Annotated in this window: 55 protein-coding genes (2 of these 55 running past the window's edge); 22 read left to right on the top strand and 33 right to left on the bottom strand. The window is 44.9% G+C overall.

Going from position 1 to position 57,671, the window contains the following annotated elements; translation table 11 throughout:
- From glpG to prlC, 9 genes are all read right to left on the bottom strand, one after another.
- A protein-coding gene (glpG, locus tag K5620_RS01730; RefSeq protein WP_040306577.1) for a rhomboid family intramembrane serine protease GlpG crosses the window boundary here: on the bottom strand, positions 1–184 show its 5' portion. 665 nt of this gene lie to the left of the window's left edge; only the first 184 of its 849 coding nucleotides appear in the window; it begins with the start codon at positions 182–184; its stop codon lies beyond the left edge, outside the window.
- Positions 181–507, bottom strand: a complete 327-nt coding sequence (gene glpE, locus K5620_RS01725; RefSeq protein ID WP_040306647.1) for a thiosulfate sulfurtransferase GlpE — start codon at positions 505–507, stop codon at positions 181–183. The genes glpG and glpE overlap by 4 nt, the downstream gene beginning before the upstream one ends.
- Before the next feature lie 405 nt (positions 508–912).
- Positions 913–1,614, bottom strand: a complete 702-nt coding sequence (locus K5620_RS01720; protein ID WP_016399754.1) for an ATP-binding cassette domain-containing protein — start codon at positions 1,612–1,614, stop codon at positions 913–915.
- Positions 1,615–1,633: 19 nt separating this feature from the next.
- Positions 1,634–2,398 carry a high-affinity branched-chain amino acid ABC transporter ATP-binding protein LivG gene (gene livG / locus K5620_RS01715; protein WP_016399755.1) on the bottom strand — a complete coding sequence of 255 codons (765 nt, stop codon included), beginning with the start codon at positions 2,396–2,398 and terminating at the stop codon, positions 1,634–1,636.
- A complete protein-coding gene (locus K5620_RS01710) occupies positions 2,395–3,666 on the bottom strand; it encodes a high-affinity branched-chain amino acid ABC transporter permease LivM (RefSeq protein WP_016399756.1) in 1,272 nt (423 codons plus the stop codon). Before K5620_RS01710 ends, livG begins: the two co-directional genes overlap by 4 nt.
- Complete coding sequence (gene livH, locus K5620_RS01705) at positions 3,663–4,589, bottom strand: high-affinity branched-chain amino acid ABC transporter permease LivH (RefSeq protein ID WP_016399757.1); 927 nt, start codon at positions 4,587–4,589, stop codon at positions 3,663–3,665. The genes K5620_RS01710 and livH overlap by 4 nt, the downstream gene beginning before the upstream one ends.
- Before the next feature lie 176 nt (positions 4,590–4,765).
- The gene (locus K5620_RS01700; protein WP_016399758.1) at positions 4,766–5,884 is read right to left on the bottom strand and encodes a branched-chain amino acid ABC transporter substrate-binding protein; all 1,119 of its coding nucleotides are present in this window, start codon (positions 5,882–5,884) and stop codon (positions 4,766–4,768) included.
- Between the two features lie 499 nt (positions 5,885–6,383).
- Positions 6,384–7,469, bottom strand: coding sequence for a mechanosensitive ion channel family protein (locus K5620_RS01695; RefSeq protein WP_016399759.1), 1,086 nt, complete (start codon positions 7,467–7,469; stop codon positions 6,384–6,386).
- A 133-nt stretch (positions 7,470–7,602) separates the two neighbouring features.
- Positions 7,603–9,636 carry an oligopeptidase A gene (prlC, locus tag K5620_RS01690; protein WP_016399760.1) on the bottom strand — a complete coding sequence of 678 codons (2,034 nt, stop codon included), beginning with the start codon at positions 9,634–9,636 and terminating at the stop codon, positions 7,603–7,605.
- Between the two features lie 187 nt (positions 9,637–9,823).
- Between prlC and K5620_RS01685 the strand changes: the two genes are divergently transcribed.
- The 3 genes from K5620_RS01685 to gltS all read left to right on the top strand — a co-directional run bounded on the left by K5620_RS01685 (position 9,824) and on the right by gltS (position 14,647).
- Positions 9,824–11,827: an ATP-binding protein gene (locus K5620_RS01685; protein WP_016399761.1), complete on the top strand. Its 2,004-nt coding sequence runs from the start codon at positions 9,824–9,826 to the stop codon at positions 11,825–11,827.
- A 61-nt stretch (positions 11,828–11,888) separates the two neighbouring features.
- On the top strand, positions 11,889–13,238 hold the full coding sequence (gorA, locus tag K5620_RS01680; RefSeq protein ID WP_016399762.1) for a glutathione-disulfide reductase: 1,350 nt from the start codon (positions 11,889–11,891) through the stop codon (positions 13,236–13,238).
- Positions 13,239–13,423: 185 nt separating this feature from the next.
- The gene (gene gltS / locus K5620_RS01675; protein ID WP_016399764.1) at positions 13,424–14,647 is read left to right on the top strand and encodes a sodium/glutamate symporter; all 1,224 of its coding nucleotides are present in this window, start codon (positions 13,424–13,426) and stop codon (positions 14,645–14,647) included.
- Positions 14,648–14,709: 62 nt separating this feature from the next.
- On the opposite strand, the gene K5620_RS01670 is transcribed toward gltS, so the two are convergent.
- From K5620_RS01670 to K5620_RS01660, 3 genes are all read right to left on the bottom strand, one after another.
- The gene (locus K5620_RS01670) at positions 14,710–15,477 is read right to left on the bottom strand and encodes a PEP-CTERM domain protein (RefSeq protein ID WP_016399765.1); all 768 of its coding nucleotides are present in this window, start codon (positions 15,475–15,477) and stop codon (positions 14,710–14,712) included.
- A 311-nt stretch (positions 15,478–15,788) separates the two neighbouring features.
- Positions 15,789–16,913 (bottom strand): M14 family metallopeptidase, encoded by a 1,125-nt coding sequence (locus K5620_RS01665; protein ID WP_016399766.1) that lies wholly within the window; start codon positions 16,911–16,913, stop codon positions 15,789–15,791.
- A 105-nt stretch (positions 16,914–17,018) separates the two neighbouring features.
- Positions 17,019–17,708, bottom strand: a complete 690-nt coding sequence (locus K5620_RS01660) for a hypothetical protein (RefSeq protein ID WP_016399767.1) — start codon at positions 17,706–17,708, stop codon at positions 17,019–17,021.
- Positions 17,709–17,943: 235 nt separating this feature from the next.
- On the opposite strand from K5620_RS01660, the gene ylqF reads away from it, so the two are divergent.
- Positions 17,944–18,888 (top strand): ribosome biogenesis GTPase YlqF, encoded by a 945-nt coding sequence (gene ylqF / locus K5620_RS01655; protein ID WP_016399768.1) that lies wholly within the window; start codon positions 17,944–17,946, stop codon positions 18,886–18,888.
- 78 nt (positions 18,889–18,966) lie between these two features.
- On the opposite strand, the gene K5620_RS01650 is transcribed toward ylqF, so the two are convergent.
- From K5620_RS01650 to nudE, 3 genes are all read right to left on the bottom strand, one after another.
- On the bottom strand, positions 18,967–19,374 hold the full coding sequence (locus K5620_RS01650) for a c-type cytochrome (protein WP_016399769.1): 408 nt from the start codon (positions 19,372–19,374) through the stop codon (positions 18,967–18,969).
- 185 nt (positions 19,375–19,559) lie between these two features.
- Positions 19,560–20,375 (bottom strand): 3'(2'),5'-bisphosphate nucleotidase CysQ, encoded by an 816-nt coding sequence (gene cysQ / locus K5620_RS01645; protein WP_016399770.1) that lies wholly within the window; start codon positions 20,373–20,375, stop codon positions 19,560–19,562.
- Between the two features lies 1 nt (position 20,376).
- Positions 20,377–20,943: an ADP compounds hydrolase NudE gene (gene nudE / locus K5620_RS01640; protein ID WP_016399771.1), complete on the bottom strand. Its 567-nt coding sequence runs from the start codon at positions 20,941–20,943 to the stop codon at positions 20,377–20,379.
- A 75-nt stretch (positions 20,944–21,018) separates the two neighbouring features.
- Between nudE and yrfG the strand changes: the two genes are divergently transcribed.
- Positions 21,019–21,681 (top strand): GMP/IMP nucleotidase, encoded by a 663-nt coding sequence (gene yrfG, locus K5620_RS01635; RefSeq protein ID WP_016399772.1) that lies wholly within the window; start codon positions 21,019–21,021, stop codon positions 21,679–21,681.
- Between the two features lie 47 nt (positions 21,682–21,728).
- On the opposite strand, the gene K5620_RS01630 is transcribed toward yrfG, so the two are convergent.
- Genes K5620_RS01630 through gspC form a run of 12 tightly spaced genes read right to left on the bottom strand, consistent with a single transcriptional unit; the run spans position 21,729 to position 33,054 of the window.
- Positions 21,729–22,484, bottom strand: coding sequence for a type II secretion system protein N (locus K5620_RS01630; protein ID WP_016399773.1), 756 nt, complete (start codon positions 22,482–22,484; stop codon positions 21,729–21,731).
- A complete protein-coding gene (gene gspM, locus K5620_RS01625; protein ID WP_016399774.1) occupies positions 22,481–22,951 on the bottom strand; it encodes a type II secretion system protein GspM in 471 nt (156 codons plus the stop codon). Before gspM ends, K5620_RS01630 begins: the two co-directional genes overlap by 4 nt.
- The gene (gene gspL, locus K5620_RS01620; RefSeq protein WP_016399775.1) at positions 22,948–24,150 is read right to left on the bottom strand and encodes a type II secretion system protein GspL; all 1,203 of its coding nucleotides are present in this window, start codon (positions 24,148–24,150) and stop codon (positions 22,948–22,950) included. The genes gspM and gspL overlap by 4 nt, the downstream gene beginning before the upstream one ends.
- Positions 24,147–25,136 (bottom strand): type II secretion system minor pseudopilin GspK, encoded by a 990-nt coding sequence (gene gspK / locus K5620_RS01615; protein WP_016399776.1) that lies wholly within the window; start codon positions 25,134–25,136, stop codon positions 24,147–24,149. The genes gspL and gspK overlap by 4 nt, the downstream gene beginning before the upstream one ends.
- Complete coding sequence (gspJ, locus tag K5620_RS01610; protein ID WP_016399777.1) at positions 25,136–25,855, bottom strand: type II secretion system minor pseudopilin GspJ; 720 nt, start codon at positions 25,853–25,855, stop codon at positions 25,136–25,138. The genes gspK and gspJ overlap by 1 nt, the downstream gene beginning before the upstream one ends.
- Positions 25,855–26,217 carry a type II secretion system minor pseudopilin GspI gene (gspI, locus tag K5620_RS01605; RefSeq protein WP_040306579.1) on the bottom strand — a complete coding sequence of 121 codons (363 nt, stop codon included), beginning with the start codon at positions 26,215–26,217 and terminating at the stop codon, positions 25,855–25,857. Before gspI ends, gspJ begins: the two co-directional genes overlap by 1 nt.
- Positions 26,214–26,801: a type II secretion system minor pseudopilin GspH gene (gene gspH / locus K5620_RS01600; protein ID WP_016399779.1), complete on the bottom strand. Its 588-nt coding sequence runs from the start codon at positions 26,799–26,801 to the stop codon at positions 26,214–26,216. Before gspH ends, gspI begins: the two co-directional genes overlap by 4 nt.
- A 4-nt stretch (positions 26,802–26,805) precedes the next feature.
- Positions 26,806–27,246, bottom strand: a complete 441-nt coding sequence (gspG, locus tag K5620_RS01595; protein WP_016399780.1) for a type II secretion system major pseudopilin GspG — start codon at positions 27,244–27,246, stop codon at positions 26,806–26,808.
- 28 nt (positions 27,247–27,274) lie between these two features.
- On the bottom strand, positions 27,275–28,492 hold the full coding sequence (gene gspF / locus K5620_RS01590; protein ID WP_016399781.1) for a type II secretion system inner membrane protein GspF: 1,218 nt from the start codon (positions 28,490–28,492) through the stop codon (positions 27,275–27,277).
- An 8-nt stretch (positions 28,493–28,500) separates the two neighbouring features.
- Positions 28,501–30,039, bottom strand: coding sequence for a type II secretion system ATPase GspE (gene gspE / locus K5620_RS01585; RefSeq protein ID WP_016399782.1), 1,539 nt, complete (start codon positions 30,037–30,039; stop codon positions 28,501–28,503).
- Entirely contained in the window at positions 30,039–32,147 is a 2,109-nt protein-coding gene (gene gspD / locus K5620_RS01580; RefSeq protein ID WP_016399783.1) for a type II secretion system secretin GspD, read from the bottom strand. Before gspD ends, gspE begins: the two co-directional genes overlap by 1 nt.
- Before the next feature lie 19 nt (positions 32,148–32,166).
- On the bottom strand, positions 32,167–33,054 hold the full coding sequence (gene gspC, locus K5620_RS01575; protein WP_016399784.1) for a type II secretion system protein GspC: 888 nt from the start codon (positions 33,052–33,054) through the stop codon (positions 32,167–32,169).
- A gap of 258 nt (positions 33,055–33,312) precedes the next feature.
- On the opposite strand from gspC, the gene hslR reads away from it, so the two are divergent.
- From hslR to pckA, 3 genes are all read left to right on the top strand, one after another.
- The gene (gene hslR, locus K5620_RS01570) at positions 33,313–33,708 is read left to right on the top strand and encodes a ribosome-associated heat shock protein Hsp15 (protein WP_016399785.1); all 396 of its coding nucleotides are present in this window, start codon (positions 33,313–33,315) and stop codon (positions 33,706–33,708) included.
- Between the two features lie 12 nt (positions 33,709–33,720).
- Positions 33,721–34,602 carry an Hsp33 family molecular chaperone HslO gene (gene hslO / locus K5620_RS01565; RefSeq protein ID WP_016399786.1) on the top strand — a complete coding sequence of 294 codons (882 nt, stop codon included), beginning with the start codon at positions 33,721–33,723 and terminating at the stop codon, positions 34,600–34,602.
- Between the two features lie 179 nt (positions 34,603–34,781).
- The gene (gene pckA / locus K5620_RS01560) at positions 34,782–36,407 is read left to right on the top strand and encodes a phosphoenolpyruvate carboxykinase (ATP) (RefSeq protein ID WP_016399787.1); all 1,626 of its coding nucleotides are present in this window, start codon (positions 34,782–34,784) and stop codon (positions 36,405–36,407) included.
- A gap of 61 nt (positions 36,408–36,468) precedes the next feature.
- Here pckA and K5620_RS01555 read toward each other — a convergent pair whose 3' ends face one another.
- Entirely contained in the window at positions 36,469–37,551 is a 1,083-nt protein-coding gene (locus K5620_RS01555; RefSeq protein WP_040306659.1) for an extracellular solute-binding protein, read from the bottom strand.
- Between the two features lie 309 nt (positions 37,552–37,860).
- Here K5620_RS01555 and K5620_RS01550 point away from each other — a divergent pair, with 309 nt between their 5' ends.
- The 4 genes from K5620_RS01550 (at position 37,861) to K5620_RS01535 (ending at position 41,112) form a co-directional block, all read left to right on the top strand.
- Positions 37,861–38,220 (top strand): TraR/DksA family transcriptional regulator, encoded by a 360-nt coding sequence (locus K5620_RS01550; protein WP_016399790.1) that lies wholly within the window; start codon positions 37,861–37,863, stop codon positions 38,218–38,220.
- A gap of 111 nt (positions 38,221–38,331) precedes the next feature.
- Positions 38,332–39,264, top strand: a complete 933-nt coding sequence (gene pyrB / locus K5620_RS01545; RefSeq protein WP_016399791.1) for an aspartate carbamoyltransferase — start codon at positions 38,332–38,334, stop codon at positions 39,262–39,264.
- Positions 39,264–39,722 (top strand): aspartate carbamoyltransferase regulatory subunit, encoded by a 459-nt coding sequence (gene pyrI, locus K5620_RS01540; protein WP_016399792.1) that lies wholly within the window; start codon positions 39,264–39,266, stop codon positions 39,720–39,722. The genes pyrB and pyrI overlap by 1 nt, the downstream gene beginning before the upstream one ends.
- 385 nt (positions 39,723–40,107) lie before the next feature.
- On the top strand, positions 40,108–41,112 hold the full coding sequence (locus K5620_RS01535) for a DUF2860 domain-containing protein (RefSeq protein ID WP_016399793.1): 1,005 nt from the start codon (positions 40,108–40,110) through the stop codon (positions 41,110–41,112).
- 80 nt (positions 41,113–41,192) lie between these two features.
- Here the strand turns inward: K5620_RS01535 and K5620_RS01530 are convergent, their stop codons facing one another.
- A complete protein-coding gene (locus K5620_RS01530) occupies positions 41,193–42,119 on the bottom strand; it encodes a protein-signal peptide (protein ID WP_016399794.1) in 927 nt (308 codons plus the stop codon).
- A gap of 174 nt (positions 42,120–42,293) precedes the next feature.
- Here K5620_RS01530 and K5620_RS01525 point away from each other — a divergent pair, with 174 nt between their 5' ends.
- Both K5620_RS01525 and K5620_RS01520 read left to right on the top strand, forming a co-directional pair.
- Complete coding sequence (locus K5620_RS01525; RefSeq protein WP_016399795.1) at positions 42,294–42,689, top strand: DUF3302 domain-containing protein; 396 nt, start codon at positions 42,294–42,296, stop codon at positions 42,687–42,689.
- On the top strand, positions 42,689–43,831 hold the full coding sequence (locus K5620_RS01520; RefSeq protein WP_016399796.1) for an HlyD family secretion protein: 1,143 nt from the start codon (positions 42,689–42,691) through the stop codon (positions 43,829–43,831). Before K5620_RS01525 ends, K5620_RS01520 begins: the two co-directional genes overlap by 1 nt.
- Before the next feature lie 51 nt (positions 43,832–43,882).
- Here the strand turns inward: K5620_RS01520 and K5620_RS01515 are convergent, their stop codons facing one another.
- Positions 43,883–44,530: a YceH family protein gene (locus tag K5620_RS01515; protein ID WP_016399797.1), complete on the bottom strand. Its 648-nt coding sequence runs from the start codon at positions 44,528–44,530 to the stop codon at positions 43,883–43,885.
- Positions 44,531–44,833: 303 nt separating this feature from the next.
- On the opposite strand from K5620_RS01515, the gene K5620_RS01510 reads away from it, so the two are divergent.
- The 3 genes from K5620_RS01510 to K5620_RS01500 all read left to right on the top strand — a co-directional run bounded on the left by K5620_RS01510 (position 44,834) and on the right by K5620_RS01500 (position 47,786).
- On the top strand, positions 44,834–45,961 hold the full coding sequence (locus K5620_RS01510) for a GGDEF domain-containing protein (RefSeq protein ID WP_016399798.1): 1,128 nt from the start codon (positions 44,834–44,836) through the stop codon (positions 45,959–45,961).
- Between the two features lie 164 nt (positions 45,962–46,125).
- Positions 46,126–46,905, top strand: a complete 780-nt coding sequence (locus tag K5620_RS01505; RefSeq protein WP_016399799.1) for an ABC transporter permease — start codon at positions 46,126–46,128, stop codon at positions 46,903–46,905.
- Between the two features lie 125 nt (positions 46,906–47,030).
- Positions 47,031–47,786, top strand: a complete 756-nt coding sequence (locus K5620_RS01500) for an isocitrate lyase/PEP mutase family protein (protein WP_040306583.1) — start codon at positions 47,031–47,033, stop codon at positions 47,784–47,786.
- A 47-nt stretch (positions 47,787–47,833) separates the two neighbouring features.
- On the opposite strand, the gene K5620_RS01495 is transcribed toward K5620_RS01500, so the two are convergent.
- On the bottom strand, positions 47,834–48,403 hold the full coding sequence (locus tag K5620_RS01495) for an NADPH-dependent FMN reductase (RefSeq protein ID WP_016399801.1): 570 nt from the start codon (positions 48,401–48,403) through the stop codon (positions 47,834–47,836).
- Between the two features lie 105 nt (positions 48,404–48,508).
- On the opposite strand from K5620_RS01495, the gene K5620_RS01490 reads away from it, so the two are divergent.
- Positions 48,509–49,399 carry a LysR family transcriptional regulator gene (locus tag K5620_RS01490; RefSeq protein ID WP_016399802.1) on the top strand — a complete coding sequence of 297 codons (891 nt, stop codon included), beginning with the start codon at positions 48,509–48,511 and terminating at the stop codon, positions 49,397–49,399.
- A 9-nt stretch (positions 49,400–49,408) separates the two neighbouring features.
- Here the strand turns inward: K5620_RS01490 and K5620_RS01485 are convergent, their stop codons facing one another.
- A complete protein-coding gene (locus tag K5620_RS01485) occupies positions 49,409–49,996 on the bottom strand; it encodes a DUF1287 domain-containing protein (RefSeq protein WP_016399803.1) in 588 nt (195 codons plus the stop codon).
- A gap of 273 nt (positions 49,997–50,269) precedes the next feature.
- Between K5620_RS01485 and K5620_RS01480 the strand changes: the two genes are divergently transcribed.
- Positions 50,270–50,446, top strand: a complete 177-nt coding sequence (locus K5620_RS01480; RefSeq protein WP_016399804.1) for a hypothetical protein — start codon at positions 50,270–50,272, stop codon at positions 50,444–50,446.
- 204 nt (positions 50,447–50,650) lie between these two features.
- Here K5620_RS01480 and pulA read toward each other — a convergent pair whose 3' ends face one another.
- On the bottom strand, positions 50,651–53,890 hold the full coding sequence (gene pulA / locus K5620_RS01475) for a pullulanase-type alpha-1,6-glucosidase (protein WP_016399805.1): 3,240 nt from the start codon (positions 53,888–53,890) through the stop codon (positions 50,651–50,653).
- An 894-nt stretch (positions 53,891–54,784) separates the two neighbouring features.
- Between pulA and codB the strand changes: the two genes are divergently transcribed.
- The 3 genes in view from codB to codA are tightly spaced (at most 11 nt apart) and all read left to right on the top strand, a layout consistent with a single transcriptional unit that may run on beyond the window.
- Positions 54,785–56,044 (top strand): cytosine permease, encoded by a 1,260-nt coding sequence (gene codB, locus K5620_RS01470; RefSeq protein WP_016399808.1) that lies wholly within the window; start codon positions 54,785–54,787, stop codon positions 56,042–56,044.
- A gap of 11 nt (positions 56,045–56,055) precedes the next feature.
- Positions 56,056–57,252: a PucR family transcriptional regulator gene (locus K5620_RS01465; RefSeq protein ID WP_016399809.1), complete on the top strand. Its 1,197-nt coding sequence runs from the start codon at positions 56,056–56,058 to the stop codon at positions 57,250–57,252.
- Positions 57,249–57,671 carry the start of a cytosine deaminase gene (gene codA / locus K5620_RS01460; protein WP_016399810.1) on the top strand. The gene runs 834 nt beyond the window's last position, so the window shows 423 of its 1,257 coding nt (coding positions 1–423); it begins with the start codon at positions 57,249–57,251; its stop codon lies beyond the right edge, outside the window. Before K5620_RS01465 ends, codA begins: the two co-directional genes overlap by 4 nt.

Below are 57,671 nucleotides of genomic sequence, written 5' to 3'. Positions count from 1 at the left end.
CGTTAGGGTTTTCAATAAACTGCTTGAGCTCGTATTCAGCTTTATCTAGATGTTGCTCATCAATTAAGAAAACCGCCACACCTTGATCAGCTGGTGCCAATTGGCACTCAATTTTAAGCACTGCCATATAATCGACAAAAGCTTGGGCGACCCGAGGGTTACCCATTACGATTAATTGCTTCACTCAGCATCACCTGATTCAAAAGGAGCAACTTGGCGCCAAGCTTCAAAGCCACCTTGCAGGCTATATACTTCTTCAAAGCCTTGATGAATTAAATACTGCGCAGCACCTTGGCTAGAAATACCGTGGTAACACATTACGATAAGTGGCGTATCAAACTCGGTTTCCGAAATAAGCTGATTTAAGCTGCCATCACTTAAATGAAAGGCATTAACAGGATGAGCTTGAGAAAAAGACTGCGGATCGCGCATATCTAGCAATACCGCGCCTTCTGAAGCGAGCTTTTGCTGAGCGCCATTTACATCAATTTGTTCAAACTGTTCCATCATCTTTTTCACCGCTGTAATTTTTGTTTCACTTTAACTGGTTTAAGGGCAAAGAAAAAGCCACAAACCATAAGGAGATTACTAGGGTCTGTTGATCTTTGGTGTTGAAATTTTGTTCAAGATAAGCGGGCTTTAATCGCGGCGAGCACTTAGAAGCCTAGTGGGCTAAGCAAGAAGTGCTTAACAAAGAGTAAAGTTCGCTTATCCGAACCCTTCAGGCAACATTTCTTAGCCATTTATTCAGCGTTAGCGAGTGATTATTAAGACCACTTAACTGCACACTCACTGCCTTGCCTAAATGGCTAATAAATTGCTGCAAAATCCATCAGCAAAGATCAACAGACCCTAGCTGTAAGCATAAAAAAAGCAAGCCGAAGCTTGCTTAAATTAGTTCTGGATAAGGATTTAGGCGCCAAGATAGGCTTTACGCACATCCTCGTTCACCAGCAAGTTATCACCAGTGTCTTCAAGAACAATCCTGCCATTTTCCAGTACATAACCACGGTCGGCTAAGCGTAACGCTTGGTTAGCATTCTGTTCTACTAAAAACACCGTCATTCCACGTTGGCGCAACTGCTCCACAATATCAAAAATCTGCTGAATGATAATTGGCGCCAAACCAAGCGAAGGCTCATCTAATAGCAGCAAACGAGGGTTGCTCATTAACGCGCGGCCAATGGCTAACATTTGTTGCTCACCACCAGACATCGTGCCCGCGCGCTGACTCACCCGTTCTAACAAACGCGGGAACAAGCTATACACCTCTTCAATGCGCTCGGCGGTTTCTTGCTTAGTCGCAAAAAACGCGCCCATGTGCAGGTTTTCTTCAACGGTTAAACGCGAGAAAATCCGGCGGCCCTCTGGTACCACAGCAATGTCGCCACGCATGATGTCGTGGGTTTGACTATTGGTAATGTCTTTACCGTCAAACAAAACTTGGCCACTGCTGGCTCGCGGGTCGCCACACAAAGTCATTAGCAAAGTGGTTTTACCGGCACCATTGGCACCAATTAAACTCACAATCTCGCCTTGGTTCACTTTTACACTTACATCGTGCAGAGCTTGAATTGGGCCGTAGTGGGTTGAAACATTTTTTAACTCTAACATTGTTATTTTCTACCTCAGCCTAAAACTCGCCCAAGTAGGCTTTAATCACCTCGGGGTTATTGCGAATTTCTTCTGGCGTACCGTTGGCTAAAGGACAGCCTTGGTTAACCACATAAATACGATCTGATATGCCCATCACCAACTTCATATCGTGCTCAATCAGCAATACCGATACATTTTCATTGTCACGCAAGTCCATAATCAAGCGATCTAGATCGTCGGTTTCCTTAGGGTTTAAACCAGCGGCAGGCTCATCGAGCATCAAAATTTCTGGACGCGTTACCATGCAACGGGCAATCTCTAAGCGGCGCTGCTGACCATACGCCAAATTGCCGGCTTTGCGATTAGCAAACTCTTTTAGATCAACCTTATCAAGCCAATATTCAGCAAAGGCTAAGGCATCTGCCTCACTCTTTTTAAAACTTGGCGTTTTTAGTAAACCCGCTAAGAAGTTGGTATTTAAATGGCGGTGCTGCGCCACTAATAGGTTCTCGACCACGCTCATATCTTTAAACAAACGAACGTGTTGGAAAGTACGAACAACGCCTTTGCGAGCAATTTGATGACCCGCTAAACCTTGAAGTGCTTCGCCACGGTAAAGAATTTGCCCGGCAGTAGGTTTATAAAAGCCAGTTAAGCAGTTAAATACTGTGGTTTTACCCGCCCCATTTGGGCCAATTACCGACACCACTTCTTTCTCGTTTAGCTTAAGAGCAACATTATTTACCGCCAATAAGCCACCAAAACGCATGGTAAGGCCATTTACATCTAATAAAGCACTCATGCCTTGGCCTCCTCTTTTAACTCAATATGAGGACGAGACATTGGCAATAAGCCCTGTGGTCGCCAAACCATCATAAATACCATCATCAAACCAAACATCAACATGCGATATTCATTAAATTCGCGCGCCATCTCTGGCAATACCGTCATAATAATTGCCGCCAAAACAACACCAATTTGCGAGCCCATTCCGCCCAGTACCACAATCGCCAAAATAATTGCCGATTCAATAAAGGTGAAAGATTCGGGGCTAATAAAGCCCTGACGCGCAGCAAAAAAGCTACCTGCAAAACCGGCAAAGGCAGCACCAATAGTAAAGGCACTCAACTTAACCACAGTAGGATTTAAACCTAATGAGCGACAGGCAATTTCGTCCTCACGTAGTGCTTCCCATGCACGGCCAATTGGCATTCTTAATAAACGGTTAATCACAATTACCGTTAGCACCACCAATAACAAGGCCATTAAATACAAGAAAATCACTTTGTATTGCGAGTTGTAGCTAATACCAAAAAAGTTGTGGAAGGTATCAAAACCCTCGCCTTTCAACCGGCGGTTAAACTCCAAACCAAACAAGGTAGGCTTAGGAATACCACTGATCCCGTTTGGGCCACCGGTAAGGTGAGTTAAATTATTTAGCAATAGGCGAATAATTTCACCAAAACCTAGCGTTACAATAGCTAAGTAATCACCCCGTAGGCGCAATACTGGGAACCCCAACAAAAAGCCAAACAAGGCCGCCATAGCGCCAGCAATGGGCAAACAAACCCAAAAACCAAAGCCGTCGGCACTTAGCAGCGCATAAGTGTATGCACCTACCGCATAAAAGCCTACATAACCTAAATCCAGCAAGCCGGCTAAACCAACCACCACATTAAGGCCCAAGCCTAGCATCACGTAAATAAGCGTGAGCGTTGCCAAATCCACCGAGCCACGGCTTACCATAAAGGGCCAAATAATTGCGCCAGCTAAGGCAAAAGACACCAGCAAGCGATAAGCCTTTGGGTTTTGCTCCGGACTAGGCAGTTTAAAGTTAAAGCCCTTGCTTGGGGCTTTTCCGACTTTTTTCTTAAATAAAAGAGGATGAAGTAACTGGCTAACAAATACTGCCGCCATGCCAATGAATAACCATTTTAGATGACCTTCATCGGCCAAAGCCAAGTTTAAGCCACTGCTGCTTGGCTCCATACGAATGCCCAATAGCCAGCCGGCCAACAGCATAAAAGTGATGGTAGAAATTAACGCACCAGAGAGATTGAGCTTACTCATACTTTCTCAACCTCCGGCTTACCAAGTAAACCTGTAGGCATAAATAACAATACAAAACACAACAAACCAAACGACACTACGTCTTTGTATTCAGTACTAAAGTAACCTGCGGTAATTGCCTCGGTAATGCCTAACAACAAACCACCTACCACTGCCCCAGGAATAGAACCAATACCGCCCAATACCGCTGCAGTAAAGGCTTTTAAGCCTGCCATAAAGCCAATGTAAGGATTAATTACACCGTAATAAATACCCAATAGCACACCCGCTACTGCCGCTAATGCAGCACCAATCACAAAGGTGAGAGAGATAACTTTATTGGTATCGATACCCAATAGGTTGGCCATGCCGATGTCTTCTGAACAAGCGCGACAGGCACGTCCCATGCGCGAGTGAGTAATAAAGGTGGTTAGTGCAATCATGGTGACAAATGTCACTACAAAAATAACTAACTGCATGTAGGAAATAGTTAGGTTAAAGCCGTCTTCTGGACCAAATGTCCAACCACCAGTAATTAAACTGGGCATGGCAATGTCTCGGCTGCCCTGCGACAGTCGCACCAAGTTCTGCAAGAAGATCGACATACCAATGGCCGAAATGAGCGCAATTAGGCGATTACCGCCGCGCACCGGCCGATAGGCGATCTTTTCAATGGTCCAGCCGTAGGCGCTGGTAATAATGATGCTTATTGCAAACGCACCAAATAACAAAATAGGTAAGGAGTCTAGGCCCATTAAGGCCAATGCAGCTAACACGATAAACGCGACGTAACTACCGATCATATACACTTCACCATGAGCGAAGTTAATCATGCCGATAATGCCGTACACCATGGTGTACCCAATGGCGATAAGTGCGTAGGTGCTACCAATGGTTAAACCATTAACTAGCTGCTGAAAGAAATAAAAAAATTGCTCAGACATAACTGCCCCAATCTAGTGGCCAACGCCACCTATACCGGCAAGTAAGTGTATTCAGTGTTGCGGCCCAAACCGCTGATAACCTTGTTACCCAGCTGACTTATCTTGTTTGGTATATTTAGTGTCTTAAAAACAGAAACACCGACTAACTTATCGTTAGCCGGTGTGGTATTACGCGCTTACTTAGCTGCTGAAGAAGAACCGTCAGCGTGCCAAGTGAATACACCAAAGTCGAAGCCTTTAAGGTCGCCTTTAGCATCCCACTGAAGTGGGCCCATAACCGTTTCAACGGTGTTACCACGTAGGAATTCGGCTACAGCTTCTGGATCATCACCTGCAGCATTTACGCCAGCAACAATACTTTGCATGGCAGCAAAGGCTGTCCATACGAATGGACCAGTAGGATCGTCGCCATTCTTAACTAGAGCATCTACCACTGGTTTGTTGGCAGGATCTAGGTCGTATTTCTTAGGAAGCGTAACCAATAAACCTTCTGAAGCTGCACCAGCAATCGCAGAAATGTCTTTGTTACCCACACCTTCCGGCCCCATAAAGGTGGCTTTTAAGCCTTTTTCTGAAGATTGACGAAGAATCAAACCTAGCTCTGGGTGGTAACCACCATAGTAAACAAAATCTACGTTCTCTTTCTTCAACTTAGCAATTAGTGCTGAGAAGTCTTTATCACCAGCTGTTACACCTTCAAAAGCCACTACTTTAGTGCCAGCGCCTTCTAGCTCATTTTTCACAGAAGTAGCAATACCTTCACCGTATTGTTGCTTATCGTGAATTACCGCTACACGCTCGGGTTTAACCGCATTGATAATATAACGTGCGGCAGTTGGGCCTTGGTCGCTGTCTAGACCAATGGTGCGGAAAATAAGTTGGTAATCGCGGGTAGTGATGTCTGGGTTAGTTGAAGCAGGCGTAATCATCAATACACCTTCATCTTCATATACGTCTGACGCTGGTTGAGTCGCACCTGAACAAAGGTGACCAATTACGTATTTAACGCCGTCGTTAATGATTTTGTTGGCTACGGCCACGGCTTGCTTTGGCTCACAAGCATCATCGTAAACTACTGCTTCAATTTGCTTGCCAGATAATGCGCCAGCTTGGTTAAGCAATTCTACTGCAATACCGCCACCAGCAAATTGCATGTCACCGTATTGCGCAACCGGACCAGTTACTGGGCCAGCAATTGCTACTTTAATTGTGTCTGCTGCCTGTGCAAAAGTAGCAGCGCCAAATAGAGCTAGCGATACCGCTACCCCTGAAGCTGATTTTGTCCATTTAGTCATTGATAACTCCATGTTAGCTTTTTGTTATATTGAGTGTGTTTGCAGAAGTGCCGCATTAAACCATAATGCAGATTTCACCCCATTGGCTGTTGTTTTACCCTAAGTTTGCAGTGTTTCACAAGTCGCCTTCCTGAAGCTGGCACTATCACATAGGGTTTTAGCAACTTATTTATCTAGACTAAAAACAATACACCGATCACATACAGCAACATATTTCGCACAACTAAACTTTTAAGCTACAAATAGATCTAAATCCAAAATTTAAACCTTATTTATCTCAAATATGCTACTGCTCTGCTGAATTACTAAATTTTGATAAGGTTAAATTAAATTTTACAGGATAAAAATAAAGCCATTTGGCCTAAAGCCATAAGAATAGGCTGAAATCACCAGTAAGTTTTTGAGGTTTTACGCTTAAACAAAGAATAAATATGCAGGGGTTAATAGACGAATATAAGGTTTAGCAGAAACAGCACAGCTGCTGTTTCTGCTCTTTTGATTAAGCTTCTATATCTGCTGGGCTAGGGTTTAAATGAAGAGTACGAGTAGGGAAGGCAAACTCGGCACCGTTAGCTTCCACAATCTCTACGATCTTATTCAACACATCTTGCTTTACTTCGTGATATTTCACCCAGTTGGTGGTTTTAGTAAAGGTGTAGATAAAGAAGTCCAGTGACGAAGCATTAAAGCTATCAAAATTTACCATCAAGGTTTGGCTGGTATCTATCTCGGGGTGATTACGTAGCATTTGCTCCACTTCAGCCACAACCTTACTCATCTTGCTTGCATCATCATAACGAATACCAATGGTTTCTTTGATTCGCCGATGACTCATTCGACTGGGGTTTTCCACGGCAATACTAGAAAAAATAGAGTTAGGCACGTACAAAGGGCGTTTGTCGAAGGTGCGAATTTTAGTCACTCGCCAGCCTATGTTTTCAACCGTGCCTTCAATGCTGCGATCGGGTGAGCGGATCCAATCACCCACTTTAAAAGGTTTATCAAAGTAGACCAACAGAGCACCAAAAAAGTTAGCCAACAGGTCTTTGGCGGCCATACCAACAATTAATCCGCCCATACCGCCAAAAGCTAATACGCCAGAAATACTAAAGCCTAAAGTTTGAAACACCGCCAACAAAAACAAAATGATTACAGCAGCTCGGCATAACTTAGCCACAGCCTGCACGGTGGTTTTATCTTTACCCACCACTATCAGCTGCTCTTCGGCTCTGCGCACAAAGCGCATGGCTGCCCAAGCAAACATGAACACAACCATCACTTGGCGAATAATTGGAATGTAAGGCTTAAAGTCTGAATCCAAGGCATTAGCAAAGGCAACTGCCACTAATGACAAACCCACTACCGCAATCATCCAGTTAATCGGTTTCCAAAGTGAAAACCAAATAGCGTCGTCCCATACGGTTTTGGTTTTCTCGGTTAGGCGGCTCATGCGTGAGGCTAAAATACGCCAAACCAAAAAGGCCACCAGAGTGATGCTTAACACGACAAATACATCGAATAACCAATTAGACGTGGCTAGTTGAGCTTGCTCCTGCTCTAACCACTGGGCAAATTCTTCAAACATTAATCCATCTCTTTGTTCAATAACCTAAACAAGCTTAACTCAACATCCACCGATTGTGGCTAACAGTTTGGCCAAGTTTACATAAACAAAACGCGGCTTTAGCCGCGTTTTAATTGATCTTTTACCCGCAAAATTAGGCAGCAATGCCAGAGTGACGCAACAGAGCATCAACTTTAGGCTCACGCCCCCTAAAGGCTTTAAACAGCTCCATAGGTTCTTGTGAGCCACCTTTCTCAAGAATATTGCTCAAGAAATGCGAGCCAGTTTCAGGGTTGAAAATACCCTCGTCCTCAAATTTAGAGAAGGCATCTGCCGACAATACTTCAGCCCATTTGTAGCTGTAGTAGCCTGCACTGTAGCCACCAGCAAAAATATGGCTAAAGCTGTTCTGAAAACGGTTAAAGCTAGGTGGCTTAATTACCGATACTTGTGCACGCACTTCGTTTAATAGATCTAATACACTACGGCCATTGGCTGGCTCGTGGTGTAAGCGGAAGTCAAATAACGAAAACTCTAATTGGCGCACCATAGTCATCGCCGATTGAAAGTTGCGAGCCGCTAGCATTTTATCTAGTAGCGCTTGTGGCAGCGGCTCACCTGTTTCGTAGTGACCAGAAATAAAGGCCAGTGCGTCGCTTTGCCAACACCAGTTTTCTAAAAACTGGCTAGGTAGCTCTACAGCGTCCCAGGCCACCCCGTTAATGCCAGAAACCGCCGCTTCATCCACTTTGGTAAGCATGTGGTGAATACCGTGACCAAACTCATGGAACAAGGTAATCACTTCATCATGAGTGAATAGCGCTGGTTTATCACCTACCGGTTTATTGAAGTTACAGGTTAGGTAAGCAACAGGTTTAATCAGTTCACCCTTGGCATCGACACGACGGTCAATACAACCATCCATCCAAGCGCCACCACGTTTATGTTCGCGGGCATACAAATCTAGATAAAACGAGCCGCGCAACTCTCCACTTTGGTCGCTAATTTCAAAAAAGCGTACGTCAGAATGCCAGGTATCTACGTTTTGCTTCTCGCTTACCTCAACCTTAAATAGGCGTTTAACCACTTCGAACAAACCGCCAAGTACCTTGTCTTCTGGGAAGTAAGGGCGTAACTGTTCATCAGAAATAGCGTAAGTATGTTGTTTTAGTTTCTCAGAGTAATAGGCCATATCCCAAGCCGCTAAGTCAGATACCTGATGCTGCTCTTTGGCAAAGGCTTCTAGCTCGGCTAATTCGCGCTCAGCTTGCGGCTTAGAGCGTGCAGCAAGGTCATTCAAAAAGCCCAATACTTGAGAGGGTGACTCAGCCATTTTAGTGGCTAACGATTTATCGGCGTAACTATCAAAACCCAGCAGTTTTGCTAGCTCGCTACGCAGCTCTAGCTCTTCGTCAATAATCGCGGTGTTATCGAACTTTTCATCGGTACTTGCTTGCTCCGAGGCGCGGGTGCTAAAAGCGCGGTACATTTCTTCACGCAGCTCACGTTTGTCGGCATAGGTCATCACCGGCAAGTAACTTGGAAACTCCAACGTTAGTAAGTAGCCATCAAGTTCTTTGGCTTCTGCGGCTTGTTTAGCGGCAGCTAAAGCAGACTCTGGCAGACCGGCGAGGTCATTTACATCGGTAATCTGTTTTTGCCAAGCTAAAGTGGCATCCAATACATTATTAGAAAACTGCGAAGATAGCTCAGACAAGCGCTTCACAATCTCACCATAACGGCTTTGCTGCTCGGCTTCTAAACCGATGCCCGACAATTCAAAGTCACGTAATGCGTCACTAATCGATTTTTGCTGGGCTAGATTATAACTGGCAAAGGCATCGCTATCGGCAAGTTGTTTGTAGGCTTGATACAAACCTTTATGTTGGCCAACAAAGGTGCTGTATTCAGACAATAGCGGTAAACAAGCTTCATAAGCTTCGCGCAACTCTTGGCTATTTACCACCGAGTTACAGTGGCTCACTGGTGACCACAAACGGCTTAAACGGTCATTCACTTCATCCAAGGGCAAGATAAAGTTTTGCCAAGTTGGCGTAGCGTGCTGAAGCACCTCGTCAATGGTGGTGCGGCATTCCTCAATCACTTGCTCTACTGCAGGCTGCACATGTTCAGGTTTAATTTTGCTAAACGGAGGTAATCCAGGTAAATCAAGTAAAGGGTTACTCATAGGGGATCCTTAAAGATTGAGAAATGTTAGCTATGAATAGATTAATCTGGGGCTAAAAATTTGTAAATCAACCCACGTTTAGTGATTTGGACAGTTTACATAGCTTTGAATTAGACTATGATTTCCTTAGGGATTATTTTGGTTTCTTGGTTTATCAATAACCTAGACCAACAGGACTCATCGATTAATGGACAATAATAACAATACTCCAAGAGTTGAAAACTCAGGGCTGTGGCAAAAACTAGCCTTAAATAAAGGCACTAACAGCCTATCATTACGGATGCTGTCCTACATCCTTATCTGCTCTACCCTGCTTGCTCTTATCATCACTCTTATCCAACTTCGCTACGACTACAAACAAGACGTTCAAGTTATCGAAGAAAGCATTGATCAAATTGAAGTAAGTTTTTTGCAACCCATCGCCGCCAGTTTATGGAACTTAGACGAAGAGCAAGTTGAGGTACAAATTGAGGGCATTATGAATTTGCCCAATATGCAATATGTGTTGGTAAAAGAAATCCTAGGATCTTCTGAGGTACCTTTGCTAGCGCGCGGCCGCTCTGCTGACCGTTACGACTTATCCCAAGAATTTGAACTTATCTATCAAGGTGAAATGGTAGGTAAACTGTTTGTGGCAGCCTCACTTGAGCAGGTTTATGAGCGCTTGTGGCAAAAAGCCATGCTGATCTTAATCAGCCAAACCGTGAAAACCTTAGTGGTTTCTATTGGTATTTTGTTCATCATTTATTACGTGATTGTGCGCCATCTAAATACCATTGTGGAGTACACCCGCAACCTTGACCTAGATAACTTAGGCGCACCGTTAAAAATTGATACTGGCAATAAAACGCGTAACGATGAGTTAGGAGAACTGGTTAATACCCTTAACCAAATGACCCAAAAGATCGACCATGAATTTGATCAAAAACTCAAAGCTACTGAACAGCTGGCACATGAGCGCGATTTCTCTGCAACGGTAATTAATGCGAGTAACGCGGTTATTGTCACCCTTGATAATCAGCTTAATGTGCTCACCGCTAACCCTGCAGGGGTAATGCTCACCGGATTCCACCAAGAAGAATTAGAAGGGCAAAATTGGCTAAGCGTATTTATTGATAATGATATGCGCGAAAAAATTGAAACCGATTTGCGCCAGTTGCGGGTTATTCAAGACCAAGAATTAACTCTTACGGATCAAGCCAACAATCAATACACCCTACTGTGGACCTTTGTGCCTTTTTACGAGGGCAACCATGTATCACGAATGATTGCCTTTGGTTACGATGTAACTCCTCTCAAACGCGTTGAGAAAGAGATTAAAGAGCTCAACGATGAACTTGAGCAAAAAGTGCAATCTCGTACCGAGCGACTAGAAGAAAGTAACCTGCAATTAGCCAGCGCCTTCGACAAGCTTAAAAACGCTCAGCAATCTCTGGTTGAAGCCGAAAAAATGGCATCGTTGGGTGGCTTAGTGGCCGGCGTTGCCCACGAGATTAATACGCCAATTGGCATTAGTGTAACAGCCGCCTCTTACTTGCAAGAGCAAGGTAACCAGCTAGAGAAGAATATTGAGAGCGGAAAATTAAGCCGCAAGTTTATGGAAGAATTGATTCAAAACCTCAACCAATCTACCGAATTACTGCTTAACAACTTAAGACGTGCATCCGACCTTATCAGCAGCTTCAAACAAGTAGCGGTAGACCAAAGCTCCGAGGCTTGTTACACCTTTAACCTTAACGAGAATGTTAACCAAGTAATCACTTCCTTAGGCCACAAAATTAGACGTTCGGGCTGTGAGATAGTCGTTGATTGTGATGATGACTTAGAGCTTTACAGCTTCCCTGGGAGCTTTACTCAAATCTATTCCAACTTGATTTTAAACTCGGTTAAACACGGCTTTGAAGGCTGGGAAGGTGATAAACGTATCGACATTTCCATTCACCGAGAAGACGACCAACTGCATATCGACTATCGCGACTCGGGACGCGGCGTAGATAGCAACATTGCTCAGAGAATTTTTGACCCCTTTGTCACCTCAAAACGAGGCCAAGGCGGCAGTGGTTTAGGCACACACATTGTCTACAACCTAGTGGTTCAGCTACTTAAAGGGCACATTGCTTTTGATAGCAAACCTGATGAAGGGGTGCACTTTTCTATCCGCTTGCCTTACCAAGCGCAAAAAGCTGATTAACATCTGTCTTTAGTACAGGCTATACTGCTGCAAGTTTTCGGCCCCTATTCGGAGTACCTTAATGAGAGAATTCGACTACCTATGCATTGGTGCAGGCAGTGGCGGTATCGCCTCGGCAAATCGTGCCTCTATGTATGGACAAAAAGTTGCCTTAGTTGAAGCCCGCCACGTTGGCGGCACCTGTGTAAATGTGGGTTGTGTACCCAAAAAAGCCATGTGGTTCGGCGCTCAAGTTGCAGAAGCCATTCACCGCTACGCTCCAGACTATGGCTTTGATGTTCAGGTAAATAAGTTCGATTGGTCTACGCTAGTGGCGAGCCGCGAAGCCTACATTAAGCGTATCCATGGCTCTTATGACCGCGTGTTAGGCAATAATGGCGTGACCGTTATCAACGGCTTTGCCAAGTTTGTCGACGCTAATACTGTTGAAGTAAACGGCGAACAAATCCGCGCAAAACACATTCTTATTGCTACCGGTGGCCGACCGACGATTCCTAATATTCCTGGCGCCGAGCTAGGCATTGATTCCGACGGTTTCTTTGCTCTTACCGAGCAACCCAAGCGAGTATTGGTGCTAGGTGCTGGTTATATTGCGGTTGAGCTCGCTGGCGTATTGCACTCGCTAGGCAGCGAAACGCATTTAGCCGTTCGCAAGCATGCTCCGCTGCGTAACTTTGATCCTATGCTAAGCGAAACCTTAGTGGAGATAATGGCCGAAGACGGGCCAACATTACATACCAATAGCACGCCAAAAGCTATTGAAAAACAAGCTGATGACAGCCTAGTTGTGAGCTTTGAAAATGGTAATAGCTTGCAAGTAGATAGTGTAATTTGGGCAATTGGCCGTGAACCCGCCAATGACAAAATTAACCTAGAAGGCATTGGTGTTGAAACCGATGAACGTGGTTACATTAAGGTTGATGAGTACTCAAATACCAACGTTGCTGGCGTTTATGCCGTAGGTGACAATATCGGTAAAGTTGAATTGACTCCTGTAGCAGTAAAAGCTGGACGCTTATTGTCTGAGCGTTTATTCAATGGCCAAACTAACGCGAAAATGGATTATGACTTAATCCCTACCGTAGTATTTAGTCACCCAGCCATTGGCACCATCGGTTTAACCGAGCCAGAAGCTATTGCTCAATACGGTGAAGATAACGTAAAAGTGTATAACTCTAGCTTTGGAGCCATGTACACCGCCGTTACGCAACACCGCCAAGTAACCAAGATGAAACTAATCTGTGCTGGCGAAGAGCAAAAAGTAGTAGGTCTTCACGGCATTGGCTTAGGCATGGATGAGATCTTACAAGGCTTTGGTGTAGCCATGAAAATGGGCGCAACTAAGGCTGATTTTGACGCTTGTGTCGCGATTCACCCCACTAGCGCAGAAGAGTTTGTAACTCTTCGCTAGTACATAAAAGGCTAAGCATAATAATGCTTAGCCTTATTTTTGCCGCTGATTTGTTCTGCCCCCTCGCTTTACCCTTCCGATTTACCTTAAATCTTCAGCAATTGTTAACAATAAAACCCTCACACATAGCAAACCGCCAACTACACTAAATAAATAGGTCGATTTCTTTGTAAGGCTTTGAATATATGGACACTGTTTATTCAGTTGGAGAACTGGAATCTTTTCTTGTGGCCCTTACCGTATTGTTTATCGGGCGCATTATTTGCCACTATGTGGCCATCCTCAAAAAGTACAACATTCCCGAGCCAATTGTTGGCGGTTTAGTGATAGCCATTGTAATAACTGTACTTAAAATGCGCGGTATTGAGCTTAGTTTTGCGCTGCCCTTGCAAGACACCCTAATGCTAATGTTCTTCGCAACCATTGGCCTTGCTGCCAACTACAAATTACTGATTAAAGGCGGCAGGAAAGTCTTTGTTTTCCTCGCTATTGCTTCACTGTATATCGTGCTACAAAACGGCTTGGGTGTAGTACTAGCTACTTTGCTTGGTTTAGAGCCTATGATGGGTTTGTTCGCCGGTTCCATTACGCTCTCTGGCGGGCACGGAACAGGCGCAGCTTGGTCCCAGATCTTTGCCGATGAATACAATATTCAAACCTTAGAGTTTGCCATGGCCGCCGCCACATTTGGATTAGTGATGGGCGGAATTATCGGTGGCCCTGTTGGCCAACGGCTAATTAACAAAAAGAACCTAGAGTCACCCTTCTCCAAGGGAAAAAGCCACCACAAAACCCACCCGGATTTAGTCACTTATAGCCGCAAAGAAGAAGATTTAGTTACCCCAACATCAGTGATCGAAGTGCTATTTTTGTTACTGGTTTGCGTGGTAATGGCCAAGATAGCCAAAGGTTTGGAAACCGAACTTGCCCTCTCTTGGCTGAAAATGCCTGATTTTGTATACGCTTTGTTTTTTGGGGTACTGATAGCCAACGCCAGCGAGTTTAGTGGCCGCTATGAAATTAACCACGAATGTGTCGACTTACTTGGCACACTCTCTTTATCGCTGTTTTTGTCGATGGCTTTAATGAGCTTAAGACTCTGGGAGATTTTTGATTTAGCCTTACCACTACTCATTATCTTGCTCTGCCAAACCATTATGATCGCCCTGTTTGCTAGCTATGTTAGCTACCGCTTTATGGGAGGAGGTTATGACTCTGCAGTAATCGCTGGCGGGCATTGTGGCTTTGGCTTAGGAGCTACCCCCACGGCGGTGATGAATATGAGTGCGCTAGTGTCTCGCAATGGCCCTTCACCACCAGCATTTATGGTGGTACCCATTGTTGGAGCCTTCTTCATCGACATTGTGAACCTGATAGTGCTACAAACTTATATTAGCTTTCTTAGCTAAGAAATTAGCCAAACAGGCAATAAAAAGGAGCTCTATTGAGCTCCTTTTTATTTTGATGTTTACTAGCTTGTTTTACGTCTAATCCACGCTAAACCCGCTAATGACAACAACATAATAAGCAAGGTTTGCGGCTCTGCAACTGTGGCATTAATTACCTGAATAGAGGTACGTGCCAACACTTCATCCTGCGGTCCAAAAGCGGTTAATGCAAAATCAAATATACCTACTTCTGTAGAAACAAAATCGATAGGGGCAAACTCCATGTTCCATGAGTTTTGCGCCAAGTTATACACACTGAGCAAACTAGCGTAATTAGTTGGGTCTACCAAACCTCCACCATTGCCAGTGCTGTTATCGCCTAAAGCGTTGTCAGAGTTCGATACATTGACCGGATCGAAACCAATAAAGTTAGTGGCCGCGCTAGGGTCAAAATCAATTTCTAACAAATATGAAAGGCTATCTAAGGTCCCACCGCTACCATCAAAGTTGCTGTTTATCGACCATTCAAAATTCCAAATGGCGGTAGCCAGAGAACCCGGTGCAAAACCAAAGCCTGTAGGAGGTGCAATGTTGTCGAATTGGTAAGTACCATCACCGTTGCTATTAAAGATATTCTGCGGGTTATTAAACTCGTCAAAACGTAGCTTTGCTCTTAAGCCCAACTCGATGCCATTTTGTCGATCAACGGTAAAAGCACCGTTAGCATTACCACTTCCAAATATCACATCGTTAGTTACATTTTGGTCATACATCACTGTAGCTGTAGCCGTTTGCGTTAAAAGCAAAAGACCGAAGCCAATACTAACCATGCTTGCTTTTATTATTCTCATTTAGCACTCCATGCGGTTTGTTAGATGTTCTGTTACAAGAGCTTTGCATGCATAAATTGCTCCCACGAAAGGAACTGCATACTTTTCATGAAGTTAGATTCAACGTCATTATTTATTTACAAATCAAACAGTTATATTTGTATAGATATTTGACAAACATTAGATAGATGCATAGTGAGCTTGCTCACAATTTGATGGCCTATCAATGAACAAAGCCGAGAAAAGATGATTGGCGTGATGATTTATCGCAAGTGAACAGTGTAAAAAAAGCCGACAAGCACCCAGCTACTAGCCAGGTGCTCATAGTCTATTTAAAGTTTGGCTAGGGTTTGCTTTATTGGGAATAATACATCGCAACCTAGCTGCATTGCGCGCTCCGGCGACCAGCCAAAGGCTTCGTCGGGCATGTCGGCATTGTCTTTAAAAGGCATTTCGATGGTGTAAGACAGGGTTTTAAACTGTTCGCCTAACCATGCCGCCGCAATGGTTAAGTTAGCCTGTCCAGGCTCGTCTTTGGCATAACCATGGGTATCTTGAAAATCAGGAGATATTGCCATAAACGCCTCTTTAAAGGTGTCTTCGAGCAGTTTGTGGCGCTCATTGTAAGAAGGAATACCTTCACATCCCGCTACAAAGTTATAGGGTAAATCTTCATCGCCATGAATATCTAAAAACAAGTCTCCACCTAGCTCGAGCATTTTCTCTCTCACTAGAAACACTTCGGGGCTGCGCTCCATAGTAGGATTCTGCCATTCTCGGTTTAGGTTAGCCCCCACAGCGTTGGTTCTTAAATTCCCACGAACCGAACCATCGGGGTTCATATTAGGCACCACATAAAACACGGTGTCTTCTAACAGCTTCATTGCTAGGGGATTGTCTTGGTCCAGCAAATTGCCTAACAAGCCTTCAACAAACCATTCGGCCATGGTTTCACCCGGGTGCTGACGGGCAATCACCCAAACTTTATGTTTAGCGTTCTCAGCATCGCCTACACTAAGCAAACTCATATCTCGGCCATCTAAGGTTTGCCCTAAGGTTGTGAGGTTTACCCGATAATCCTGCTGCATGGTATGCAGTAAATCCTGATGGCGCTCATAACTGTAAGGCGCGAAGTAGGCAAAATAAACGCTAGGCTGCTCCAATAGCAAAGAGAAGTGTAATTGCTCGCCATCAAAGTCGGTATCAATTCTAAACCACTCTTCACGGTCGTAAGAGGCGACAACTTGATAACCTTGCCAGCCTTTAGCGTAGGCAGATTGGCCCGCGTTGAGCAGAGAAAAACGATATTGTTTCTCCAACGGCCCTTCAAAACGAAAGTGAAACCATTGGAAAAACTCCGATTGATTATCGTGCTTTATCTCTAGTTGAATATTTTGAGGATCATTGAGTTCTACAACTCGAATATTGCCACTATCAAATTTATCGCTGATATACATACTTGCCCTCACAGCAAAGTTAATCGATTTTCTGGCAGTATAGCGCTTAATAGGCAACAAAAAAGGAGCATTAAGCTCCTCTTATTAACTCGGCCAGCTAATGGTCTATTCTTCAGTCAGTTCAACAATTCTAAAGTAACGAACATCTAGATTTTTATCTAGATTGATAGTGCTTTCCACAGTTAAAGACTCACCTTGCTTCGGAGGCACTTCCCCAAAATCAATAGTATGTTGGAAAACTTGCTGACCAGTTTGATCAATAAGCACTAGTGCTAAAGCCTGCTCAAGGGGGCCTTCGGCCAATAACTGATAACTAATTGCCACTTTTTTACCCATATCGTCAGAGGCTTCAAAAAAAGCTGAGCGTATATTGCTTTGGTCAGTAGCGATTAGCGTATTAAAGGCGAAAATTCGTAGCTCTGGGTGATTCTCTTTATTCAGATCAAAGTTGTTGCGGCGCTCTATCAACAAGGCTTCCTTGAGCTGACGGTTTTGATCTTCAATGATTTTGAGCTCGGCCAAGCTATCGTCATAATCATTTTTTACTTCATTGTAAGTGGGTAACACTGCCATCAAAGAGAATACCGCACTAAAACTCACAATGCCTAAACCAAGGCTAATCCAACGATAGCGCCGAAGGTGTTTGTAGCCTTTTTTATAATGCTTATGACGAGCTTTATGATGCTCATAGCGGGCTTGTAAGCTGATGCCGGAACGATGATTGGCAGATGTGTGCTGCTCCACCGGCTGCTGAGGTTCCAAATCAATATCACTAGGTAGTTCACTGCTAGACATTATCTCTTCCCTAAGATTGTCCTTTTACACTGCTAGCGATAACAAACCAGCAGTTGAATTAATCGATGCTAAAACCATAGCAGCTAGTTGCAAAGAATACTGAAAGATTTTTCTATCTGCTTAATAAATGTACTTAAATAGAGCGATATGAACTAATAGTTCGATCACAAAGCGCTACACTTTAACAATTTAGCAAGTACAATGAGCGCCAATTACGCAGTTGAGGTGGGATAAAATGGCTATTCAATGGTATCCAGGGCATATGCACAAGGCCCAAAAACAAATTAAAGAAGTGATGCCTAAAATCGATTTAATCATCGAAGTATTGGATGCGCGTATTCCCTACAGCAGCGAAAACCCAATGGTAGCTAGCCTGCGTGGCGACAAGCCTTGTATAAAGGTTCTGAATAAAAGCGACTTAGCCGACCCCAAAACTACTGCCCTTTGGCAAGAATACTTTGAACAAGAGCAAGGTGTAAAAGCGATCCCTCTATGCACCATTCAAGGTAATCAAACCCAAGACTTACTTAAGCTGTGCCGAAGCATGTTGCCTAACAAAGGCGGCGTAGATAAACCTATTCACACCATGATATGTGGTATTCCTAACGTTGGTAAGTCTACCTTAATTAATGCCTTAGCCGGCCGCCAAATAGCCAAAACCGGCAACGAGCCAGCTGTAACTAAGGCGCAACAGCGGATCCGCTTAGATGGCAATATTATCCTCTCGGATACACCGGGTATTTTGTGGCCAAAGTTCGATAACGTAGCCAGCGGTTACCGCTTAGCAGCCACCGGTGCAGTTAAAGACACCGCTATGGAATACGATGATGTTGCCGCCTTCGCCTGTGAGTACTTGTTACAAGCCTACCCAGAGCAGCTTAAGGCACGTTATAAACTCGAAGAATTACCAGAATCTGAAGTTGTATTGATGGAAGAGATTGGTCGTAAACGAGGCTGTTTAGTGCGCGGCGGACAGGTTGATTATGTTAAAGCAGCCACCATTATTCTTAATGAATTACGCGATGCCACCATTGGTCGTATCACCCTAGAAACGCCTGAAATGGTTGCGGTAGAGAAAGTAGAAACCGCTAAAATTGTGGCAGAAAAAGAAGAGCGTAAAAAGATGGTGGAAGAGTTACAAAAAGTTAAGAAGCGACAACGCCGCCGAAAAAACAGTTAAGCACTTAAGCGGCTATCATTTTGCAGTACAAACAAAAACACCACGCAATGCGTGGTGTTTTTTGATTTAAGCGTTCGCTTACTCAATCATGTAAGCAATAGCCGCTTTAATTTCATCTTCACTACAGTCGCCACAAGTACCTTTTGCTGGCATTGCGTTAAAGCCCTTCCAAGCATGGTCGAACATAGTTTGATCACCTTGGGCAATACGTGGTGCCCAAGCTGCGCTGTCGCCTTTCTTCGGTGCGCCCGCAGCGCCAGTACTGTGACAAGCAGTACAGAAAGTATTATAAACCGCGTCGCCAGCACGAGGACCGCTTGAAGCAGCAGGTGCTTTGGCAACTTCTAACTCGCCATCTAGATAAACTTCACCCACTGGCTTAATACGCTCGGCAATCGCCTCATCAGACATATCAGCCGCAAAAGCATTCGGCACAATTGTTAAGCAAATAGATAGTACCAGTGTTTTCCAGTTCAAAAGCTTCACCCTTATCTCTCCTCATCGTGCCTACTGACCGCAGTATTAGGCATCCTTGTCATTATTGGCAAAATTATACCCGCTATTACCTTGAGGTTAAACCATTGTAAAAACGAATATTAGCCAGATGTGTCCGAGTTGTTAGCTAAACGAGTTTAAAGCGGCCAAGGCTTGCTAGTTTAGCTTTGTGCCCACTAACTGGGATTTTTTAATATGTCGCGCCACGGTAATTGTGGATCACCCAAAGAGATAAAGTTAGGGTTTTCTAAAGATTCTCTTTGGTTGTAGCTTAGCTCGCGTAGATGCAAATCTAACAAGGTACCGCCTGCTTCTTGCAAAATAACCTGCGGAGCACCAGTATCCCACTCGCCGGTTGGCCCTACCCGTATATAACAATCCGCTGCACCTTCTGCCACCATGCAACTTTTTAAACTGGCACTGCCTAGTGGGTACAACTTGTAATGATAGTTACAGTTTAATATTGCCTGCAGCAAAGCTGGACGCTGAACGCGGCTCGTCGCTACACGAATATGCTCCGGCTTATCGGGATAATGGCGACTTTTTATTGAAGTACGTGTACCGTTTTGCTCTTTAAAGGCGCCGTGGCCTTTTACCGCAGCATACAAGATTTGCACAATGGGTCCGTACACTACGCCAAGCACTGGTTGGTTATTTTGGACTAAGGCAATCTCGGTGGCAAAATCGCCACTACCAGAAACAAACTCTTGAGTACCATCAAGCGGGTCAACTAACCAATAACATTGCCAAGCTTCTCTGTCCGCTAAGCTAATATCGGCTTGTTCTTCAGATAAAATCGGGATCTCTGGGGTAAGCTTGCTAAGTGCGTCCATAATGTAATGATGCGCAGCATAATCCGCCGAGGTTACCGGCGTAGCATCATCTTTTACTTCGCTAACAAAATCACCTTCTTCATAGATTTTACGAATAATTTCGCCAGCACCACGAGCAATTTCAATCACCTCTGACAACACACTAGCAGGGTCTATCATCCTATATACTTCTCACCTTGTTCTGCTTTAACCATTTCTCAAGGAGTAGCAATGACGCAACACTACGCGCTTCAGAAAAGGCCGGATTTGCGTACAAATTATCTATCTCATCAAGTGGTAGCTTTATCACTTCTAAGGGTTCTGGCTCATCGCCTTCCAACACACTGGGCTGCAAACCCTGCGCTACATACACCGACATATGACTAGAGAAATATCCCGGTGCTACCGATAACTCGGTGAGTAGTTGCAAATCTTGTGCTTTAAATCCCACTTCTTCTTGTAATTCACGATTAGCGGCATCAATAGCAGCTTCACCACGATCGACCAAGCCTTTAACAAAGCCTAGTTCATAACGCTCTGTTCCGGCGGCATATTCACTAATAAGCAGCAGTTCATTTTGTTCGGTAATCGGTAATACCATTACCGCACCCTGCCCTGATCCCACTAAGCGTTCATAAATCCGTCGTTCGCCGTTGCTAAACTCGAGGTGTAATTCTTCAATTTTGAAGAAACGACTTTCGGCAGCAATGGCGCTGTCTAATAATCGAGGCGGATGATGCTTGCTCATCTATCTTCCTGCTATCATTAACTTAATGTCATTGTTACATTGCTGTTAGAAGCACTCAAGGATTAGCGACTAAGAATGTTTGACTGGACTAAAATCGATACCGTTTTATTAGATATGGATGGCACTTTATTAGATCTGCATTACGATAATTACTTCTGGATGCACTATCTGCCTATCTCCTTCGCCCACCAAAATAACCTGAGTTTAGATGAGGCGCGCGAGCGTTTGTTCGCCGACTACGAAACAGTGTCTGGCACTCTGGATTGGTATTGCTTCGATTATTGGAGCAATAAAACCAATATTGATATTCGCAACTTGAAAACAGAAGTTGAACATAAGATTCAGTGGCGAGACGATGTAAAACCCTTTTTAGAAGCACTAGCTACAACTGGGAAAAAACGGGTATTGCTAACTAACTGTCACCCCGACGGGCTAACAACCAAAATTAAAGTAACCGGCCTAGATCAATACCTTGATACATTGTTTAGTGCCCACCAGTTTGGTTATCCCAAAGAAGATCCCAAGCTTTGGCAGGCTTTAATAGAGCACCACCCCTTTGACCCAGAACGAACTTTGTTTATTGACGACAACGAGACCGTGCTCGATCAAGCCAACAAATTTGGCATTAAATATCTGTTGGGGATCAATAATCCAGACTCAAAACAAGCCAGTAAAGAATTTACCCACTTCCCGTCTATTGATGACTACCATCACTTTACTAAAGAGCTATTAGGCTAGCAGGATTAAGCAAACAAAAAAGCTAGCTCTAAGAGCTAGCTTTTACTTTAGCGAGGCAGGCGGCCTTGTTGCTTAAAGCGATAAAAGCCTTGGGGGTCTGGGCGACCTATGTACTTAAGGTTACCACTCATGGTTTGGGGCATTTCAGCACCCGCTTTTATTTTGCCTTCGGCCAACCAATTAGGCTGTCCAACAGAGGCTAGCAATTCCAGCTCAAGCTGAGGGTCGCTATGGTTGAGCTGAATAGTAGGTTGCCCTTCATTACAGCTTAGCTCTGCATTTGCGTTATCTAAGCGTAATTCGCCTAATGGGGTACCAATTAGCGGCCCTAGCCAAAGAAGTTGCCCGGCTAATTGCTCACACCAAGGGCTGCCTTGGCTGGCTTCGGCCAGGTTTAATTGAATATCGCCTTCAATAGATAAGGGCAGCGGCATTGGCACCTGTTCAACCACCCAACTGGCAGGGGCTTCTAATTGCCAATCTTTGGCATACCAACCGGAAAAGCTCAAACCTACTTGCCCTTCTCCATGTAGCTCTTGGCCAGTACCAAGCTGCACGTCAGCAGCAATTCGCCCCAACAATAAGGCGCTTGGTTTCAACTGCCAATTTACTTGGTTTAGGCTTAAGTTTGGCGTATCAACACTGATTAACTTGCCATTCCATATGCTGCCGCTGGGATGATTAAGCGCAATGCCCTTTGGTAACGGTGCATAATTTAGTACCACAGCCAGGGGCGTGGTAACTACCAAACTAACCAAATACACCAATATAAGTAATAGCGCTAAAGCGAGGTACTTCTTCATTCAGCTTTTCCTAAACGTAAACGTCGAACACCAACAATGCCTTCTTGTTTACCTTCATCTAAATCTACGTTTTCAACAATAATGCCATAGCGTTGGCTTAGCATTTTCAACCAAGTCATTAACTGATTAAATGGCACACTTTCAATCCACACCTCTACCTCATCACCCTTAGGTTGAATACGGCTGATAGTAATGCGCTGCTGGCGAGCCGAACTACTCACGGCCTGGCTTACTTTTACTTCACTGCTAGTTTGTTGAGGACGCCCATTAGCAATAATCACGGAGCCTTGTTGCTGGGCCCACTCTAAAGTTTGCTGCTGGCTAGCCAAGCGCTGTTTAGCTTGAGCATTAGCATCGGCTATTGGTGACCAAATGCCCCAATACAAAACGGCTATTGCCACTAATACCGCGGCAGCCGTAACCAGGTTTTGCTCACGCTTATTTAAACTTTGCCACCACTGCTTCATGACGCATTCCTTATGACTAGAGTGCCAACCACTGCACCTGCTTTGTTGCTCAAGGTACCTTGCTCACTCTCAAAAGGTTTAACCGACTGACGAAACTGCTCAAAGGTTTGGAAGTTTTTAGCTTGCGCCTGCAAGCGTATTTCACCCTTTTTGTGGTCATAGCGCAGGCTAATCGGATTCAGATCTTTGTTTTTATCAAAAGCAGTAGACAGATGAATCATCATCTTCAAAAAGTCTTGCTCAGGGGCCTCGCCAATGCCTGCAAGAGCTTTACGAAAATCACTACGGATCCGGCTGTCACGAACGCGTGAAACTTCAGGAAATACTCTTTTGTAAACAGTTCGAATGTTTTCATCAACACTGGCTATTTGTTGTTCTGTTTTGTGGGTATCAATAAGCTGATAAGCCAAGGCCAATACAAAACACACTCCGGCGGCAATCGCCACTTTTCGCCATTGCAACCAAAGTTGAGCAAGAGGGTTAGCCGCAGCATACGGCCCTTGTAACAAATTAAGCTTGGCTTTTTTAGCACCATCACTTAATAGCTTCATCGGCAGTTCCGGTGCTCGAGCCTGCCATTCAACGGTATCATTTTCGAGCTTAGCAGCCGGGCTGTAATGCTGAATGACTAGTTCAGGATACTGCTTTGCGATAAGTGGGAAAGCAGTGGCTAACCACGCTTCATCTATGCTCATTACCCGGCCATCAAAGAAGCGCAACAACCATTGTTGGTTAAGCTGAATGGCTGTTGCTTGGCCTTCTTCGGCTTCAGGTAAACATAGAGCATCAACACACCAGGTTTGGCTTTCTATGCCAGCAGTTTCAAGCATGTCTAGCCAGCTTTCCATTTGCTGATGGCTTACGCAGGCAACCTCAATGCTATCTTTGCCTTTTTCGAGCAAGCAAATATGTAGACTGTCGGGATCTTGTGCCAACTGCTCTTCGAGCATAAAAGGCGCAACCTGCTGCCATGAGCGCTGTGCCGACTTAGGTAAATCTAAGCGGTGCTGGCTAATATCACTGGCCGGAATTAATACGATAACTCGGCGCTGTTCGGCCTTTTCCTGGAGTAAACCTAACTCGGCGCTACTGGCCAATTCACCGGCAGCAATAAGCTCCTGCTCGCTGTCGGACCAAACCATCCAGTTAATGACTTCTTTGCCGGTGCTCGGCAGGCGAATGATGAGTTGTTCGTTCACAGTTGGTCTCCGTAAGAGCGTCTAATCACTTTAAGATCAGAAGTACCACTGCGCTGAATAACACTGGTCATTTGTGCTTGTCCTTGTTCATTTTCCACTAACAATTGCGCCTTAAAGTAGTTCGATTGCAAGGCCAATGTTTGCTGTAAACCCGGCTGGGTAAGCGGGATCCCCGCTAACGCTGGATGAGTCATCATCTCATCCAAGGTACGATACCCCTCATCGGGACGGTCATTCAAGACCTGCAGTGCGCCGGTGTTATCCAGATCAGGATAAAATAGCGCTTCTAAAAGTTGCGGCTGGTCTGCAGCTACAGTATTCACATTTACCGCTAACCCAGTTTCAGGTATCGCACAGATAAAAGGTGCAACCCGGCGATATATTCCTGCAGTAACACCATAAACCGCTCTAAACTCACTTTTATCTACCATCGGCATATTCGCTGGCAGATAAGACGGATTTAAGCCTTCATATACACCGTCTTCTGCACCTTGTGGCAACGGTATGGTATCTGCGTCAATCCAATCCCTAGTTGCATCAGTTATTTGCTCTGCGCTATAGGCATCAACACCTACCGCCACCAACAAGCCAATAAACTGATCAGCCACTTTAGGCGGTTGCCCGTCAGTTTTATTCGGCTGCCCTAGAGCATTTAGATTAAAACAGGCCTGCATATCAACAATGTGACCTTTAATCACCGAATCTTCAACCGGGAACACCATTCCTTCGGTGGCCCAATACTGGCCAAGATGCACCCGATCATCATCTTCTAAATCTTGCTTTATCACCTTTAAGGCAAAAGCTTCGGCGCCTGATAGCATCCAGTTTGAGCGCAGCGAATGCTGTAAGTTAGTCGCTCTAGCTAAATCGAGTTGCAAGCGCTGACTAAACTGTGCAGCCACCACAACCATTACCGCCAAAATTAGCATTACGGTAAGCAGTGCTACGCCACGTTGGCGCTGAGGGCAAGCATGAATACTCTGCATTATGAGCCGTCCGGATCAGGTTGGCTGCCAGAGTTATTGTTGCCATTGTTGGTGCCCGAATCACTACCACCTTGGTTGGTGTTACGATTGGCGTCTTCTTGGGCCTGGCTGGCAACCGCCGCACGGCTGCCTTCGGGGCTTAAAAACACCCTGCGTAATTCACCATAATCTTTATGCCGCAAGGTCACTTCTACCGCACGCGGCAGTTGGTTGCTATCTGATACTTGCTGGCTCCAACCACTGGAACCATGAAAACGGAAATTGAGTTCTTCAACATCGCTAAGCAACACCATCTCGCGTGGTTCGTAACCCACAACGGCATCTGGGTGGTTGTAAAAGCGTTTAATCAATTTTTCGTCTTTTAGTAAATAAGCTACGCGTTGCAGTTGCGAACGACGAATCACCGACTGCGGATTACGCCAGCCTAACACTAGCATTTCTATGCCCATGTCATCGCTTTCTAACAAATACTTCTCAGCTATGATTAAGGGGCGCTGTTCTTCGGTTTCATCCCTCACCGAACGCGGTGCCAGCTGAGTAAAATCGCGCTGCATAAAAAACATTGCGCGTTGCAAGGCTTGTAGGCTTTCGCCATGGCGCTGCGAAATCTCATCGCTACGCATAACCCCTTGCAAAACTTGGTAAGCAGCCATAGTAAGCAAAGCAAAAATAACAATTGCCACCAGCATTTCTAATAAGGTAAAACCGCGCTGCTTCATCAACGGCTCACATAGCTGGTTATTTCCGCCAAGGCAGCTTTTTCCTCGGCATTGCGATAAACCGAAATAGTCACTGCCACAAAATTAGGATCGCCAGTGGCTACCCCTTGAGAGCGCCAATGCCAATCAGTATCGCCAAATTTAGTGGTTCCTTTTCGACTAGACGTGCCGGGCCAGGTCTTACTGAGCTTAAGCTCGGCCATTTGATTGTCGGCAATCCATAGAGCAAAGGTTTTATCTTGAATGTAAGATAAACTGCGCAAGTTTTCTGAGGCACTTTTCATAACAGCCGTACCAGCTATGGCTAGCACCGCTAAGGCCACCATCACTTCTAGTAAGGTCATACCCCGTTGCTTGTTCATTGCTCTTGATCTCGAGCGATGGTGAGCTGACCTAAATCATCACTGCTCACTTGCCAGCGATTAAGGCTATCTTCATAAGCAAACACCAGTTTAAAGGGCGTCACTTCACCACTACTTAGCAGCAATACTTGCGGTACTATGGTTTGTTCAACTTCCTCGGTAATGAAGTCTTTTTCAAACAAACCATCACCTTCGAAACCTAAGGTACCACTGCCATAACCTTGTTCTTCGAGCTCCACATTTTCTAGGCTTAACTCTAGAAAATACGGTTCTTCAAATACTTTCTCTTTAAATATTCGGTCATTAAGTTTTACCCAGCGCTGTTTCTCCATCCGCACAAACTGGTACTTTTCGGCATCACTGTAAACGCCATAATCATAGCCAGTAAGCAGCGCCTGCTCTTGGGCATATTGAACAAGAGCAGCTAAACGCTTGGCTTGCTGCTCAACGATCTTTTGCTCGCTCGAACCCGATACTGACATAACAACCGAATAGATACCCATCGACATTAATAGCAATACCAAAATAACCTCCAGCAAGGTAAAACCTTGCTGGCGATTGCGATGAGCTAAGCGAGACCTCATCAATTTACTGATCTAAGTTCCAGTTACCAATATCGTCATTGGTACCTTCTTCACCGTCTAAGCCGGCGCTGAAAATATCAATACGGCCCTTTTCACCTGGGCTAATTAGAATGTAGTCATTACCCCATGGGTCTTTTTGTAGACGACGTAAGTAGCCATCTTCTGGGTAGTTACGTGGCTCTGGGCTAGAGCTTGGTTTAGTGACCAAGGCTTCTAGACCTTGCTCTGTAGTGGGGTAACGCGAGTTATCCAAACGGTACATGTCCAAGGCATTTTCTAGAGCGATAATATCGGTTTTTGCCTTTTGAATATCGGCTTTTTCTTTGTTACCTAATAAGTTAGGAACAACTAAACCGGCCAAAATACCTAGAATTACAATCACCACCATCACTTCTAGCAAGGTAAAACCTCGGCTAGTTGCTTGAGTGTGCATCGACTTTTGCATGTTACTTACTCCGAAATACCGGTAGGTGCTATAGCCCCACCATGTTATTAAGTTCCAAAATCGGCAATAGAATTGCCATTACGATAAATAGCACGATACCCGCCATGGTTACGATCAAGGCAGGCTCGAATATCCCTAATGCTATGTTCACTTGCGTTTCGAACTGACGGTCTTGGTTGTCGGCCGCGCGTTCTAACATTCCTTCCAATTCTCCTGAACGCTCACCACTGGCGATCATATGTAGCATCATCGGTGGGAACAATTTGGTGGCCTCTAGTGAAGAGTGCAAACTGCCGCCTTCGCGAACTTTAGAGGCGGCATCCAATACTTGGGCACGTGCGTAATCATTGGTGAGTACTTCACCGGCAATGCCCATACCTTCTAACAAAGGCACGGCACTGGCATTCAAAATACTCAAGGTTCTAGCAAAGCGCGCGGTATTAAGCCCCTTGCTCACTTTACCAACCACTGGCATGCCTAAAATGCGCTGGTGCCATTTCATTCTTATGCTGTCTTTCTGCAATAAACGCTGCCAAACCACCATCGCTAGCATGCCGCCAATTAAGAAGAACAGGCCATAATCACTCACTAGTTCACTTACATAAATCAAAAACTTGGTAGCATTAGGCAGCTCTTGCCCCATGTGTTCAAACTGAGCCACTACCTTAGGCACTACCGACACCAACAGAATTGCAATAACACCTAAACACACAAAGGTAAGTACTGCTGGGTAGATTAAAGCTTGCATGGTTTTCATGCGCATCGCTTGGCGCTGCTCGGTGTAATCGGCTAAACGATCAAGCACTTTATCTAGGTGGCCTGATTTTTCGCCTGCAGCCACCATGGCGCAATACAGTTTTTCGAATACGTCGGGGAATTCGGCCATGCTATCGGCCAAGCTGTAACCTTCTACAACTTTGGAGCGCACGCCAAGAATAATGCTTTTGAGTTTAGGTTTATCACACTGTTGAGCTACCGCCTTAAGCGACTCTTCAATGGGCATAGCTGCAGCAACTAAGGTTGCTAGCTGGCGAGTTAATAGGGCTAAATCTGAGGTGCTAACTTTGCTTCGCAAGCGAAAACCAGCGCTGGCTTTTTGAGCACGCTCCGCCACTTGCTCAATTTTAAGTGGCGTTAAGCCTTGCTCACGCAGATGAGCGCGAACCTGACGCGCCGATTCCGCTTCATGAACTCCGTTAGATTTTTTGCCCTTTTTATTAAAGGCTTGATACTCAAATGCCGGCATTACACTAACTATCCTTCGCGGGTTACTCGCAATACTTCTTCTAGGCTAGTAATGCCCTTCAGCACTTTATTTACCCCATCTTGTCGGATGCTTGGGCAACTAGAGCGCACTGCATTCTCAATTTCTTGTTCGCTGCTACCAGAATGGATCATATCGCGCACTTCATCGGTAACCGGCAATAACTCATGAATACCGGTTCGGCCACGATAGCCAGTATTGTTACAGCTTTCACAGCCTACAGGGCGATACACCGTAGCATCTTTAGCAATGCCTAATAGCTGGTGTTCGTGCTCACTTACTAGATGAGCTTCGCAGCAATCTTGGCATAAAGTACGCACTAAACGCTGCGCTAACACCGCTAATAAACTCGATGATAATAAAAACGGTTCAACCCCCATATCGCGCAAACGGGTTACCGAACCAATCGCAGTATTGGTGTGCAGAGTAGATAATACTAAGTGACCGGTTAAACTGGCTTGTACCGCAATTTGCGCGGTTTCTAAGTCACGGATCTCACCAATCATTACTACGTCGGGGTCTTGGCGAAGAATCGCACGCAGACCGCGCGCAAAGGTCATATCTACTTTGGTATTAACTTGGGTTTGGCCGATGCCTTCGATATTAAATTCCACCGGATCTTCTACAGTGAGAATGTTCCGATCTTTAGTATTAATGTCGTTAAGGCCAGCATACAAGGTAGTACTTTTACCCGAACCAGTCGGTCCGGTAACTAAGATAATACCGTGTGGTTTTTTCAACAGTTCGCTAATCACTTCGCGGTAGTTTTCTGCCAAACCTAAGCTTTCAAGCTTCAAGCGAGAATTGTTTTTATCTAATAAACGCAGTACAACCCGCTCGCCATGACTTGATGGCATGGTTGAAACCCGCACATCTACAGCACGGCCAGCAATACGCAAGGAAATACGACCATCTTGCGGTACCCGCTTCTCAGCAATATCCAAACGCGCCATTACTTTAATACGTGAAACTAACAAAGCGGCAAGCTTGCGGTGCGGGCGTAAAATTTCACGCAATACGCCGTCAATACGAAAACGAATCACTAGGGCTGCTTCAAAGGTTTCAATGTGAATATCACTGGCCCCTTCTTTAATTGCTTCACCTAACATGGCGTTAATCAATTTAATGATTGGCGCATCGTCTTCGGTTTCTAATAAGTCTTCGTTTTCCGGAAGCTCTTCGGCCAAGGTATAGAAGTCCATATCGTTACCGATATCTTCCATTAACTGACGAGCTTGCGATGAATCTCGCTGATAACCTTCGGTAAGGCGCTGTTCAAACTCTTCATCAGACAACTCTTCGCAAGAGAATGTTTGCTGTAGTACTCGACGAATTTCTAATAAGGCTTCTAACTCCACCTTAGAGTTATGATAGACCTGCCAAGCGTCTTGCTTTTTCTCCAGCATTACGCCGTAAGTTTTGGCAAACATGTAAGGTAACTGCCAACCTTCTACCCCTTCCATGTGCGGGGTATCAGACACTAAGGCCTTTTCATCTTCTAATACGTTTAGCTCAGCATCTAAGTCCATTACTCGGCACTCACTTGCTCTTTATTGGCAGCTGCCGCTTCGGCTTCTTTTGCCGCTTTCTCAGCTTCTTCTTTCTTTAAGCGCTCATTCTTTTCTTTCAAGTAGTCGATGTACTCTTGAACTTCAGGCGATACATCGTCTACCGAGTTGAACTCTGGCAATACTGGTACTTTAGTATCAGGCATTAACACTACGCCTAACTCTTCACGCAACAATTGCTGAGCACGGATTTGGCTGTATTTACGCGAGCTCACGCTTTGCATGGTTACCGAGTCACGAATAATGGTTGGACGAATGAAAATCATCAAATTACGTTTAACTTTCTTCGAATTGGTCGAGCGGAACAAATGCCCTAATACCGGAATGTCGCCCAGTAGCGGTACTTTAGATTCACTTTCTTCAATTTGGTCGTCTAACAAACCGCCTAAAATAATAGTGTCGCCGCTGTCTACTAACACCGTGGTTTGCAATTGGCGCTTAGCAAATACAACGTCCACAGAAGTTTGGCCTTGTACCTTAGACACTTCTTGTTCGATGGTTAGCTGAACTGCATCACCTTCGTTAATTTGTGGTGTTACTTTTAGCTTGATACCCACTTCTTTACGGTCAACCGTCGTAAATGGATTATCGTTGCTGCTACTCGATGCCGAGCCAGTTAGTACCGGTACTTCTTCACCTACGGTAAAGAAGGCTTCTTTATTATCAAGAGTGGTGATAGACGGTGTTGCTAATAAGTTTGAGCGAGAGTCATTGGCCGCAGCCTGAACTAACACGCCCCAATCAGCACCATAAAAACCAAAAGCGGCACCAGAAATCTTAGCCAAAGCGCTGGCTAAACCAGAGATATCACCGGGCGTTTCTGGGTTTTCTGTACAGGTTTCACCGGTACATACGGTAGAACCTTTGGTGGGTTGAGCATCGTAGATACCTGCACCAATCTCACTAATTGATACACCGGCATCGTTAAACTGGGTACCACCGGCCTTAGTGGCCCACTGCACGCCGAGGCTAATGCCATCACCCTCGGCCACTTCAACAATAATCGCTTCTACGTTTACTTGAGCCCGGCGAATATCCAGTTGGTTAATTACGCCTTCAAGAGTACGCATATTGTCTGGCTGAGCGGTAATTACCAAAGTATTGGTATCTTCGTGGGCTTCAATTGAGAAATTACCACGTGAGTTGCTAGCTGTACTTTTTTTACTGCCGCCAGCCGCCTCTGCCGCTACCGTTTCACTTACGCCTTTTAACACGTCAACCAAGTCACCTGCTTTGGCATACTTTAGGTAGAAAACGCGGGTATTGCCGTAGGTTTCTAACTCACTATCAAGTTTTGCCACCAAGCGAACAATTCGTGCTCGAGCGCTCGGTTCACCCGATACCACAATACTATTGGTACGCTCATCGGCAACCACTTTAGGGATTAACAAACTGGCTGCCGCACCTTTACCACCAGTACTGGCGGTAAGCGATTCAATAATTCGCACCAACTCTCCGGCTGAAGCAAATTTAAGGCGAATAATATCTACCTCTTGGTCCCCGGCTTTATCCACTCGGCGGATAATTTCAACCAAGCGATTCACCACTGCAGCGCGACCAGTAAGCATAATTACGTTTGATGGATCGTAGTGCACTACGTTACCGCCACCGGCATTATCATTTAGCTGACGCAATAAAGGCGCTAGTTCACGTACCGATACGTTTAGCACCGGTACCACTCGGGTAACCATTTCATCGCCAAAGGCTTGCTCATCGCGGTCCACCACCGGAATAGCTCCTGCTTTCGCATCTTTAGCGCGCACCACTTTGGTTACACCGTTTGGCATATCAATAACCGCAAAGCCGTAAACATCTAACACACTTAAGAAGAACTGATAGTACTGCTCTTCGGTAAGCAAATCGTAACTACGCACATTAACTTTACCGCGCACTGCGGGGTCTACGATGATAGTTTTATTGAGATTACGACCAACCGTGGTGATGAACTCACTAATGTCAGCACCTTTAAAATTGGCTGAAAACTCGGTGGCACTCACGACTCCACAAAGGCCTAATCCAATTAGGCCAACAAGGCTGTGGCGAACCAAGCGTAAGGCTTGCAACTTCATGTTAAATAAATCTCCGGTACTATTCATCTGGCAGGCTGAACAACACATCCTGCAACTGGCCATTGCGCTCAACGGTAACTGTAATATCCGTTAGCTCTGCCATCTCTTGCATCACTTGCATTGCTTGCGCGTTGTCACGCAGGTCATATCCATTAAGAGCTACAGCTAAGTCATTAGCTTTCAAGCCCACTTGTTTAAATAAGGCGGCGTTTTTACCGGGGTTAATCCGATAACCACTTAAGGCTCCATCTTTACGAACCGGCGAAATACGAATGTAATCGGTTAGCTTTGAAGGGTCTTTTAATACTTCTTTTACGTCGACTTGCGCCGAACGGCTATTACTAGACGCTTGGGTATTGCGCTTAGCGGTATTTGAACTCGCCCGAGACTGTGAGTTTTTGTCTTCTGGGTCTAGCAATAAGCTTTCGTAAACACCGCGATGTAATAAAATCACCCGGTCAGTTTGAATCTCTTTTATGACAGCTTGAGTACCATTAATCGATTCATCTACACCGTATGTTTGTTGCTTGCCTCGGTGTTCGATAATGGCCAATGCTTTCGTTTGGTCACTACTCGCTACCAAACCAGACAGAGTTAGCTTTAATGAGGTTTTCGGTGCATCAGTTGACGAAGGCGCTTGAACAACTGGTTTAGCCTTTTTAGCTTGATACTCACCAAACAAATGCAGTTTGGTAAGGCTAGATAAATCAACTTGAGCCGCTTTATTACTAGATTGCACCTGCTGAGGAACCCAGCGAAAAGCTTGTGAAGGCGTTGGCACCAATAACCAAGTAATAGACGCCAACTGATAAGCGGCAAAACACATCAATAGTAATGTGATTAATACGCTGCTCTTTTGCGAAGGAACGTAACGAGCAAGTTGAGTAGAAAAAGATTTAATATCCATTTATTCGTTATAATACATCTGTCATCGTTAACCGATTCTCGATCATCCTTATGAAAAAACTATGGCAAAGCGCCTCATATAGAGGGTTCTTCATTCTAAAGGGACTTAGGCGTAGAACAAGAGCTGCAAGTGTAAATTTTGCATTTAATTGGACTTTTATCAGTTTTCTGCTGGATAACGCACTAATCCAGGCCATAGCTAGCACGCATAAAACTGATATAATTTAATAGATAATATATAAGCCAGCCAAGACTTAGCATGAATTCACAAAACTCTAACAACTCTGCACCACGCATAGACAAGTGGTTGTGGGCAGCACGATTTTATAAAACCCGCGGCTTAGCTCGAGATATGGTTATGGGCGGTAAAGTGCACTATAACCAGCAGCGTTGTAAGCCAAGTAGAAATGTAGAAGTGGGTGCTACTATTAGTTTGTGGCAAGGCCAACAACAAATAGAAGTGGTTGTGCAGCAGCTAAGTGATAAACGAGGCCCTGCACCTCAAGCACAACTACTATACCAAGAGACAGAACAAAGCCTTAAAAAGCGCGAGCAATACGCAATGCAACGCAAGCTCATGGCACAAAGCGCCAGCCCAGAACGTCGACCCGATAAAAAGCAACGTCGGCAAATTATTCAGTTTAAACAACAATAGTCAGGCCTAAACATGAAGCAAGACATTCTAAATCGTTACTTATTCGAAGATTACAATCTACGGGGCGAGTTGGTGCAATTGCAGCAAAGCTACCAAGAGATCATCGATCAACAAAATTACCCTGCGCCTGTACAAACCTTGCTGGGCGAAATGCTAGCAGCAACCTGTTTGCTTACTGCAACCTTAAAGTTTGAAGGCGACATTACTGTGCAGCTGCAAGGTAATGGCCCACTAAGTGTGGTGGCGGTAAGTGGTACCGACCAACAACAGATGCGCGGCATTGCGCGCTACGAAGGCGCTATCGATCCGAATATCGACTTTGCTGAACTGGTGGGTCAAGGTCACATAGTCATAACTATTACGCCTACTCAAGGCGAGCGTTACCAAGGCATAGTAGAGATCAATCCACAAGGCGTTGCTGCCAGCATCGAAGCCTACTTCCAGCAATCTGAGCAACTAAATACCAAACTATGGTTATTCACAGGCATGTTTGAAGGTCGTCCCCATGCCAGCGGCTTATTCTTACAAGCATTACCTGCCAGTAAAGATGAGGACGCGGAACACTTTGAGCTGATCTCCACCTTAAGTGAAACAACCACCGCTCAAGAGAGTTTTGAGTTAGACGCAGAACAACTGCTATTCCGTTTGTATCACGAACATAAAGTGCGTGTTTACGAGCCGCAAGAAGTTTGCTTTAAATGCACTTGCTCAAAAGAACGTTGTGAAACCGCCTTAGCCAATATTGACCACAAAGAATTGCTCGAAATTTGCCACGAGAGAGGCCATATTTCGATGCATTGTGACTACTGTGGACACGACTATAAATTTAACGAAGCCGACGTTGAAAACATTTTCACGCGTAATATATCGACAAACCCTGCCAAAATTCATTAAACTGACCTCAGGAAATGCGGTGCGAATCGCATTTCCTAGATAGACCCCTAATAACCATAAAAAAAGTGCTGGTAATTTGACACCCCTCTCTTTTTGGTACCACTAAAGGGATAGAATCAGAGCCAACACCAAATAAAAAAACAATATAAATCTTACCTCTCTACCTACAGGAGACTGCTATGCTTGACGTTGCAGAAAAAGATCAGGTTATCGACCTGGCTCAATACGGCATCAAAGATGTGTCGGACGTGGTGTACAACCCCTCATACGAAGAACTATTCAAGGAAGAAACTCGACCAGAGCTCACGGGCTACGAACGCGGCATTGTTACCAAAACCGGTGCTGTTGCAGTAGATACTGGGATCTTCACCGGGCGTTCGCCAAAAGATAAATACATCGTTCTTGACGATACCACCCGTGACAGCATGTGGTGGACCTCTGAACAAGCTAAAAACGACAACAAGCCAATAGACCCCGCGGTTTGGACCGACCTTAAGAAAACCGTGACCGACCAACTATCTGGCAAACGTTTATTTGTGGTAGACACCTACTGTGGTGCCAACCCTGATACCCGTTTAAAAGTCCGCTTCATTGTTGAAGTGGCATGGCAGGCTCACTTTGTGACCAATATGTTCATTCGCCCAAGTGCTGCGGAGCTGGAAGACTACGAGCCAGACTTTGTAGTAATGAACGGCTCTAAAACCACCAACAAAAAGTGGAAAGAACACGGCCTAAATTCTGAAAACTTCACTGTATTTAACATGACAGAGAAAATGCAGGTGATTGGCGGAACATGGTACGGCGGCGAAATGAAGAAAGGCATGTTCGCCATGATGAACTACTACCTACCACTTAATGGTATGGCGTCGATGCACTGTTCTGCCAATGTTGGTGAAGAGGGCGACACCGCTATTTTCTTCGGTTTGTCTGGTACCGGCAAAACCACCCTATCTACCGACCCTAAACGCCAGTTGATTGGTGATGACGAGCACGGTTGGGATGATGAAGGTGTATTTAACTTTGAAGGTGGCTGCTACGCTAAAACCATTAAGTTAAGTAAAGAAGCCGAGCCCGATATCTACAACGCCATTAAACGAGATGCTTTGTTAGAAAACGTGACAGTGCGTAACGATGGCAGCGTAAACTACGATGACGGTTCTAAAACCGAAAACACGCGGGTTTCTTACCCCATTCATCACATCGAAAATATCGTTAAGCCAGTGTCTAAAGCAGGCCATGCTAAGAAAGTTATTTTCTTAACCGCCGATGCTTTTGGTGTATTACCGCCAGTAGCGAAACTTACTCCAGAGCAAACTAAGTACCACTTCTTATCTGGCTTTACTGCCAAATTAGCGGGTACAGAGCGCGGCATCACTGAGCCAACACCTACCTTCTCGGCATGTTTTGGCGCAGCCTTCCTTACATTACACCCAACTAAATACGCCGAAGTATTAGTTAAACGTATGGAAGCCGCCGGTGCAGAAGCTTACTTGGTGAATACCGGATGGAATGGCACAGGCAAGCGTATTTCAATTCAAGATACTCGTGCAATTATCGACGCTATTTTAGATGGCTCGATTGAAAAGCAAGAAACCAAGCAATTGCCAATCTTTAATTTAGAAGTACCTACAGCCCTTCCTGGTGCCGATAGCGAGATCCTCGATCCTCGCGATACTTACCAAGACCCATTGCAGTGGGAAAGCAAAGCCGAAGATTTAGCTCAGCGCTTTATCAAAAACTTTGCCAAGTACACCGACAATGCCGAAGGTCAAGCACTAGTAGCAGCTGGACCACAACTGGACTAGTTAAACACTAAGTACTAAAAAACCAGCCCGCGGGCTGGTTTTTTTATATCCGAATCTTAGTTTACCGACCCGATTTAAATTTGGTCCACAAACGGGTACGAGTACGCTCAACTTTTGGCGGAATACTCACAAAACCAAACAAGTGCTCAGAGGCTTCTTCGGTCGGGTAAATACCTTCATGGCCAGCAATTTCTGGGTCAATTAAAGCAGTCGCTTTAATATTAGGGTTGGCATACCAAACGTAATCGGTCACCTTGGCAATCACTTCTGGGCGTAATACATAGTTAATAAAGGCATGTGCATTTTCTGGGTGCTTGGCATCTTTAGGAATGGCAAACATGTCAAACCACACACCTGCGCCTTCTTTAGGAATGATGTATTCAAGCTCTACGCCATTATTTGCTTCTGCAGCACGATCGCCAGCCATTAATACATCGCCAGACCAACCAATCGCTACACAAATGTCGCCACTGGCTAAATCATTAATGTACTGCGAAGAGTGGAAGTATCGAATGCTCGGGCGTAGTTGCTCCATTAAGCTTTCAATCTCACCTTTGTAATCGGCCGATTTACTGCTGTTTGGCTCTTTGCCCATGTAGTTGAGCATAGACGCCACTACTTCACTTGGCGCATCTAAATAAGCAATACCACACTGGCTTAACTTAGCGACAATTTCAGGGTCAAACACTAAAGACCAAGAATCTAACTCTGCATCTTCGCCTAAAATTTCTTTCACCTTATTCACGTTGTAACCAATGCCGGTGGTACCCCACATATAAGGAATACCATATAGGTTACCCGGATCGTAAGCTTCTAAGGTAGCGAGCAATTTAGGATCAAGGTTGTCCCAATTGCTTAGCAGGCTGCGGTCTAGCTTTTGATAAACCCCTGCCGTAATTTGACGAGCATAAAAATCGTGCGACGGTGAAACAATATCAAAGCCAGTACTACCAGATAGTAACTTAGCTTCTAATACTTCATTGGAATCAAATACGTCATACACAACTTTAATACCGGTTTCTTTTTCAAACTCGGCAATGGTGTCTTCAGCAATATAATCAGTCCAATTATAAACATTTAGTACTTTCTCTTCTTGAGCAATTACTCCGCCAGCATTAATAGCCAACAGGCTTACCAGCAACATGTTTAGTTTATTCACTCATGCAATCCTCGTGGTGGTGTGATAGCAAATCACGCAATAGTTAATTTAGTGTAGTAAAGCTTTCACCTCAGGCAAAACCAGTTAGATTTAGCCCGTAATGAAATCTCGCGAGATAGTAACGGTAAATTTATCTAAACCCAAGTGCTGGCTGGCTAACAATTATCCAAAAAAGCGCTTTGAAAAGGCTTTACACACCGCTAAAATTAACGATTAACTAAATTTTTGAGTTAACTGCGTGCATACAGGACTAAGTCGCGCTTAACACATATAGGAAGGAAGACTTTCAAAACAATGATTAGCGACCAACAAATAGAGACTATTCGTCTGCAACTCGTCGAGCAATTGAACGAAACTGAACAACGTCTTGAGCAAGACAGTCAGTTATTTAAAGACAAAGAAGATTCTGGTGATGACGTAGATCGCGCCAACCAGGAAGAGTCTCAACAACTTCAGTTGAACCGTCGCCAACACGACCTTGCCCACGTTAAAAGCATTAAAGACGCATTGCGTCGGATTGAAGAACAAGACTACGGATTTTGTGAAGGCTGCGGCGAAGACATTAGTGTTGCCCGTTTAAATGCCCGTCCTGAGTCTCGCTACTGCATCGATTGCCAAGATTATCGCGAACGAAAGAACAGCCAATACGCTTAATTGAGCCATTTAGCTAAATAATCTTAGTATTCCTCATTAAGATCATATTCACTGACTCTGCTCGCTGTTATAATTCTGTTCCGATTTCACATCGGATTAGGATCTGCGAGCATGAACAACCCGCTTTATCAGAAGCATATTATCTCCATCCCTGATTTATCCCGTCAGGAACTCGAATTAATCGTCGACACCGCCCAAAGTATTAAGCAACAACCCCGTCCCGAATTACTAAAAAACAAAGTTGTTGCTAGCTGTTTTTTTGAAGCCTCAACCCGTACTCGCTTGTCATTTGAGACCGCCGTTCAGCGCTTAGGTGGCAGTGTGATTGGTTTTGCCGATGGCGGAAATACCTCGCTGGGTAAAAAAGGCGAAACCTTAGTGGATTCGGTAAAAGTGATTTCTTCGTATAGTGACGCGTTTTTTATGCGCCATCCGCAAGAAGGCGCTGCTCGATTAGCCAGCGAATTCTCTAGCGTACCGGTTGTGAATGGCGGAGATGGCTCCAACCAGCACCCTACCCAAACCTTGCTCGACTTATTTACCATTTACGAAACCCAAGGCTCACTCGAGGGCTTAAAAGTCGCATTTGTTGGTGACTTAAAATATGGCCGCACGGTGCACTCTCTCACTCAAGCCCTGTCACTATTTGGTTGCGAGTTCTACTTTATTGCGCCTAAAGCACTGGCAATGCCTGATTACATTATAGAAGAGCTGAATGAACGTGAAATCACATACAGCCTGCACGACAGTATTGAAGAAGTAGTCAACGAGCTGGATATTCTTTACATGACACGGGTGCAAAAAGAACGCTTCGACGAAACCGAATACCAGCACATGAAATCGAGCTTCATTTTACGCGCTAACATGCTTGAGCAAGTAAAAGACAATCTGAAAATTTTGCACCCATTACCACGGGTAGACGAAATTACTACCGATGTAGATATCACACCGTATGCCTATTACTTCGAGCAAGCAGAAAATGGTGTCTACGCTCGCCAAGCCTTACTCGCATTAATCATGACCAATGAATTTGGAGCGCAATAATGAAGAAGAAGCTGCAAGTAGAAGCCATTGCGCATGGCACCGTAATTGACCACGTTCCTGCTGGTCAAGGCATCAAAATTCTTAAGTTCTTTCAACTCTCGGCTGCGCAAGAGCGAATCACAGTAGGTCTTAACTTACCTAGTGGCGAGCAACAGCAAAAAGACTTAATTAAAGTTGAGAACACGGTGTTTGACGAGAACCAAGCTAACCAATTAGCTTTATTTGCCCCCAATGCCACCATTAATGTGATTGAAGATTTTGAGGTAGTACGTAAGTTTCATGTGTCTACCCCAGAACAAGTAAAAGCGGTGTTTGCTTGTCCAAATAGTAACTGCATTAGCCATAACGAACCTATCGACAGCAACTTTTATGTGCGCCACCAGCAGCAAGACATCAAGCTAAAGTGCCACTACTGCGAAAAAACCTTTGATCGCAGCTTATTCTCAGAACTTGACTAAACCCTGCTATTCAACAAAAACAGAGCGCTAGCCGCTCTGTTTTTTTCTCCGCCTTTAAATCGACTATAAAAACTTCCAGCTAAGCAGGTATATTCTATAGTTAAAGCAGCTAAACTTTTTAATAATAATCCTGTCATTTACAGCTGATAAAACCAAGCAATCACTCCCAAGTGATACCGAGCTTGGTTGTTAGCTAAGCACGCAAACTTACTGAGCAGAAAGCATTAGGCGAAGTAATAAGTTCAACAAAATTGTGCTTACAAAATGGCTAGCTTAAGTTAAGGTAAAGCTATAAATGTATTGATCTATTTAAGTTTTCTTAACGTAAACAGTGTAATCCAAGCTAATGATTTAACTCAGATTACCTGATACAAGGATGTGACTAATGTTTAAACGAGTAAGTTCGCTACTCTGTTGCAGTATGCTATTTAGTTTCACTGCCGACGCCCGCCCTTTAGCAGAAGCGCCTGGCTGGTCTGCCACTATTAACTTGAACGTGGGTTATGTAAGCGGCCAGAATCAGTTTTCTACTGATGACGATAACCAAATTACCGACGATCTAAATAACAATGGCAAAAGCTCTAGCTCTGCAATTGTTTACCCACTCTTGCGGGTAGACTACACAACTCGAGACTTAAAGAATCAGTTCTTCTTAGGTAACAGCCGCGAAAACTTAGGTCGAGCACAGTTTCAATACGAACTGGGTTATACCCGCGCAATTAGTGACCGCAGCAAAATAACCGCAGCATACTTCCCTGAACTCCCTTTACTTAACGACACATGGGCAGATCCATACTTGGTTGGCAGTGCTCGGCAAAAAACCGATGAGAATTATCAAGGTGGTCGCTTACGGTTTGAATCCATTGCCGACAGCCCGCTAACTCTGGAATATGTTTACGCCAATCGCACTGTAGATAACGAACAGAGCGGTGTAAGCATTGCGGGTCTAAGCCAAAGTGACATTCAGTCACTACGAAGAGACGCCAACTTACATCGATTGATTGCCGAAACCTTTGTGCCTTTATCCCGTAAATGGTTCTTAGCGCCCGCAGTGGCTTATACCACCGCTAAAGCCGATGGCAGTGCCAACGACTTCGACCAATATACTTTACGTTTAACCAGCATTTACCGCTCGGGTCCACACGTGTTCACACTGAATACGGAATATGGTCAAACCAAATACTCCGGTAGCAACCCCGTGTTTGATATGCAGACTCAAAAAGACGACAAGATATCGCTATTTGGCATTTATGTATTTAACGAGCCCTTTGGCTGGAAAAACACCATGTTTAACGTTTTGGGTGGCTACAACAATACTGATTCCAACATTACCTTTTACGATAGTAAGGGTGGCATTGCAGCCCTTGGCTTTGGTTACACATTTAAATAACCTCAGCTCGGGATATGTAATGCACAAAAAAGGCAGCCTTGGCTGCCTTAATTTTTTTCAATCAACTCATGGCCACTCGGTCAATCTTGGCTCAAGTCTAACTCCGCAAAGTAAATGGCAGTTTTCTCTTCGTGGCTAGAGTAGTAACTGCAATACACTTTATTGCCTCGCTGCACCAAACCTGGATAACTGGTATCACCGTCTGAGGGCAGTACTTGAAACTCTTTTAGCTGAGCCTTATCAGCATCTAACCAACACAAGCTGGTGCGCACCGGTTGATATAAACGCACAGCACAAAGCAAACGGCCATCATCAAGTTTGATCATTGCTGGGCCGCCAATTTGCTGTTGTAAATCTTGCCATTGCCAATCTAGATAAGGTGGCTTGGCATAACCCAGCTGCCCGGTACCGGTATCTTTATCACGACGCAATAAACACAATGCAGAGCCATCATCCAATAAACACAAGTCATGCTCATTGGGATAAGCCAAACCATTTTGTTGCAAGCTAAATAAAGGATCCAAGTGCAGCTGATAGTTACCCTGCGGGTCCATTCGATAAAGATTTACTTTATCTAAGCTGTAGTTGTAAGCCACAGCGTAAGCGCTATCGGCTAAATAACGGCTGCGCCATAACCACATGCCTGCATCACCTTGAGCACTTAAATCGCTCCAGTTTTCACCATCGTCCGACCATGCTAGATAGCTTTGTAAATCAAACTTCTCGCTGCTGCGATTTACCCCTGCGCAGGTTAGTAGCAGCCGTCCGTCTGGGCTTTCAACTAACTTGGGGTCACGTAAATCAATACCTGGTAGGTGAATTAACGCTGCCGACTCAAAGCGAGTATCATCTACAGCACGACGTAAAATACGAATATCGCCCTCATCACTAACATGGCCCTCAGCTTCGCGAAAACACAACCACAGTGCGCTTTTATACTCGCACAAGTCTGTGAACGCGTTATGCTCTCCGTCATCCCATACCCGCTCAACTGAGCACAACTTCATAAACCCTTTCTCCTATACAACCTTCGGCGCCAGCATAAGCGAATGATTTAGCTAGCAAACTAGCCTACACAGCCCACTGAGTAAAAGCTTAGCAACTTAGTACCCTTATCGACTATTATCAATTAAGCTGAATAAGAGATTCTCTTAATCGCAAAAATATCCCAAGGAGGGACCATGTTTTTGGATTTTTTCGCTTTAGGACTACTGTTCTTTGTAGGCTTAACCTTGTTCTACGGCATCATTGCCATTCACGATATTCCTTACGAAATATCAAAACATCGCAATCACCCTCACCAAGATGCCATCCATGTGGCCGGTTGGATAAGTTTATTCACCCTCCATGCTATTTGGCCCTTTTTATGGATATGGGCCACCTTGTATCGGGAAGACCGAGGTTGGGGCTTTAAGCAGTTGCAACAACAACAACAAGAACAAGAGCTCGAACAAAAAGAGCAACAACTGGAAGATCAGAACGAAGAGTTAAGTGCAGAAATTACTAAGCTAAAACGCCAAGTAGCGATCATTAGCAAACATGTGCAGCAGCTCGAGCAACAACAGGGGAATCAATAATGGATTTATTGCTTATTCTCACTTACGCCGGGATCTGCATCGCGGTATTCAAAATTTTTAATATTCCACTAACTAAATGGACCGTGCCCACTGCAGTACTAGGTGGCATTGTAATCATTGGGGTATTAATGATCCTCATGAACTACAACCACCCCTTTACCGCTAATGCTCGGCAGGTGTATACCTCTGTGCCCATCATGCCCTTGGTGCGCGGAAAAGTCATAGAGGTTCCGGTTAGACCTAATCAGTTGATAAAAGCTGGCGATGTATTGTTTAAACTCGATCCCGAGCCGTTTGAAGCGGTGGTAGAGCAGCGCGAAGCAGAAGTAGCGGCAGCCCAGCAACAAGTACCACAATTGCTAGCCCAATTGGCCAGCGCCCAGGCCACCACCAATGCAGCGAAAGCTGAGCGAGACCGCACTCAAAAAGCTTATCAACGTTATGCCGAAGGGCGTAAAAAAGGCGGTAAAAATAGCCCCTTTACTGAGCTAGAAGTCGAAAATCGCCAACAAGCTTATTTAGCAGCAGAAGCCCAGCTGCAAGTTGCTCAGGCTAACCAAACCAACGCTCAACTGGCTTACGACTCTCAAATAAACGGAGTGAATACCAACGTTGCTCGTTTACAAAGCCAGTTAGATAAAGCCTTGTTCGACCTTGAGCAAACCGTGGTGCACGCACCTACCGACGGCTATGTCACTCAATTAGGCCTACGTAAAGGAATGGTGGCGGTGCCTATGCCCTTGCGCCCAGTTATGACCTTTATACCTAAAGAAGAAAGCATTTTTGTTGGTGCCTTTTGGGAAAATTCCATCAAGCGTTTAAAAGAAGGCGACGAAGCGGAATTTATTGTAACGGCCCAACCAGGCATTGTTTTTAAAGGCACGGTAGTTCAGGTAATGCCAACCATTGCCGAAGGTGAATTCCAAGCGAACGGCAGCCTACTTGGTGCAGAAGCTTTCTTTGTACATAGCCGCAGTTTGGTGATTATTGACCCCGAACCGCGCTTTGATGAATTTGATTTCCCTATGGGCATCAGTGGTCAAGTCGCCATTTACACCGAGCACTTCCATCATGTATCGATGATTAGAAAAGTATTGTTACGCATGCAAGGTTGGGTGAACTACATCTTCCCCTTCCACTAACATTGATAATCTTTACCACTAAAAAGGCCAGCAAGTTGCTGGCCTTTTTTATTATTGCTCTAACTGCTTAACCCGCTGTTTTAAATCAGCCAGTTCTTGGCGCAATGCATCAATTTGTTGCTGTAATTCAGCATTTTGCTGAGTGGCCACCGGAGCGCTAGCCTCTACATGACTTGCTGCTGGCAAAGCCGGCTCACCCGAAAACAAATGAGCATAACGTGACTCTCGCTTGCCCGGCTCTCGCTCAAGCTTAAGCACCAGCTTACCTGCATCATGCTCGGCTAACTCAAGCAAACTTTGCTCTACTTCTTGCACACTGGCAAAGTTGGCTAGGCGCTGGCTACGGGTACGCAGCTCACCAGGAGTTTGCGGCCCACGCAAAAACAGCAAACAGATAATCGCTCGCTGTCCCTCAGTTAACTGCAAACCACCAAATTGGCTATTACAGAAACGGTGTTGATAACGCACCACTCGGCCTGCCATTGGTGCTTCGGTAACAATGCGTAAATCTTGCAGTTGCACCAATACATCTTGAACTTCTGCTTCACTCAATGCCATAACTGGCTCGCGATTACTCTTTTGATTACACGCTAAAGTGAGAGCGTTAAGTGATAGAGGGTATTGATCTGGGGTAGTTGTTTCTTTTTCTAGCAACGCGCCAATAACACGGGTTTGCTCTAAGCTTAAATTCTGTTCCACTCTTCACCTCTTTAAAACAACAACGAAACGTAAGTTTTCTCATTTATCGTTTAAGAATACGTTAATCTCACAACAGAAGCAGCTGCTTGTCACACGTTTCTGAAAGCTCCGCAATTCAATATTCTAAGCCCTCACTTTGTCGACTAAATTTTATGCAATAAACACTCTTATTTGAGCTTTTTTTGATGTAGATTAGTTCTACTGGTCTGATAACTCGTTAAGGTGGGCGTCCACTCAAACGGGTCATAACAGCGCAATACCCATGAGTAGCAATTAACTAGGCACAGCTGGACGCAACATAGTATGGAATCATTTCGTTGGACATCAGATTTTGAAACAGGGATCTCTGTTGTTGACGAGCAGCATCGCCACTTAATTGATCTCATTAATCAAATTGGTGAACAGCTCACCGACAGCCATCCCCTGCAACACGCCGCGATCGAGTCGCTTAGCCAAGAGCTAAATAATTACGTTAAGGAACACTTTCGTGAAGAAGAATTGCTTATGGCCAAACACAAAGTGGATCCGCGCCATTGCCAAGCTCACGTAAAAGCTCACAAAGAATTTTTAGGCGAAGTGGCGAAGCTAAGCCAATTCAACAACGACAATAAACAAAGCAAAATTAAGCATTTGCTCGATTACCTCATTCAATGGTTGGCTTATCATATTCTGGGCATCGACCAAGTGCTCACCAAACAGCTGCATTTCATAGAAGCGGGTGACAGCCCAGCATCTGCCTATAGTAAAATTGAGCAACCCAACGATCTTGCCACCGAGCCTCTAATTACCGCCTTGCGTGGTTTATTTCACCAAGTTAGCGTGCGCAATAACGAGCTGCTCGAACTCAATCAAAATCTTGAGCAAAAAGTACAAGAACGCACCCTAGCGCTGCAAAAAACCAATCAGCATTTACAATCTTTAGCGCATACCGATGTGCTCACTGGCTTACCTAACCGCCGCCATGCAATGATTCAACTTATGGAGCTTTGGAAGCAATCGCTTGAAAGCAACAGTCCATTAGCTTGCATGATGATAGATGCCGATCACTTTAAACAAATTAATGATCGAAATGGTCACGATGCTGGCGATGCGGTGTTAATGCTACTGGCACGCGCATTACGCGAATCGGTGCGTAACGACGACGTAGTAGCCCGTTTAGGCGGCGATGAGTTTTTATTAATTTGCCCCAATACCAGTTCAGAAGGTGCATTAAACCTAGGGCACAGCATTCGCGAACGTATTGCTAATATGCAACTCAACCACCAGCGCTATAGCGTTACGGTAAGTGTAGGTATTGCAAGTCGTAGCAAAGAAATGCAGCACCACGAAGCGATTATGAAAGCAGCCGATAAAGCGGTTTATAAAGCCAAGGCTGAGGGTAAAAACTGCGTACGCAGCTATGAAGATGTATCCAAGCAACAAGCCTGCTAAGCACTAAGGGGGGTTTATCTTTCGCGGTTAAATGTTGTTCGCAAAGAAATCAGCTTGAAGGATACTTAGCCCCTAACCTTTTCTAACAAGACAGAAAAATCCACTCAGGTTACACTCATTATTCTAAGCCCCTTGGATTAGCGCTTGTTATAGGAAACCTGCCCATGACCATAGATATTAGCTGGCCAGCACTTGCCGCCTTTTCGCTAATACTGTTGATTCCGATTGGGCTTAATTGGCGCTTTAAACTTAGCCTAGGTAAAGACATAACCAGCAGTTTAGTGCGAATGGTGCTGCAGCTTGTATTGCTCGGCTTGTATCTGCAGTTTTTGTTTGATTTAAACAGCTTGTGGGTCAACCTGCTTTGGTTGGTCGTTATGCTTGTGGTGGGCGCTAGCGCCATTCTTGGCAAAGCCAAATTACCTAAAAGAAACTTGTTTATACCAGTCTTGTTGGGGCTGGTGCTGGGCTTAAGTCCTTTACTGATACTGCTGCTATTCGCCTTACTAAAGCCGAGCCCTAGCTATAGCGCTCAGTACCTCATTCCCCTAGCAGGCATGCTTTTAGGCAACAGCCTTAGTGGAAACATTGTGGCTTTACAGCGCCTATTTAGCGCACTGGATGAAAAAACCGCCGAATACCACGCTTATTTAGCACTTGGCGCAAATCGACTACAGGCAACTCAAGGCTTTGTGCAAAATGCTATGCAGCAAGCTTTTGCGCCTGTTTTAGCGTCTATGAGCACAGTGGGTTTAGTCACACTCCCCGGCATGATGACCGGTCAAATACTCGCAGGCAGTGACCCAATGGTAGCGGTGAAGTATCAACTGGTTATTCTGATTGCTATTTTTGTCATGCTAAGTGTCTCAATTTCGACCACGCTTAGTATTAGCATTCGAGTCGCCATTAGCCCGACAGGGCTGGTTAAAGTCACTAAAAATTAGTTTTTAAAACTGCTTATCACGGTCTACTCAAACGGACTATAAAAACTAAAATACTTGTTCAGTTTTCGGTTGTTGAGTATTTCTACTCAATGTACCTTTTAGCTTTAGATTCTGAGACAACAGCTATGACATTCAATGACTTACACCATCAACAATTACCACTATTACTCTGCAATGTTTGGGATGTTGCCAGTGCGAATATAGCCAAAAAGCTTGGTTTTACCGCAATAGGAACATCAAGCGCGGCAATTGCTGCTGCCCGAGGTTTAGATGACGGCGAACAGCTTTCGTTTAACGATCTAGTCCAGGTTGTTGCGCAAATAAAACAACACTGCAGCTTGCCCTTAAGTGTCGATATAGAAGCAGGTTACAGCCAAAATCCTCAAACTATTGTCGACAACATACAGTCACTCAACAAACTAGGTGTAGTTGGAATAAACATTGAAGACAGCGTGGTAAAACAGCAGCGAGAATTGCTGCCTACGAACGACTTTGCAGCCACGCTTTCCTTTATAAAAAACCAGCTGATACAGAGAGAGATAGAGATCTTCATCAATGCCAGAAGTGATGTTTTCCTTGTTGGCTGCAAAGATGCCGTAAGGCTAGCCAAGCAACGTATGCAACTTTACATCGACGCCGGTGCGGATGGGATCTTTTTACCCGGCATAGAGCAGCTGGAACATATTGAAGAACTAAGTAAACACTGCAGCGTACCGCTAAACGTAATGTGCATGCCGCATTTAGCTAACTTTGCTCAACTGCATGCCGCTGGGGTTAAACGCATCAGTATGGGTAACTTTGTGTTTAACAACATGCAGCAACATCTAGAAAGTCAGCTGGCCAGCATTAAGCAAAGCCAATCTTTTGCAACGCTGTTTTAAGGCTTGGAATTAACAGCTCCAGCCACTGCCGGAGCTGTTAAGGCCATCTATTTAGCCAAACGTTTTGCGGTTTCGGCAACCCCAGCACCTAAGGCTTTTACGCGCTGCTCCATATCTGCATCGGTTAATTGCCCGTCACTATTAAATGCTTGATAAGAAGAACCAACAGCCACTTGATTTGGGCTAACCATTACCCCTAAGTTGAACAAAATATCACGGGTATGTGCCAAGCCACGAATCCCCCCTAAACCGCCCGGAGAAGTCGCCATGATACCGGCCACTTTACCTTGGAAGGCCGAGCCAATATCAGCATCCTTAGAAGGGCGAGATAACCAATCTAAAGCATTTTTTAATACGCCAGAAATAGAGCCATTATACTCAGGGCTGGCGATCAACATGCCATCGGCCTGCGCAAAAAGGTGTTTTAAATCGTTAACTGAAGCAGGCGTACCCTCGGCCTCTAAATCTTCTGAGTAAAGTGGGATGGCAAAATCAGCTAAGTCTACATAGCGAACTTCAGCGCCCGCTTCCTCAGCACCTTTTGCCGCAATTTTCACCAAGTTTTTATTGAACGATTGAGCGCGTAAGCTGCCTGCAATAGCAATTAATTTAGTCATGTTGTGCTCCTAGGCCTAGCCTGAAAATGGAATTTGTTTCGATTTGAGAGCATTCTTACATAAGCAAATTTGAAGAAAAACAACACCTGTGCAACACTTCTGTGCATGAATGCACATAAGAATGATTGGAACGACATCCATATAGCTTATAAGGTTGCAACCTTAGGCACGCTTACCGCAGCCGCAGAAGCACTGGATGTACACCACAGTACGGTATTACGGCGAATAAATGCCTTGGAAGAGCGCTTAGGCACCCGCTTGTTTCATCGCCATGCACGCGGCTACCAAGTCACCGAAGCAGGTTTGTTACTTACCCAAACCGCCGAAAGCACCCAAAACGACTTTAACCGTTTATTGGGCAAACTGGCCGGCACCGACAATCAGCTTTCCGGAACCTTGGTATTAACCACAGTGAACAATATGGCCGAGCTGCTGTTACCAATGCTGGCCGAGTTCCAAGCGCTTTACCCCAATATCAAATTGGAATATGCCGCCGACAGTAGAATTTTGAAACTAGAACACGGCGAAGCTCACGTAAGCATTCGCCCTGGTAAAAAACCTAAAGATCTAGACTACGTGGTGCAGCACTTAGCCGATAGTCCAGTAACTCTTTATGGCTCAAGTGCTTATCTTAAAAAATACGGAAAGATTAAAAGCTTAAATGAGGTGGCAGGGCATAAGTTTATTTCAACCATTGAGCCCTACTCGCAGATTAGCTTTATTAATTGGATGAATAGCGAGTTAGATCCGCAACAAATTGCTTTGCGGGTAAACGACTTTAATGCCTTTATTCCAGCCATAAAAGCTGGGTTTGGCGCAGCACCACTCAATTGTGAAACCGCCAAGGCCTACCCAGACCTGCTGCCACTTATGGCACCACCAGAACATTGGGCCATTCCACAATGGCTTACCACACATGTAGATATGCACCGCACCAGTAAAGTTCAGGCCTTCACGCAGTTTTTGAAGCAACGTTTTAATGCGCTAGCCAACTAATTGAAGTACTTAGTCTACCTCAGGTAAATAACGGTAATGGCCGGTTATTTGGTAACTAAACAGCATGTCGTTTAATTGCGGCCCTAGGCCAATGTTATGAACAATTTTTGGTACGCCAGCTGCTGTGTATTGGTCACTCACAATGCCGATATGGGGCAGATTACCGGGGAGCATCCAAGTCACAATATCACCCGGCAAATAGCTGCTAGCGCTATCACTTACAGCTAACGATTCACCATGGCGGGTAAAAAACACCTGAAGATTAGGCACTCTGCGATGGTCAATATTTCGGTCGGTGCGGCTTAAACCCCAAATACGTTTAGACGGATACTGCGCAAAATGCTGCTTCATGTCTTCATGTACTTGAACTTGTAGATCAATGCCAAGTGCTCGGTAGGAACGAATAAGCACATCGGTGCACACCCCAAAGTGTTCGGGCACATCACCATTAGGATAATCCAGTGCAAAGTAGGCACCATTGTAAATCACCGTGTGCTCTGTTCGCGCCAAGGCAGCATCAACCAACTGTTGCGAAAAAGTGCTGCCAAGCACCGGTAATGAAACCGCGCCTACGAGCAACAACACTAACCTAAACATAATACTCCCTATCGATGACTTACCATTCACTCACTCTACGCTATCTTACTTATTTTCAGCACCATTACTAACAATTGAGTCAATGTAGAGACGCCATTCACCCTTATTTAGCGATGCGAGCTTATAGTGCATAGCTAGATCCAGCTCACTAATTAGGCAAAATTCTCTAATACTATGGAGGTAGCTCTAAACCTCAATTGATGTAGATCATTTTTTGTAGGCTATTCGCTGGTTATGTTGAAAGTGTAACAACAATAAATAGAGGTAATAAAAATGGAATTAATACAAGATCCGCGTTGTTATACCGACGTTTGTATAGACGGCCAATGGTACCACTACGACCATTGCGGCACTTCTGCTTATATGCTTAAAGGTGGAGCGTCTTCGGGTATTGAATTGCAAAGCATTCCCACCACCGAAAACGAATTAATCGAATTACTGTCTAGATAAGAGCTGGTAACTTGCACCTGTTCGAGCTGAACGGGTGGCTAGTTTTGCCAAAGCATACATCACACATTGATTGGCTAAACAGCTAAGTGCAAGGCCTCCATTTCTGCTTGTGCCTTCCCCTACACCAAAGACTAGCAAAGAAAAACGGCTACCCGAAGATAGCCGTTGTTGTTGCTGCAGTATCGGCTGCAGTATTTACCAGATTTATCCCTTCACTGGTAAGCCATCACCACGTGCAGCCAAACGAGGCTGAACGAACACTGCAGTGGTCATAGCAGGTACTTCAAAAGTGCCGTCAGCAAACTCAGCGTCTTTAACCACTAAGTCAGTTGAACGTTGCTGTACGGGGTGCAACTCAAAACCCTGTGCATTGTTAATGCTAACTTGCTGGGTTTCTGCTGTTGCGTTTACCATCACCACAATCGCATCATAGTTAATGTCTAGGTCAGCCCCTGAATGAATACCATTGTCGATTGATTGCACAATCACACCCGGTATTTGGTCTACCCCGGTATTGTGGAAGTCGATACGCGCCATAATGTCTTGCTTAGCATTCATGCGGAATAGCGTTGAGCTGGTGCGCATTTCCATCAAATCAAAGAAGCGTAATTTGGCATCTTCAATATGTTGCGGCTCGGCTTGAGTTTCAGGGTTAGCAATGATTTTCTTAATCACATCATAGTTTGCACCATCGATGTGTTTCATCGGCAAACCCTTGTTCCAGTTGTTATCTTGGGCGGTGAAATCAACACGGTTGTACCAATCACCCGAGTCGTAGCTATCACGCTCCATTGACTTAGAGCGTAGCAACTCTGAGCCCATGTGGATAAACGGTATACCTTGACCTGTCATCACTGTAGATAAAGCAACGGTTTGCATACGTGCACGTTGCTCTGGCGTTAACTCTTCAGCCAATTTGTACTGATTAATGTCCCACAGAGTTTGGTTATCGTGCTTAGATACGTAAGAAATATTCTCTTGGGCACTTTCGGTGTAGCCTGCTGGTTGCTCATCACCACCATAAAGCAATTCACTGCCTTTAATGCGATCGCCATTACGGTCAACAAATTGGAAATCGGCCAAGTTACCCGCCATACCTACACGAATAAGGTCGGCGTTGTACATCCAAGTTTCGTTGTAAGTGCTGTCAGGCGTATCGGCATTGAGTTCATTGGCCAAAACTGCATTGGCAAAACCTTGCTGCTTACGTAGCTGATCACCATCATCAAATGGGCTACCACCACGAATACCATCACGTAAACGGTCAGAGAAGGTACCTATCCCAGTGCCAGCCATGTTTAGCTGGTTTGCTTGAACAAAACGAGCGTCATCTTGAACTTCACCAAAGGTCCAGCCTTCGCCGTAAAAGTAATTATCTGGCGATACTTTTTGCACTTCCTCGAGCGCTTCGATCATTAAGTCTTTTGGTTGGTGACCCATTAAGTCAAAACGGAAACCATCAATTTGGTAGTCACGCGCCCACACAATTAACGAGTCAACCATCAGTTTACCCATCATTTTGTGTTCGGTAGCGGTGTTGTCACAACAGGTTGAGTTTTCCACTACACCGGTATCAATGGTTAGGCGTTGGTAGTATCCCGGTACAATTTTATCCAATACCGACTTATCGTTGCTAGGGCCAGAACCATGGGTATGGTTATACACCACATCCATAATCACTCGCATATCTTGCTGATGTAAATGCTTCACCATTTGGCGGAATTCTAGAATACGCTGTTTGCCATGTGCATCAGTAGCATAACTGCCTTCTGGCACATTAAAGTGGAACGGGTCGTAACCCCAGTTAAAGCTATCGTACTGGCGTAAATCGTTCACTAAAGCCTGCACTTTTTCAGTGGCAGGATTTTCATCAACATAAGCTTGCAGCACATCTTCAATCACCGCCGACTTATCGGTACCGTCTTCACACACACCTGCATTGGCATTTAGCTCACACAGCTCACCAATGGTGCCATCAATGTCTACGCGATTTACTTCATCAACCGTAGCAATATCAAACACTGGTAACAGGTGCACATTGTTTAAGCCGCGGTCACGTAACTGCATTAAATGCTTATAACTGGCGCGTTCTTCATCGGTAAAGGCTAAGTACTTACCGGTATATTCTGGGTTACCATCTTCATCGGCAAAACTAAAATCTCGTACCTGTGTTTCGTACAATACGTAATCGGTAGGAGAGTCAATGGTTGGCGGAACAATGCTGTCCCAACCACTTGGGAACAATTCACTGTCATTTTGTAAATCGACAACCTGCGAATGGGTGCTATTAGCCGATAAACTGAGTGAGTAAGGGTCGGTCACCATTAGCGTTTCAATACGCTGACTATTTGGGTGGTATACCTCAACTTGGTAACGGTAAAAAACATCCACCATATTAGGCATCGCTTCGCTAGACCAAATACCCGTTGCAGGATCAAACTCCATAGCCACAAAGCCTTGATCGGCGTGTGCGCTTAAGTCTTCATCGTACAAGGCCAGATTTACATCTTTAGCCGTTGGCGCCCAAAGACGGAAAGTTGTTAAGCCGTCTTGAATCACCGCACCCAGCGGCTCATCTTTAGCATTTTCCCAATACAGATCATCTAGCGCCCCAGGAATTTGCAACAAGGTAGCGGCAACCACTTCTTCATCTTGATTATACGCCGCAGCCACTAGCTGACCTTTTATCACCTCGGCAGCTTGTTCTGCATTTAATTCGTAAGCTTGTAAATGCGACAAATGAGGGAATTGAGCTTTCACATCTGCTGGCATCTCGGTAATGTTTAATTCTAGGGCTTCGCCACCCTCAATCGTTTTATCTTCGACATTTACCGAAATGCCGGCATTAGCAGAATGGTACAGTTTAAACTGGCTACCATTTGCATCCCATAGAATGAGGTTATCACGCACCCAGTGTGCACTTGCGCCAACAATGCCAACTGGAGGTTGGTTTACCTCGGTGTAATCGGTATCTACATACACGTTGTCATCGCCCGCCTTTATCAAGCCATGTTTGTAGTCAGTGTAGTAGAAGCGTAGATCACCAGTTTGGCCACCCTGCTCTAAATTACGCGGGATCATATTGATACACTCACCGGCATGATAAGCGTCAATCACCCAGTAAGCGCCGTAAGTTTCGTTAATGCCGGTGTATGCCATGCCAGCATCCCAACCACCTGTAGCGTCACCGTCGCTGCCATCGCCCCAACCATTACAACTGGCATCGTTCCAGCCGTGAATAGTCCAACCTTGGTAGTATTCCTCAAAAGACTGATTGCTTGCTTTAGCATCGTCTAAACGGTAATAAACGGCAATTTGACCGTCTTTTAGGTCTACAAGACCGTTTTGATCACCATTGTCATTGTTACTGCTGCTATTACAGGCAGCCAACGAAACCGCCGCCAACACTGGCAAAGTTAACTTTGCAACTTTGGATAATTCCATTCCGAGATAACCTCATTAGTTTTATTTTTATAGTGTTTAATGCTTTGAAACTTTCATTTTTCAGCCTATACACCTAAATCAACCAAAACTGTGAGATATGCCTAGCTCAGGTTTAAGCGCTCAAATATCAACCAAGCAGTTTCTAATTTGCCAGCCTTTGTCACTATATTATTCTAAAAATTAAAAATAACTTAGATAATAAAACCATAAACAATTGTTATTTCAGACCTTTAAGGATTTTTAGAGGTAGTTTGCAAGCACTGACTTAAAAAAGAAAAGCACCAGTAATCAGAATTAGTGCTTAAAAAGGGGCTAACTTTCCATTGAGTAAGTGCTAACAGAAACAGCACTAAACTAGGGTCTGTTGATCTTTGGTGTTGAAATTTTGTTCGAGATAAGCGGGCTTTAATCGCGGCGAGCACTTAGAAGCCTAGTGGGCTAAGCAAAAAGTGCTTAACAAAGAGTAAAGTTCGCTTATCCGAACCCTTCGGGCAGCATTTCTTAGCCATTTATTCAGCGTTAGCGAGTGATTATTAAGCCCACTTAACTGCACACTCACTGCCTTGCTTAAATGGCTAACAAATTGCTGCAAAAACCATCAGCAAAGATCAACAGACCCTAGGCATAGTTACGCCCCAAAAACCATCAGATACGCGCCATAGTAGTGCGTTTAATTGCAGCCTTTTTCGAAACAAATTTCTCCAGCCCTACTCGCAGCAATTTTATGTGCAAGCGGTACATTTCGTGCAGAACAAAAATCACCCATTTGCACAACAAAACTCAAGCCAAAAGAAGAGCATATTTGGCACAGCTTTTGGAACGCTTAACACGATGGAATAACTAGCGTGACCACCAATATAGCGATTGTTGTCACCAATAGATGGAGTTAACACAATGAGCCAAACTAACGATTTTCCACTCTCGGCGGTTCCACAAGACGCCCGTAAAGGTTTTTGGTCTACCGCTTTTTTACTTTTAGGGTTTACTTTCTTCACTTCCACCATGTGGGCAGGTGGCACACTGGGCACCTCATTTAGTTTCACCGAGCTGCTGTGGATCATACTAATAGGCAATTTGCTATTAGGTAGCTATGCCGCTGGACTGGCTTATGTGGCGTATAAAACCGGCTTAAACTCGGTATTGCTAGGGCGATACTGTTTTGGAGAGCATGGTAGCAAGCTGTCTGACATTATCTTAGGTTTTACCCAGATAGGGTGGTACGCCTGGGGTACCGCCACCATAGCGATTATTTTGCTTAAGCTGCTCAACTTACCCGAAAGCTACGCAACACCTTTAATGGTGCTGTTTGGTTTTGGCTTTTGTATTACCGCGTTTATTGGCTACAAAGCCTTAGAAATTCTTTCCAAAATATCTGTCCCCGCCATGTTGGCATTTATCGGCCTGTCGATTTACCAAGGCAGCATTGATATTGGCGGCTTCTCTCAACTTAGCAGCATTGCGCCAAGCGATACCATGGCATTTTCTGCGGCAATTACTTTGGTATTTGGGACCTTTGTGAGCGGCGGAACCCAAGCAACCAATTGGAGCCGTTTTGCTAAGTCTGGCCGCATAGCGGTTATCACTACTTTGTTAGCTTTCTTTATTGGCAATGGCTTAATGGTATTTGTCGGCGCGTTCGGCGCAATGGTTTACCAACAAGCCGACATCGTAGACGTACTGGTAAGCCAAGGCTTTATTCTGGTTGCTATTCTGATGTTATTTGCCAATATTTGGACAACTCAAGATAACACTATTTATAACTTTGCCGCTGCCGGCTGTAACTTAATGAGAACCGACAAGCGCCGCTTAATTACTCTAGTAGGTGCGGCCATCGGCACCCTGCTAGCAGTATTTGGCATGTACAACCTGCTTATCCCATTTTTAATCCTTTTGGGTACCTTTATTCCCCCGATTGGCGCCATCATCATGGCTGATTTTTGGTTTAAACATCGTGGGAACCCACCAGCATTAGAGCAAATTAAACTGCCTAGTTTCGATAAATGCGGTTTAGCTGCGTACGCGGTTGGTTCGGCTGCAGCCTACTATTCCCCTTGGATAGCGCCGTTAGTCGGGATTGTTGTATCGGCCAGTTTCTATGGTGTATTGCTGCACATTAGCTCGGCTCAGCCCTTAGCCAAACAAACGGCCAGTTAAGGAGGTAGTGCTTGGCTATTCGCGCTAAAGATATTCCCCTAATCCCCGGTTTAGAGAGCATTAACTTGCTTACCGGGGAAGCTTCTCAACAAGCGATTCGCTGGCCATACTTAGCCGAGAACAAAGAGCTAGCACCTTGGTTAACCGGTGGTGAACTCGTCTTTGTTACCGGTATAAATTTACAACGAAGTGAACAAGAGTATTATCAACTTATTGATGAAGCCTTAGAAAAGTCGGCGGCAGGCATGGTGATTCTGACCCACTCAGAATTTATCGACACCATTCCCGAGAGCGTGATTAGCTACGCCAACCAACATCAATTTGCAGTACTAGAGCAGCCTTACAGCTTGCCTATGGTTAAAGTTACCGAGCTAATTTGTAAGGCCTTAATTCAAGACAACCTATCTAGCCACTCGCTACAGCACTTTATTAGCCATGTGATTAATAGCCCCAACCAACTGTCGATGTTGTCTCGACACCGCGCCAAAGAATTAGGCTTAAACTTTGATGCAGCCATTAGTATTGCCCAGCTACAACCACAAGTTAGCGATGCAAGTGACTTAAATGTTTGGGTATTTCAACTTCGCCAATGGCTAAATCGCATGCGAAGCCCCTACCCGCTAATTGAAGATCATCACGGCTGGTATTTATTGTTGCCCATTCAAGCTCAAGACTCTTTAGAGCAACAGCGTAGCCTTTGGCAGCAGCTCAATCAGTATTTAATGCAACAAAAGCTTAAATACAATTTGGGTGTGAGTGTTAGCCCACAAGGGCTAAACCAGTTGGCCAATGCCGCTTTGCAGGCTAGACAAGCTGCAGAGTTTAGCCAATTACAAAGCCATCATTCCGCCATTGTGCACTACTTAGATTTAGGGGTGAGTCGAGTATTTGCAGCTATTGAGGATCCGCAAGTTTTACTGAACTTTTGCTGCGACAAACTCGGGCCCTTATTCCATTGCCAAGAACCTAGCTTAATTACACTTAAGCATACGCTGCGCTGCTACTTTGACAATTTAGCCAGCCTAAGACAGACCGCCAAAGAGCTAAATATTCACCGAAATACGCTCAGCAATCGTCTCGCCAAAGTACAAACACTCACTGGTTGTGACCTAGAACAAGCGCAGCAACGTCTAGAATTACAAAATGCCCTGCTGATGGAGCCAATAACAATCCAACGGCAACAACATTCTGTTCAAGGATTATCATGAAAATTATTAACGCACGTTTAAGAGGGCAGACAGAGCTGTTTAGTCTATCTGTTGCCCAAGGGCTAATTACTCACATCACTCCGCAAACCGCGGCTTTATCAGCTAACTTGCCAGAATATGAAGAAGCGATAGATGCGGCTGGTAATTTATTATCTGCTCCTTTTGTTGAGCCGCATATTCATTTAGACGCAGTGCTCACTGCCGGTCAGCCCTCTTGGAACATGAGCGGAACTTTATTTGAAGGAATTGAGCGCTGGAGCGAGCGAAAACCGCTGCTCACCCCCGAAGACATCGAACAACGCGTGTTAAAAACCGTGCAACTGTTGGTAGAAAATGGGGTGCAGTACATTCGCACCCATGTGGATGTGACCGATCCACAACTTACCGCGCTTAAAACCATTGCCAAGCTCAAATCTAAG

Source organism: Agarivorans albus (assembly GCF_019670105.1).
Taxonomy (GTDB): Bacteria; Pseudomonadota; Gammaproteobacteria; order Enterobacterales; family Celerinatantimonadaceae; genus Agarivorans; species Agarivorans albus.
The sequence above is the reverse complement of the archived record's forward strand: the minus strand, read 5'-3'. Positions and strand labels throughout refer to the sequence as shown.

Coding starts and splice junctions, on each gene's coding strand:
- pyrB (WP_016399791.1), top strand. CDS start 38,332: ATGAACAACCCGCTTTATCAGAAGCATATTATCTCCATCCCTGATTTA.
- gspH (WP_016399779.1), bottom strand. CDS start 26,801: ATGAGGTCTCGCTTAGCTCATCGCAATCGCCAGCAAGGTTTTACCTTG.
- K5620_RS01720 (WP_016399754.1), bottom strand. CDS start 1,614: ATGTTAGAGTTAAAAAATGTTTCAACCCACTACGGCCCAATTCAAGCT.
- nudE (WP_016399771.1), bottom strand. CDS start 20,943: ATGAGCAAGCATCATCCGCCTCGATTATTAGACAGCGCCATTGCTGCC.
- K5620_RS01670 (WP_016399765.1), bottom strand. CDS start 15,477: ATGAGAATAATAAAAGCAAGCATGGTTAGTATTGGCTTCGGTCTTTTG.
- cysQ (WP_016399770.1), bottom strand. CDS start 20,375: ATGATAGACCCTGCTAGTGTGTTGTCAGAGGTGATTGAAATTGCTCGT.
- K5620_RS01485 (WP_016399803.1), bottom strand. CDS start 49,996: ATGTTTAGGTTAGTGTTGTTGCTCGTAGGCGCGGTTTCATTACCGGTG.
- gspG (WP_016399780.1), bottom strand. CDS start 27,246: ATGCAAAAGTCGATGCACACTCAAGCAACTAGCCGAGGTTTTACCTTG.
- K5620_RS01550 (WP_016399790.1), top strand. CDS start 37,861: ATGATTAGCGACCAACAAATAGAGACTATTCGTCTGCAACTCGTCGAG.
- livH (WP_016399757.1), bottom strand. CDS start 4,589: ATGTCTGAGCAATTTTTTTATTTCTTTCAGCAGCTAGTTAATGGTTTA.
- hslO (WP_016399786.1), top strand. CDS start 33,721: ATGAAGCAAGACATTCTAAATCGTTACTTATTCGAAGATTACAATCTA.
- gspE (WP_016399782.1), bottom strand. CDS start 30,039: ATGGACTTAGATGCTGAGCTAAACGTATTAGAAGATGAAAAGGCCTTA.
- K5620_RS01525 (WP_016399795.1), top strand. CDS start 42,294: ATGTTTTTGGATTTTTTCGCTTTAGGACTACTGTTCTTTGTAGGCTTA.
- K5620_RS01695 (WP_016399759.1), bottom strand. CDS start 7,469: ATGTTTGAAGAATTTGCCCAGTGGTTAGAGCAGGAGCAAGCTCAACTA.
- gspF (WP_016399781.1), bottom strand. CDS start 28,492: ATGCCGGCATTTGAGTATCAAGCCTTTAATAAAAAGGGCAAAAAATCT.
- pulA (WP_016399805.1), bottom strand. CDS start 53,890: ATGGAATTATCCAAAGTTGCAAAGTTAACTTTGCCAGTGTTGGCGGCG.
- K5620_RS01665 (WP_016399766.1), bottom strand. CDS start 16,913: ATGTATATCAGCGATAAATTTGATAGTGGCAATATTCGAGTTGTAGAA.
- yrfG (WP_016399772.1), top strand. CDS start 21,019: ATGTTTGACTGGACTAAAATCGATACCGTTTTATTAGATATGGATGGC.
- K5620_RS01480 (WP_016399804.1), top strand. CDS start 50,270: ATGGAATTAATACAAGATCCGCGTTGTTATACCGACGTTTGTATAGAC.
- gltS (WP_016399764.1), top strand. CDS start 13,424: ATGGACACTGTTTATTCAGTTGGAGAACTGGAATCTTTTCTTGTGGCC.
- codB (WP_016399808.1), top strand. CDS start 54,785: ATGAGCCAAACTAACGATTTTCCACTCTCGGCGGTTCCACAAGACGCC.
- K5620_RS01710 (WP_016399756.1), bottom strand. CDS start 3,666: ATGAGTAAGCTCAATCTCTCTGGTGCGTTAATTTCTACCATCACTTTT.
- K5620_RS01500 (WP_040306583.1), top strand. CDS start 47,031: ATGACATTCAATGACTTACACCATCAACAATTACCACTATTACTCTGC.
- K5620_RS01505 (WP_016399799.1), top strand. CDS start 46,126: ATGACCATAGATATTAGCTGGCCAGCACTTGCCGCCTTTTCGCTAATA.
- gspM (WP_016399774.1), bottom strand. CDS start 22,951: ATGAAGCAGTGGTGGCAAAGTTTAAATAAGCGTGAGCAAAACCTGGTT.
- gspD (WP_016399783.1), bottom strand. CDS start 32,147: ATGAAGTTGCAAGCCTTACGCTTGGTTCGCCACAGCCTTGTTGGCCTA.
- gspK (WP_016399776.1), bottom strand. CDS start 25,136: ATGCAGAGTATTCATGCTTGCCCTCAGCGCCAACGTGGCGTAGCACTG.
- hslR (WP_016399785.1), top strand. CDS start 33,313: ATGAATTCACAAAACTCTAACAACTCTGCACCACGCATAGACAAGTGG.
- pyrI (WP_016399792.1), top strand. CDS start 39,264: ATGAAGAAGAAGCTGCAAGTAGAAGCCATTGCGCATGGCACCGTAATT.
- gspC (WP_016399784.1), bottom strand. CDS start 33,054: ATGGATATTAAATCTTTTTCTACTCAACTTGCTCGTTACGTTCCTTCG.
- gorA (WP_016399762.1), top strand. CDS start 11,889: ATGAGAGAATTCGACTACCTATGCATTGGTGCAGGCAGTGGCGGTATC.
- livG (WP_016399755.1), bottom strand. CDS start 2,398: ATGAGTGCTTTATTAGATGTAAATGGCCTTACCATGCGTTTTGGTGGC.
- K5620_RS01630 (WP_016399773.1), bottom strand. CDS start 22,484: ATGAAGAAGTACCTCGCTTTAGCGCTATTACTTATATTGGTGTATTTG.
- K5620_RS01660 (WP_016399767.1), bottom strand. CDS start 17,708: ATGTCTAGCAGTGAACTACCTAGTGATATTGATTTGGAACCTCAGCAG.
- K5620_RS01685 (WP_016399761.1), top strand. CDS start 9,824: ATGGACAATAATAACAATACTCCAAGAGTTGAAAACTCAGGGCTGTGG.
- glpE (WP_040306647.1), bottom strand. CDS start 507: ATGGAACAGTTTGAACAAATTGATGTAAATGGCGCTCAGCAAAAGCTC.
- ylqF (WP_016399768.1), top strand. CDS start 17,944: ATGGCTATTCAATGGTATCCAGGGCATATGCACAAGGCCCAAAAACAA.
- K5620_RS01510 (WP_016399798.1), top strand. CDS start 44,834: ATGGAATCATTTCGTTGGACATCAGATTTTGAAACAGGGATCTCTGTT.
- prlC (WP_016399760.1), bottom strand. CDS start 9,636: ATGAGTAACCCTTTACTTGATTTACCTGGATTACCTCCGTTTAGCAAA.
- pckA (WP_016399787.1), top strand. CDS start 34,782: ATGCTTGACGTTGCAGAAAAAGATCAGGTTATCGACCTGGCTCAATAC.
- K5620_RS01700 (WP_016399758.1), bottom strand. CDS start 5,884: ATGACTAAATGGACAAAATCAGCTTCAGGGGTAGCGGTATCGCTAGCT.
- K5620_RS01495 (WP_016399801.1), bottom strand. CDS start 48,403: ATGACTAAATTAATTGCTATTGCAGGCAGCTTACGCGCTCAATCGTTC.
- K5620_RS01520 (WP_016399796.1), top strand. CDS start 42,689: ATGGATTTATTGCTTATTCTCACTTACGCCGGGATCTGCATCGCGGTA.
- gspJ (WP_016399777.1), bottom strand. CDS start 25,855: ATGAAGCAGCGCGGTTTTACCTTATTAGAAATGCTGGTGGCAATTGTT.
- K5620_RS01555 (WP_040306659.1), bottom strand. CDS start 37,551: ATGTTGCTGGTAAGCCTGTTGGCTATTAATGCTGGCGGAGTAATTGCT.
- K5620_RS01535 (WP_016399793.1), top strand. CDS start 40,108: ATGTTTAAACGAGTAAGTTCGCTACTCTGTTGCAGTATGCTATTTAGT.
- K5620_RS01490 (WP_016399802.1), top strand. CDS start 48,509: ATGAATGCACATAAGAATGATTGGAACGACATCCATATAGCTTATAAG.
- K5620_RS01530 (WP_016399794.1), bottom strand. CDS start 42,119: ATGAAGTTGTGCTCAGTTGAGCGGGTATGGGATGACGGAGAGCATAAC.
- gspI (WP_040306579.1), bottom strand. CDS start 26,217: ATGAACAAGCAACGGGGTATGACCTTACTAGAAGTGATGGTGGCCTTA.